This window comes from Gordonia paraffinivorans NBRC 108238 (genome assembly GCF_000344155.1).
Lineage (GTDB): Bacteria > Actinomycetota > Actinomycetes > Mycobacteriales > Mycobacteriaceae > Gordonia > Gordonia paraffinivorans.
The window spans coordinates 115,344-172,060 of record NZ_BAOQ01000001.1 but is presented as its reverse complement, the minus strand read 5'-3'; the positions used below and the strand labels follow the sequence as shown (position 1 = coordinate 172,060).

Annotated in this window: 58 protein-coding genes (2 of these 58 cut by a window edge); 9 read left to right on the top strand and 49 right to left on the bottom strand. The window is 69.4% G+C overall.

Going from position 1 to position 56,717, the window contains the following annotated elements; all coding sequences use genetic code 11:
- The 3 genes in view from GP2_RS00775 to puuE are tightly spaced (at most 46 nt apart) and all read right to left on the bottom strand, a layout consistent with a single transcriptional unit that may run on beyond the window.
- Nucleotides 1-928: the 5' portion of a M50 family metallopeptidase gene (locus tag GP2_RS00775; RefSeq protein WP_006898531.1), read on the bottom strand. Its footprint begins 299 nt before the window's first position; only the first 928 of its 1,227 coding nucleotides appear in the window; the start codon lies at nt 926-928; its stop codon lies beyond the left edge, outside the window.
- A 46-nt stretch (nt 929-974) separates the two neighbouring features.
- Complete coding sequence (gene dxr / locus GP2_RS00770; RefSeq protein WP_006898530.1) at nt 975-2,147, bottom strand: 1-deoxy-D-xylulose-5-phosphate reductoisomerase; 1,173 nt, start codon at nt 2,145-2,147, stop codon at nt 975-977.
- Nucleotides 2,148-2,192: 45 nt separating this feature from the next.
- Complete coding sequence (gene puuE / locus GP2_RS00765) at nt 2,193-3,194, bottom strand: allantoinase PuuE (RefSeq protein WP_006898529.1); 1,002 nt, start codon at nt 3,192-3,194, stop codon at nt 2,193-2,195.
- 123 nt (nt 3,195-3,317) lie between these two features.
- Between puuE and GP2_RS00760 the strand changes: the two genes are divergently transcribed.
- Nucleotides 3,318-3,587 (top strand): DUF2631 domain-containing protein, encoded by a 270-nt coding sequence (locus tag GP2_RS00760; RefSeq protein WP_006898527.1) that lies wholly within the window; start codon nt 3,318-3,320, stop codon nt 3,585-3,587.
- A 69-nt stretch (nt 3,588-3,656) separates the two neighbouring features.
- Here the strand turns inward: GP2_RS00760 and rlmN are convergent, their stop codons facing one another.
- On the bottom strand, nt 3,657-4,763 hold the full coding sequence (rlmN, locus tag GP2_RS00755) for a dual-specificity RNA methyltransferase RlmN (protein WP_006898526.1): 1,107 nt from the start codon (nt 4,761-4,763) through the stop codon (nt 3,657-3,659).
- A gap of 30 nt (nt 4,764-4,793) precedes the next feature.
- Between rlmN and GP2_RS00750 the strand changes: the two genes are divergently transcribed.
- On the top strand, nt 4,794-5,213 hold the full coding sequence (locus tag GP2_RS00750; RefSeq protein WP_006898525.1) for a LapA family protein: 420 nt from the start codon (nt 4,794-4,796) through the stop codon (nt 5,211-5,213).
- 76 nt (nt 5,214-5,289) lie between these two features.
- Here GP2_RS00750 and GP2_RS00745 read toward each other — a convergent pair whose 3' ends face one another.
- The 5 genes from GP2_RS00745 to rpsB form a co-directional block, all read right to left on the bottom strand.
- Nucleotides 5,290-6,138 carry a phosphatidate cytidylyltransferase gene (locus tag GP2_RS00745; protein ID WP_006898524.1) on the bottom strand — a complete coding sequence of 283 codons (849 nt, stop codon included), beginning with the start codon at nt 6,136-6,138 and terminating at the stop codon, nt 5,290-5,292.
- Nucleotides 6,135-6,692 carry a ribosome recycling factor gene (gene frr / locus GP2_RS00740; RefSeq protein WP_006898523.1) on the bottom strand — a complete coding sequence of 186 codons (558 nt, stop codon included), beginning with the start codon at nt 6,690-6,692 and terminating at the stop codon, nt 6,135-6,137. The genes GP2_RS00745 and frr overlap by 4 nt, the downstream gene beginning before the upstream one ends.
- A 75-nt stretch (nt 6,693-6,767) precedes the next feature.
- Complete coding sequence (pyrH, locus tag GP2_RS00735) at nt 6,768-7,523, bottom strand: UMP kinase (RefSeq protein WP_006898522.1); 756 nt, start codon at nt 7,521-7,523, stop codon at nt 6,768-6,770.
- A 174-nt stretch (nt 7,524-7,697) separates the two neighbouring features.
- Nucleotides 7,698-8,522 carry a translation elongation factor Ts gene (gene tsf, locus GP2_RS00730; protein ID WP_006898521.1) on the bottom strand — a complete coding sequence of 275 codons (825 nt, stop codon included), beginning with the start codon at nt 8,520-8,522 and terminating at the stop codon, nt 7,698-7,700.
- Nucleotides 8,523-8,574: 52 nt separating this feature from the next.
- Nucleotides 8,575-9,393 (bottom strand): 30S ribosomal protein S2, encoded by an 819-nt coding sequence (gene rpsB / locus GP2_RS00725; RefSeq protein ID WP_006898519.1) that lies wholly within the window; start codon nt 9,391-9,393, stop codon nt 8,575-8,577.
- Nucleotides 9,394-9,656: 263 nt separating this feature from the next.
- On the opposite strand from rpsB, the gene GP2_RS00720 reads away from it, so the two are divergent.
- Nucleotides 9,657-10,247 carry a M23 family metallopeptidase gene (locus GP2_RS00720; protein WP_083900162.1) on the top strand — a complete coding sequence of 197 codons (591 nt, stop codon included), beginning with the start codon at nt 9,657-9,659 and terminating at the stop codon, nt 10,245-10,247.
- Here GP2_RS00720 and GP2_RS00715 read toward each other — a convergent pair.
- From GP2_RS00715 to GP2_RS00700, 4 genes are all read right to left on the bottom strand, one after another.
- Entirely contained in the window at nt 10,195-11,079 is an 885-nt protein-coding gene (locus GP2_RS00715) for a tyrosine recombinase XerC (RefSeq protein ID WP_040526153.1), read from the bottom strand. The two genes, GP2_RS00720 and GP2_RS00715, sit on opposite strands and share 53 nt — an antisense overlap.
- A gap of 67 nt (nt 11,080-11,146) precedes the next feature.
- A complete protein-coding gene (locus GP2_RS00710) occupies nt 11,147-12,013 on the bottom strand; it encodes a siderophore-interacting protein (protein WP_006898516.1) in 867 nt (288 codons plus the stop codon).
- 161 nt (nt 12,014-12,174) lie between these two features.
- Nucleotides 12,175-13,284: a DNA-processing protein DprA gene (gene dprA / locus GP2_RS00705; protein ID WP_006898515.1), complete on the bottom strand. Its 1,110-nt coding sequence runs from the start codon at nt 13,282-13,284 to the stop codon at nt 12,175-12,177.
- A gap of 23 nt (nt 13,285-13,307) precedes the next feature.
- The gene (locus GP2_RS00700; RefSeq protein ID WP_006898514.1) at nt 13,308-14,816 is read right to left on the bottom strand and encodes a YifB family Mg chelatase-like AAA ATPase; all 1,509 of its coding nucleotides are present in this window, start codon (nt 14,814-14,816) and stop codon (nt 13,308-13,310) included.
- Nucleotides 14,817-15,196: 380 nt separating this feature from the next.
- Here GP2_RS00700 and bluB point away from each other — a divergent pair, with 380 nt between their 5' ends.
- Complete coding sequence (bluB, locus tag GP2_RS00695; RefSeq protein ID WP_040526151.1) at nt 15,197-15,856, top strand: 5,6-dimethylbenzimidazole synthase; 660 nt, start codon at nt 15,197-15,199, stop codon at nt 15,854-15,856.
- A gap of 99 nt (nt 15,857-15,955) precedes the next feature.
- Nucleotides 15,956-17,263: a glycoside hydrolase family 183 protein gene (locus GP2_RS00690; protein WP_006898512.1), complete on the top strand. Its 1,308-nt coding sequence runs from the start codon at nt 15,956-15,958 to the stop codon at nt 17,261-17,263.
- Nucleotides 17,264-17,276: 13 nt separating this feature from the next.
- Here GP2_RS00690 and GP2_RS00685 read toward each other — a convergent pair whose 3' ends face one another.
- The 27 genes from GP2_RS00685 to rsmD form a co-directional block, all read right to left on the bottom strand.
- A complete protein-coding gene (locus GP2_RS00685; protein WP_006898511.1) occupies nt 17,277-17,681 on the bottom strand; it encodes a YraN family protein in 405 nt (134 codons plus the stop codon).
- A 110-nt stretch (nt 17,682-17,791) separates the two neighbouring features.
- The gene (locus GP2_RS00680) at nt 17,792-18,103 is read right to left on the bottom strand and encodes a DUF2469 domain-containing protein (RefSeq protein ID WP_005198978.1); all 312 of its coding nucleotides are present in this window, start codon (nt 18,101-18,103) and stop codon (nt 17,792-17,794) included.
- Complete coding sequence (locus tag GP2_RS00675; protein WP_006898510.1) at nt 18,100-18,786, bottom strand: ribonuclease HII; 687 nt, start codon at nt 18,784-18,786, stop codon at nt 18,100-18,102. Before GP2_RS00675 ends, GP2_RS00680 begins: the two co-directional genes overlap by 4 nt.
- Nucleotides 18,787-18,804: 18 nt before the next feature.
- Nucleotides 18,805-19,662, bottom strand: a complete 858-nt coding sequence (gene lepB / locus GP2_RS00670; RefSeq protein WP_006898509.1) for a signal peptidase I — start codon at nt 19,660-19,662, stop codon at nt 18,805-18,807.
- 18 nt (nt 19,663-19,680) lie between these two features.
- The gene (rplS, locus tag GP2_RS00665; RefSeq protein ID WP_006898508.1) at nt 19,681-20,022 is read right to left on the bottom strand and encodes a 50S ribosomal protein L19; all 342 of its coding nucleotides are present in this window, start codon (nt 20,020-20,022) and stop codon (nt 19,681-19,683) included.
- Between the two features lie 190 nt (nt 20,023-20,212).
- On the bottom strand, nt 20,213-21,229 hold the full coding sequence (locus GP2_RS00660; protein WP_006898507.1) for a hypothetical protein: 1,017 nt from the start codon (nt 21,227-21,229) through the stop codon (nt 20,213-20,215).
- A complete protein-coding gene (locus tag GP2_RS00655) occupies nt 21,226-21,597 on the bottom strand; it encodes a hypothetical protein (RefSeq protein ID WP_040526109.1) in 372 nt (123 codons plus the stop codon). The genes GP2_RS00660 and GP2_RS00655 overlap by 4 nt, the downstream gene beginning before the upstream one ends.
- A complete protein-coding gene (locus GP2_RS00650; RefSeq protein WP_006898505.1) occupies nt 21,594-21,908 on the bottom strand; it encodes a YbaB/EbfC family nucleoid-associated protein in 315 nt (104 codons plus the stop codon). The genes GP2_RS00655 and GP2_RS00650 overlap by 4 nt, the downstream gene beginning before the upstream one ends.
- Before the next feature lie 55 nt (nt 21,909-21,963).
- Nucleotides 21,964-22,704, bottom strand: a complete 741-nt coding sequence (gene trmD / locus GP2_RS00645) for a tRNA (guanosine(37)-N1)-methyltransferase TrmD (RefSeq protein ID WP_006898504.1) — start codon at nt 22,702-22,704, stop codon at nt 21,964-21,966.
- Nucleotides 22,705-22,714: 10 nt separating this feature from the next.
- A complete protein-coding gene (rimM, locus tag GP2_RS00640) occupies nt 22,715-23,248 on the bottom strand; it encodes a ribosome maturation factor RimM (protein WP_006898503.1) in 534 nt (177 codons plus the stop codon).
- 26 nt (nt 23,249-23,274) lie between these two features.
- Entirely contained in the window at nt 23,275-23,517 is a 243-nt protein-coding gene (locus GP2_RS00635; protein ID WP_006898502.1) for an RNA-binding protein, read from the bottom strand.
- A complete protein-coding gene (gene rpsP, locus GP2_RS00630) occupies nt 23,514-23,975 on the bottom strand; it encodes a 30S ribosomal protein S16 (protein ID WP_006898501.1) in 462 nt (153 codons plus the stop codon). The genes GP2_RS00635 and rpsP overlap by 4 nt, the downstream gene beginning before the upstream one ends.
- Before the next feature lie 460 nt (nt 23,976-24,435).
- The gene (locus GP2_RS00625; RefSeq protein ID WP_006898500.1) at nt 24,436-25,515 is read right to left on the bottom strand and encodes an amidohydrolase family protein; all 1,080 of its coding nucleotides are present in this window, start codon (nt 25,513-25,515) and stop codon (nt 24,436-24,438) included.
- A gap of 3 nt (nt 25,516-25,518) precedes the next feature.
- The gene (gene ffh / locus GP2_RS00620) at nt 25,519-27,093 is read right to left on the bottom strand and encodes a signal recognition particle protein (protein ID WP_006898499.1); all 1,575 of its coding nucleotides are present in this window, start codon (nt 27,091-27,093) and stop codon (nt 25,519-25,521) included.
- A 38-nt stretch (nt 27,094-27,131) separates the two neighbouring features.
- On the bottom strand, nt 27,132-29,642 hold the full coding sequence (locus GP2_RS00615; RefSeq protein ID WP_051997130.1) for a [protein-PII] uridylyltransferase: 2,511 nt from the start codon (nt 29,640-29,642) through the stop codon (nt 27,132-27,134).
- Nucleotides 29,643-29,810: 168 nt separating this feature from the next.
- On the bottom strand, nt 29,811-30,149 hold the full coding sequence (locus GP2_RS00610; RefSeq protein WP_004572306.1) for a P-II family nitrogen regulator: 339 nt from the start codon (nt 30,147-30,149) through the stop codon (nt 29,811-29,813).
- 49 nt (nt 30,150-30,198) lie between these two features.
- A complete protein-coding gene (locus GP2_RS00605; RefSeq protein ID WP_006898497.1) occupies nt 30,199-31,533 on the bottom strand; it encodes an ammonium transporter in 1,335 nt (444 codons plus the stop codon).
- Between the two features lie 297 nt (nt 31,534-31,830).
- Nucleotides 31,831-33,411, bottom strand: coding sequence for a signal recognition particle-docking protein FtsY (gene ftsY / locus GP2_RS00600; RefSeq protein WP_006898496.1), 1,581 nt, complete (start codon nt 33,409-33,411; stop codon nt 31,831-31,833).
- Complete coding sequence (smc, locus tag GP2_RS00595; protein ID WP_006898495.1) at nt 33,408-37,019, bottom strand: chromosome segregation protein SMC; 3,612 nt, start codon at nt 37,017-37,019, stop codon at nt 33,408-33,410. Before smc ends, ftsY begins: the two co-directional genes overlap by 4 nt.
- Nucleotides 37,020-37,063: 44 nt before the next feature.
- Complete coding sequence (locus GP2_RS00590; RefSeq protein WP_006898494.1) at nt 37,064-37,372, bottom strand: acylphosphatase; 309 nt, start codon at nt 37,370-37,372, stop codon at nt 37,064-37,066.
- Nucleotides 37,373-37,381: 9 nt separating this feature from the next.
- The gene (locus tag GP2_RS00585; RefSeq protein ID WP_006898493.1) at nt 37,382-37,828 is read right to left on the bottom strand and encodes an OsmC family protein; all 447 of its coding nucleotides are present in this window, start codon (nt 37,826-37,828) and stop codon (nt 37,382-37,384) included.
- 193 nt (nt 37,829-38,021) lie between these two features.
- A complete protein-coding gene (gene mutM / locus GP2_RS00580; protein WP_006898492.1) occupies nt 38,022-38,888 on the bottom strand; it encodes a bifunctional DNA-formamidopyrimidine glycosylase/DNA-(apurinic or apyrimidinic site) lyase in 867 nt (288 codons plus the stop codon).
- A 12-nt stretch (nt 38,889-38,900) separates the two neighbouring features.
- Nucleotides 38,901-39,656 (bottom strand): ribonuclease III, encoded by a 756-nt coding sequence (rnc, locus tag GP2_RS00575; RefSeq protein WP_006898491.1) that lies wholly within the window; start codon nt 39,654-39,656, stop codon nt 38,901-38,903.
- A 4-nt stretch (nt 39,657-39,660) separates the two neighbouring features.
- Complete coding sequence (locus GP2_RS00570; RefSeq protein WP_006898490.1) at nt 39,661-40,275, bottom strand: YceD family protein; 615 nt, start codon at nt 40,273-40,275, stop codon at nt 39,661-39,663.
- 92 nt (nt 40,276-40,367) lie between these two features.
- Nucleotides 40,368-41,198: a DivIVA domain-containing protein gene (locus GP2_RS00565; RefSeq protein WP_006898489.1), complete on the bottom strand. Its 831-nt coding sequence runs from the start codon at nt 41,196-41,198 to the stop codon at nt 40,368-40,370.
- A 156-nt stretch (nt 41,199-41,354) separates the two neighbouring features.
- On the bottom strand, nt 41,355-41,843 hold the full coding sequence (coaD, locus tag GP2_RS00560) for a pantetheine-phosphate adenylyltransferase (protein WP_006898488.1): 489 nt from the start codon (nt 41,841-41,843) through the stop codon (nt 41,355-41,357).
- A 43-nt stretch (nt 41,844-41,886) separates the two neighbouring features.
- Complete coding sequence (rsmD, locus tag GP2_RS00555) at nt 41,887-42,447, bottom strand: 16S rRNA (guanine(966)-N(2))-methyltransferase RsmD (RefSeq protein ID WP_040526089.1); 561 nt, start codon at nt 42,445-42,447, stop codon at nt 41,887-41,889.
- A 165-nt stretch (nt 42,448-42,612) separates the two neighbouring features.
- Between rsmD and ectA the strand changes: the two genes are divergently transcribed.
- The 4 genes from ectA to GP2_RS00535 all read left to right on the top strand — a co-directional run bounded on the left by ectA (nt 42,613) and on the right by GP2_RS00535 (nt 46,099).
- Nucleotides 42,613-43,140: a diaminobutyrate acetyltransferase gene (ectA, locus tag GP2_RS00550; protein ID WP_006898486.1), complete on the top strand. Its 528-nt coding sequence runs from the start codon at nt 42,613-42,615 to the stop codon at nt 43,138-43,140.
- 217 nt (nt 43,141-43,357) lie between these two features.
- A complete protein-coding gene (ectB, locus tag GP2_RS00545; protein ID WP_006898485.1) occupies nt 43,358-44,647 on the top strand; it encodes a diaminobutyrate--2-oxoglutarate transaminase in 1,290 nt (429 codons plus the stop codon).
- Complete coding sequence (locus GP2_RS00540; RefSeq protein WP_006898484.1) at nt 44,644-45,078, top strand: ectoine synthase; 435 nt, start codon at nt 44,644-44,646, stop codon at nt 45,076-45,078. The genes ectB and GP2_RS00540 overlap by 4 nt, the downstream gene beginning before the upstream one ends.
- Before the next feature lie 100 nt (nt 45,079-45,178).
- Nucleotides 45,179-46,099 (top strand): NAD-dependent protein deacetylase, encoded by a 921-nt coding sequence (locus GP2_RS00535; protein WP_040526087.1) that lies wholly within the window; start codon nt 45,179-45,181, stop codon nt 46,097-46,099.
- Here GP2_RS00535 and proB read toward each other — a convergent pair.
- From proB to folC, 9 genes are all read right to left on the bottom strand, one after another.
- The gene (gene proB / locus GP2_RS00530; RefSeq protein WP_006898482.1) at nt 46,066-47,211 is read right to left on the bottom strand and encodes a glutamate 5-kinase; all 1,146 of its coding nucleotides are present in this window, start codon (nt 47,209-47,211) and stop codon (nt 46,066-46,068) included. The two genes, GP2_RS00535 and proB, sit on opposite strands and share 34 nt — an antisense overlap.
- On the bottom strand, nt 47,208-48,674 hold the full coding sequence (obgE, locus tag GP2_RS00525) for a GTPase ObgE (protein WP_006898481.1): 1,467 nt from the start codon (nt 48,672-48,674) through the stop codon (nt 47,208-47,210). Before obgE ends, proB begins: the two co-directional genes overlap by 4 nt.
- A 97-nt stretch (nt 48,675-48,771) precedes the next feature.
- Complete coding sequence (rpmA, locus tag GP2_RS00520) at nt 48,772-49,035, bottom strand: 50S ribosomal protein L27 (protein ID WP_006898480.1); 264 nt, start codon at nt 49,033-49,035, stop codon at nt 48,772-48,774.
- Between the two features lie 38 nt (nt 49,036-49,073).
- Complete coding sequence (rplU, locus tag GP2_RS00515) at nt 49,074-49,385, bottom strand: 50S ribosomal protein L21 (RefSeq protein WP_006898479.1); 312 nt, start codon at nt 49,383-49,385, stop codon at nt 49,074-49,076.
- A 289-nt stretch (nt 49,386-49,674) separates the two neighbouring features.
- Nucleotides 49,675-53,439 carry a translation initiation factor IF-2 N-terminal domain-containing protein gene (locus GP2_RS00510; protein WP_006898478.1) on the bottom strand — a complete coding sequence of 1,255 codons (3,765 nt, stop codon included), beginning with the start codon at nt 53,437-53,439 and terminating at the stop codon, nt 49,675-49,677.
- 423 nt (nt 53,440-53,862) lie between these two features.
- Nucleotides 53,863-54,279, bottom strand: coding sequence for a nucleoside-diphosphate kinase (gene ndk, locus GP2_RS00505; protein ID WP_006898477.1), 417 nt, complete (start codon nt 54,277-54,279; stop codon nt 53,863-53,865).
- A gap of 68 nt (nt 54,280-54,347) precedes the next feature.
- On the bottom strand, nt 54,348-54,806 hold the full coding sequence (locus GP2_RS00500) for a hypothetical protein (protein WP_006898476.1): 459 nt from the start codon (nt 54,804-54,806) through the stop codon (nt 54,348-54,350).
- A 200-nt stretch (nt 54,807-55,006) separates the two neighbouring features.
- A complete protein-coding gene (locus GP2_RS00495; protein ID WP_006898475.1) occupies nt 55,007-55,396 on the bottom strand; it encodes a DUF4233 domain-containing protein in 390 nt (129 codons plus the stop codon).
- Nucleotides 55,393-56,717, bottom strand: partial view of a bifunctional tetrahydrofolate synthase/dihydrofolate synthase gene (gene folC / locus GP2_RS00490; RefSeq protein ID WP_006898474.1) — the 3' portion only. It continues 190 nt past the right edge of the window; 1,325 of the gene's 1,515 nt are visible here — the last part of the coding sequence; its start codon lies beyond the right edge, outside the window — the gene reads right to left on this strand; it ends in the stop codon at nt 55,393-55,395. The genes GP2_RS00495 and folC overlap by 4 nt, the downstream gene beginning before the upstream one ends.

Sequence of the window (56,717 nt, the reverse complement as noted above, 5' to 3'; positions counted from 1 at the left end):
CGAGCACCGACGCGCCGTAGACGCTGACCGGGGTGTCGAGCGCGCGCTCGCCACCGGTCACCGCGGTCCACAGCGCGCCGATCTTGCCGGGCAGCGACAGCAGCGCGTTCCAGGTCTCGACGACGAGGTCGCCGGTGAAGCCCAGCGCGCCGGGGACGATGGTGAGCGCGTTGTAGTGCAGGATCGCCGGCGGCGCGTCGTAGGCGATGCCGACCATGTTGTACGAGACGCTCTCGGTGGAGCCGTCGGAACCGGTCGCGGTCACCGTGACCGGCTCCGGCGTCATCGTCAGGTCGAGGCGCTCGTCGCCGCGCTGCACGGTGAGCACCACCGGGCCGGTGGCCTCGCGGATGACCGGGGTCAGGTCGGCGGCCTTGTCGACCGGCGTGCCGTTGACGGCGACGATCTCGTCACCGGGGCGCAGGCCGGCGGCAGCGGCGGGGCCGGGACCGGTGCACGGCGAGTTGGTCTGCTTGCCGTCGGCGATGGTGATCGTCGACGAGACGCACTGGGTGGCGGCCACCTTCGCCGGGGTGGGCGGCGGGCTGAGGTCGGGCAGCCCGAAGGTGAGGCCGACGATGATGATCAGGACGAAGCCGAGGATGAGGTTCTGCGCGGGTCCGGCGAACAGCACGACGAGCCGCTTCCAGGGCTTCTGCTTGTACATCGCCCGGTCCTGCTCGTCGTCGGCGAGTTCCTCGTGCGGGGTCATGCCGGCGATGTCGCAGAACCCGCCGAGCGGGATCGCCTTGATGCCGTACTCGGTCTCGCCGCGGCGCGTCGACCAGAGAGTCGGTCCGAAACCGACGAAGTACCGCCGCACCTTCATGCCGGTCGCCTGGGCGGCCCACATGTGACCACACTCATGCCAGGCGATCGACAGCAACAGCGCCAACGCGAAGAGCGTGACACCGATCGCGAAACTCACGTACTCACTCCATCCGGACCACTGGGTTCGACGGCCTGCGCGCCGATCACGACGAGGCCGCGACCAGCGCGGAAGCGCGTTCGCGAGCCCACCGATCGGCGGCGAAGACCTCTTCCACAGTACCTGGCTCGGCACGCCACTGATCCGCCTCGCCGAGCACCTCGCCGACGATCTCCACGATGCGCGGGAAGCGGATCGCACCGGCGAAGAACCCCTCCGCGGCGGCCTCGTTCGCGGCGTTGTAGACCGCGGTCAGGCTGCCGCCGGCCCGGCCGGCCGCGCGCGCGAGCTCGATGGCCGGGAAGACCTCGTCGTCGACCGGCTCGAAGGTCCACGCCGACGCGGTCGAGAAGTCGCACGCCCGCGACGAGCCGGGCACCCGGTCGGGCCAGCCCAGGGCCAGGGCGATCGGCAGCTTCATCGAGGGCGGCGATGCCTTCGCCACGGTCGCGCCGTCGACGAAGGTGACCATCGAGTGGACGATGGACTGCGGATGGACGGTCACGTCGATGTGGTCGTAGTCGACGTCGAACAGCAGGTGCGCCTCGATGACCTCGAGCGCCTTGTTGACCAGCGTCGCGGAGTTGAGGGTGATCATCGGGCCCATCGACCAGGTCGGGTGCTTGCCGGCCTGCTCGGGGGTGACGTCCTCGAGCTGCTCGCGGGTCCAGCCGCGGAACGGACCGCCCGAGGCGGTGAGGACCAGCCGGTCGACCTCGGCCACGGTGCCGGCGCGCAGGCACTGCGCGATCGCCGAGTGCTCGGAGTCCACCGGCACGATCTGCCCGGGCGCGGCGGCGTCGAGCACCAGCGAGCCGCCCGCCACGAGCGACTCCTTGTTCGCCAGCGCCAGACGTGCGCCGACGCGAAGCGCCGCGAGACTCGGGGCCAGCCCGATCGACCCGACGACCGCGTTGAGGACCACGTCGACGCCGTCGTCGGCGGCGACCGACTCGATGAGGTCGACCATGGCGTCCGGGCCGCCGATCACCGGCGCGTCGAGTCGCCGCGCGAGTTCGGCCGCGCGGGCGGCATCGGCGACAGCCAGTCGCGATGCGGGCACCCCGAAGTCGGCGGCCTGCTGCGCGAGCCGGTCGATGTTGCCGCCACCGGCACCGAGTCCGGCGACGGTGAAACGGTCGGGGTGTTCGGCGATCACCTCGAGCGCCTGGACGCCGATGGAACCGGTAGAGCCGAGGATCAACACACGTGTGGGCACCCACCCATTCTGTCAGCCGTCCCTGTCAGGGCGCCGGATGCACCGTCAGCTCGCCGGATGCGCCTTCCGCCAGTGCTCGGCGATGTCGATGCGGCGAGTGATCCACACGTCGTCGTGCGACTGCACATGGTCGAGGAAGCGCTCGAGCGAGGCCAGCCGCGCCGGACGCCCGACGAGCCGGCAGTGCAGGCCCACCGAGAGCATCTTCGGCGCACCCTCGACCCCCTCCCGGTAGAGCACGTCGAAGGCGTCGCGCAGATGGGCGAAGAACTGCTCGCCGGACGGGAAGCCGCCCGGCGAGGCGAACCGCATGTCGTTGGTGTCGAGTGTGTACGGCACGACCAGGTGGTCGACGAGGTCGTCGCCGCGCGGCACCTTCACCCAGTAGGGCAGGTCGTCGGCGTAGCTGTCGGCGTCGTAGACGAAGCCGCCCTGTTCGACGACGAGCCGCCGCGTGTTGGGCGAATCGCGTCCGGTGTACCAACCGAGGGGGCGCTGCCCGGTGATCTCGGTGAGAAGGTCGATGCCGGCCTGCATGTGCTCGCGCTCGATCTCGGGATCGACGAGCTGATAGTTGAGCCATCGGTAACCGTGGCAGGCGATCTCGTCGCCGCGTTCGACGAAGGCGGCCGCCGCCTCGGGATTGCGGGCCATGGCCTGCGCGACGGCGAAGATCGTCAGCGGCAGGCCGCGACGCTCGAACGTCCGCAGCACGCGCCACACGCCCGCCCGGGACCCGTACTCGTACATGCTCTCCATCGACATGTGCCGGTTCGGGAACGCCTGCGCGCCGATGATCTCCGACAGGAACGTCTCGCTGCCCGGGTCGTTCTCGAGCGGGTTGTTCTCGCCGCCCTCCTCGTAGTTGAGGACGAACTGCACGGCGATCTTCGCCCCGCCCGGCCACTGCGGATCCGGGGGTGTGGCGCCGTAGCCGATCATGTCGCGGGGATAGTCCTCGGTGCGGTAGTCGGCCAGACAACGACCCGGTCCCGGGGTCGGCCGGAACCCGGACGAGGGCTCGTGCGAGGACGCTGAGGAAGCCATGCGCCGAATTGTGTCACCGAATCGCCGACCGGGCAGGGCCCGCGAAAGGGGTGTGCCGCTATGCTGATCGAGAACTACTACCGTTCGTCAGACATCTGACGACCCGCGCTGTGAGGAGTGGCTGTGGCAAGCACCGATGTGGAGCACACCGAGTTCATCGACACCGGCTGGCGTCGCGAGCCCGCTGATGCACCGTCGGCTCGTTTCGGCTGGCACGGAGTGGCCACCAAGACCTTCTACGGCGCCGCGGTGTTCTTCGCCGCCTTCCTGCTGCTGATGATGATCGGCAACCACACCGGCCGCGTGGAGGACATCTACCTCGTCGTGTTCGCCGTGGGCATCCTGGTCCTCGCGATCCGCGGCTGGTGGATGAGCCGCGGCAAGTGGTCCTGATCCACTTCTGATCTCAAGAAAAACGCCGAGCGCGAGCTGCTCGGCGTTTTTCTGCTGTTCGGGAGGTGTCTAGCGCTCCTCGGCCGCGAGCTGCCCGCAGGCGGCCGCGATCTCCTGGCCGCGGGTGTCCCGGACGGTGCACGACACGCCCTTCGCACGCACGCGCCGGACGAATTCGCGTTCCACCGGCTTGGGGCTGGCGTCCCACTCCGAACCCGGGGTCGGGTTGAGCGGAATGAGATTCACGTGCACGAGCGGACCGAGTGCCTTGCGCAGCTTTTCCCCCAGCATGTCCGCACGCCACGGCTGATCGTTGACGTCGCGGATGAGCGCGTACTCGATCGACACGCGGCGCCCGGTCTTGTCGGCGTAGTAGCGGGCCGCCTCGAGCACCTCGGCGACCGACCACCGGTTGTTCACCGGGACCAACGTGTCGCGCAGCTCGTCGTCGGGAGTGTGCAGCGACACCGCGAGCGTGACCGACAGCCCCTCGTCGGCCAGGCGCCGGATCGACGGGGCCAGGCCGACCGTCGACACCGTCACGTGCCGGGCGGAGATGCCCAGGCCGTCGGGCGCCGGCGAGGTGATCTGACGGACCGCGCCGACCACGCGCTTGTAGTTGGCCAACGGCTCCCCCATGCCCATGAACACGACGTTCGACAGGCGTCCCGGCTCACCGAGTTCGCCGTCGCGCAAGGCCCGCGCCGCCGCCCGCACCTGGTCGACGATCTCCGCGGTCGACAGGTTGCGGTCGAGGCCGCCCTGTCCGGTGGCGCAGAACGGGCAGGCCATGCCACATCCGGCCTGGCTGGAGATGCACAGGGTGTTGCGGTCGGTGTAGCGCATCAGGACGCTCTCGAGCAGGGTGCCGTCGTGCAGGCGCCACAGCGTCTTACGGGTGGACCCGTCGTCGCAGGCGATGTGCCGGACCGGCGTCAGCAGCTGCGGGAAGAGCTTGTCCCGCACGCCCGGACGCGCCGACGCGGGCAGGTCGGTCATCTCCTCGACGTCGCCGTTGAGCCGCGAATAGTATTGCCGGGCGAGCTGGTCGGCCCGGAACCTCGGAAGCCCCAGCTCTGCCAACGCCGCCACGCGACCGGCCCGGTCGAGGTCGGCGAAGTGTGTCGGCGGCCGTCCACGTTTCGGCGCGTCGAACACCAGCGGTAATGAGGTCATCTGGTCATTGTCGCATGTCATGATTGACCCATGACGACACCCGATCACCGTCGAGGCGGGGGCGCGGTCCCGCAGTGGGGCTCGCAGGGCGGACACGACCCGCACGCCGAACCACCGGTCCCGGTCTCCGACACGCCCGATCCGGTCGCGGTCGACCACGACCGCCTGCGGCAGACCGTCGCCGAGATCGAGCACACCAAGACCCGGGCCACCTGGTTCGGCGTCATCATCGGCGCGGTGATCCTGGTCCTGCTGCTCGTGTTCATCGTCCAGAACCTGGAGAACCAGAGGATCGAGCTGATCTTCTGGGAGGTCAACCTCCCCCTCGGCGTCAGCCTGCTCATCGCCGCGATCGCGGGCGCGCTGGTCGTCGCCCTGATCGGCGGTCTGCGGATGTTGCAGTTGCGCCGGGCGCTGAAGAAGGCCTCCAGCCTGCCCGATCATCAGTAGCCGACCCGAACGCAGTCCAGAACAGATCAGGCCCGGACACCGTCCGGGCCTGATCTGTTCTGGAAGAGAACCTGTCTCAGAGCAGCGCCGTCAACACCGCCCAGACGACGAACGCCGAGGGCAGCAGGCTGTCGAGGCGGTCCATGATCCCGCCGTGACCGGGCAGCAGGGTGCCCATGTCCTTGATGCCGAGATCCCGCTTGACCTGTGACTCCACCAGGTCGCCGAGCGTGGCGCAGACGACGAGCACCGGTCCGAGGACCAGTCCGATCCACCAGTGGTTGTCGAGCAGCAGCCAGACGCAACCCACCGCGCCGATGGTGCCCACGACCAGCGACCCCGCCAGCCCCTCCCAGGACTTCTTCGGGCTGATCGCCGGGGCCATGGGATGCTTGCCGAACAGCACGCCGGAGGCATAACCGCCCACGTCGGAGCACACCACCACGACCATCAGCGTCGCGACCCGGGCGGCGCCGTCGGGCTGGGTGACGAGGTGGACGCCGAAGGACGCCAGCAACGGCAACCAGGCCAGCACGAACACCGTGAGGGCGAGGTCCTTGAGGTAATTCTCCGGGGCGTTGGAGATGCCCTGCGCCAGCAGCTTCCAGACCATCGACACCAGGACCGTCGCCACGAACGCGATCAGCACCCCGGACGGCCCGTAGGGCCAGCTGATCCACATGACGACCTGGCCGCCGATCAGCAGCGGCCAGGAGGCGACCTTGTATCCCGCATCGCCGAGCCGCTTGGTGACCTCCCAGGTCGCGACCGCGAGAGCGGCCGTCACCAGGACGTACCAGAGCATCGGCGCGAACAGCAGGATCAGGATGATCGCGGCGCCGAGGCCGCCACCGACGGCGATGGCGGCCGGCAGATCACGACCCGCGCGCGACTTCTTCTCCGGGTCGGACGTCTTCTCGCTCACACCTCGAGCAATTCGTTCTCTTTGTGCTTGACGAGCTCGTCGACCTGGGCGACGTAGTTGGCCGTGGTCTTGTCGAGCTCCTTCTCGGCGCGCGTCACCTCGTCCTCGCCGGCCTCGCCGTCCTTCTGGATGCGCTTGAGCTCGTCGACGGCCTTGCGGCGGACGTTGCGGATGGCGACCTTGGCGTCCTCGCCCTTGGCCCTGGCCTGCTTGGCCAGCTCGCGACGACGCTCCTCGGTCAGCTGCGGGATCGCCACGCGGATGATGTTGCCGTCGTTGGTCGGGTTCACGCCGAGGTCGGAGTTGCGGATCGCGGTCTCGATGTCGCGCAGGGTCGACGCCTCGTAGGGCTTGATGACGACGAGGCGCGGCTCGGGCGTGGTGATGGAGGCGACCTGGGTCACCGGGGTCACGGCACCGTAGTACTCGATGTTGATGCCCTTGAACATGGCCGGGTTCGCACGTCCGGTGCGGATGGAGGTCATGTCCTCCCGGGCGACGGAGACAGCCTTCTCCATCTTCTCCTCGGCGTCGAACAACGCGTCGTCGATCATCTTTTCCTTGTTCCGTTCCGTCAGGCCCCCTCGCGGTGGCCGATTGTGGGTGTGGCGGGTCGAACCGGGGACCCTCTAGGTGCTGACCAGCGTGCCGATCCGCTCCCCTGCGACCGCGCGGGCGATGTTCCCCTCTTGGAGCAAATTGAACACCAAGATCGGCATCTTGTTGTCCATACAGAGACTGAAGGCGGTCGCGTCGGCGACCTTGAGTTCCTTGTCGAGCACCTCGCGATGGGTGATCTCGGTGAAGAGCTTGGCGTCGGGGTTGGTGCGGGGATCGGCGTCGTACACTCCGTCGACGGCCTTGGCCATGAGCACGACCTCGGCCTTGATCTCCAGCGCACGCTGCGCGGCGGTGGTGTCGGTGGAGAAGTACGGCATGCCCATGCCGGCGCCGAAGATGACCACGCGCCCCTTCTCCAGGTGACGCTGGGCGCGCAGCGGCAGGTACGGCTCGGCGACCTGGCCCATGGTGATGGCCGTCTGCACGCGGGTGTTGATGCCGCGCTTCTCGAGGAAGTCCTGGAGAGCAAGGCAGTTCATGACCGTGCCGAGCATGCCCATGTAGTCCGACCGCGCGCGGTCGAGGCCGCGCTGCTGCAGTTCGGCGCCGCGGAAAAAGTTGCCCCCGCCGATCACGACGGCCACCTGCACGCCGGAGTTGACGACGTCGGCGATCTGGTCGGCGACCGTTGCGACGACATCGGGATCCAGACCGACCTCGCCGCCGCCGAACATCTCACCACCCAGCTTCAACAGGACTCGCTTGAATCCCGAACGCTCGGTCTTGGTGTTGTCGGATGGCGTCGGGTCGGACGGTTCGCTCATTCGCTTCCTCACTCGTCGGTTCGGTCATCCATGGTACGTCCTCGCCCTCCGCGACCCACGACACGCTCACCCTTCGGCCGATTCCGGGGGACGCACGGACGACTCTCGCCCCGCCTCCACGACGGGAGACGGGGCGAGAGTCGAGTCTCTTTCCGGCAGAACCGGATCGATGGGTCAGGCCTGGCCGACCTCGAAGCGGGTGAAGCCCTTGACGGTCACTCCGGCCTCGTCGAGCAGGGCCTTGACGGTCTTCTTGGAGTCCTGCACCGACGGCTGGTCGAGCAGCACGACGTCCTTGTAGAAGCCGTTGACGCGACCCTCCACGATCTTGGGCAGCGCCTTCTCCGGCTTGCCCTCGGCCTTGGCGGTCTCCTCGGCGATGCGACGCTCGTTCTCCACTACGTCGGCCGGAACCTCTTCGCGGGTGGCGTACTTGGCCTTCAGCGCGGCGACCTGCATGGCGGCGTTGCGGGCGGCCTCCTCGGCGGCCTCGCCCTCGCCGTCGTAGGACACCAGCACACCGACGGCCGGCGGGAGATCCGAGGCCCGCTTGTGCAGGTACACGGCGACCGGGCCGTCGTAGTAGGCGACGCGACGCAGTTCGAGCTTCTCGCCGATCTTGGCCGAGAGGGCCGCGACGGCGTCGGCGACGGTGCCGTCACCGAGAGCAGCCTTCTTCAGCTCCTCGACGTCGTTGGTCTTGACCTGCGCGGCGACGGTGACGATGTCCTCGGCGAGCTTTTGGAACTCGTCGTTCTTGGCGACGAAGTCGGTCTCCGAGTTGATCTCGATCAGGGCACCGTCCTTGGCGGCGACCAGGCCCTCGGCAGTGGAGCGCTCGGCACGCTTGCCCACGTCCTTGGCACCCTTGATGCGCAGCTCCTCGACGGCCTTGTCGAAATCGCCGTCGTTGTTGGCCAGCGCGTTCTTGCAGTCCAGCATTCCAGAGCCGGTGAGCTCACGGAGACGCTTCACATCGGCTGCGGTGTAGTTCGCCATCGTTGGCGAGCCTCCTTCGGAAAGAGTGTGGTGGAGTTGCCCGGGCCGGGTGTTACTGGGCGGCCTGGTCGGTCGCGGCGTTCTCGCCGGCCGGTGCAGCAGCCTGGGTCAGCAGTTCCTGCTCCCACTCGGCGAGCGGCTCGGCGGCGCCGGCCTCCGGCTTGGCGTCGCCACCGGCGGCACCGGCGCGGGCCTGCAGGCCCTCGGCCACGGCCGAGGCGATGACGCGGGTGAGCAGAGCGGCGCTGCGGATGGCGTCGTCGTTGCCCGGGATCGGGTAGTCGACGAGATCCGGGTCGCAGTTGGTGTCCAGGATCGCGATGACCGGGATGTTCAGCTTGCGGGCCTCACCGACGGCGATGTGCTCCTTGTTGGTGTCGACGACCCAGATGGCCGACGGAACCTTGGCCATGTCCCGGATGCCGCCGAGCGTGCGCTCGAGCTTGTTCTTCTCGCGGGTCAGCATCAGGACTTCCTTCTTGGTGCGACCCTCGAAGCCACCGGTCTGCTCCATGGTCTCGAGCTCCTTCAGGCGCTGCAGGCGCTTGTGGACGGTCGAGAAGTTGGTGAGCATGCCACCGAGCCAACGCTGGTTGACGTACGGCATGCCGACGCGGGTGGCCTCTGCGGCGATCGATTCCTGAGCCTGTTTCTTGGTGCCGACGAACAGGATGGTGCCGCCGTGGGCGACGGTCTCCTTGACGAACTCGTAGGCCTTGTCGATGTAGGTCAGCGTCTGCTGCAGATCGATGATGTAGATGCCGTTGCGGTCGGTGAAGATGAACCGCTTCATCTTCGGGTTCCAACGGCGGGTCTGGTGCCCGAAGTGTGCGCCGCTGTCAAGCAGCTGCTTCATGGTCACGACAGCCATGATTGTTCCTTTGTCTCGCAGTTGTCCGTCGGCACCGGTCGGTGCCGACCCTGGCGCCTGCCGCCGGGTGTCACCCAGACCGGCCGTGGAGACCGTGCCCGGGACCGCCCACTCGGCGTGTGTTCGCAGGCGCGCGAAGTCACCCCGTCAGAAATCGACGAGGTGCGCAGAGGAGTTTACGCCCGCGACCTGCGAGAACCAAAACGCTTGGTCCCCGCGCGGGCCCGATGGATCCGGACGACGACCCGGCGCGTCCAAGAGACATGCCGCCGGTCGTTCGTCATGTGCTCGTCGTGCTCGTCGCCCTGGTCTGCGTCCCCTCGCCCACAGCGGGCGCACAGGCGCTCCGCCATTCTCCCCCGCTGCCTCCGAAACCGGTGGTGGTGACCGGTTTCGACGCCCCGGAGAAGCGATGGCTGCCCGGCCACCGCGGGGTCGACCTGGCGGCCGCGCCGGGCACCCCGGTCACGGCGTCGGGGGCCGGGCGGGTGCGGTTCGCCGGCGACGTCGCCGGGCGCGGTGTCGTGTCGATCGCCCACCCCGACGGGATCATCACGACGTACGAGCCGGTGAGGGCGTCGGTCGCCCGGGGCGGGCACGTGTCCCGCGGCGAGGTGATCGGCACCGTGGTGGCCGGACACCCGGGATGTCCCGCGGTGGCCTGCCTGCACTGGGGCGCGCGGCGCGGCAGCGGTCGCGAGGCGGCATACCTCGACCCGTTGGGACTGCTGGGCGCCGTCCGGGTGCGCTTGCTCCCCGTGGACGGGTCTCGATCCCCGGCCGCCGATCGACGCGGTGACCTCACGCTCGTGGATGGGCCTGCCGATGAACCGCACGAAGGCGTTCGACGCTGACGTGCGTGTAGATCTGCGTGGTCGCGAGCGACGAGTGTCCCAGCAGTTCCTGGACGACGCGTAGGTCGGCGCCACCCTCGAGGAGATGGGTGGCCGCGCTGTGGCGCAGCCCGTGCGGCCCCATCGCCGGGCCACCGGCCGCCTCCACCGCGTGCGACACGACGCTTCGAGCCATGCGCTGATCGAGTCGCCGGCCGCGTGCGCCGAGGAGCAGCGCGGGACCCGATTCCGCGATGGCCAGTCGCGGCCGTCCCCGCCGCAGCCAGTCGTCGAGGGCGCGGGCGGCCGGATCGCCGTAGGGCACCGACCGTTCCTTGTCCCCCTTGCCGATGACCCGCAGGATGCGCCGCCCGGTGTCGACGTCGTCGACGTCGAGTCCACACAGCTCGCCGACGCGGATGCCGCTGGCGTAGAGGAGTTCGACGATCAGGCGGTCGCGCAGGGCGATCGGGTCGTCGGGGTCCCGTTCGGCGGTCGTGGCCGCGATCGCGGCGTCTGCCTGTTCCGGCGCCAGCACCGCGGGCAGTGTCCGGTGTGCCTTGGGCGCCTTGAGTCGCTGGGACGGGTCGGTCGCCATGATCCCCTCGCGAACGGCCCACGCGCAGAACGTCTTCGCCGCGGAGACCTGCCGGGCGATCGTGGTGCGGGCGGCTCCGCGCCGGGTCAGCTCGGCGAGCCAGGACCGCAGCAGCGCAAGGTCGATGTCGGACGCCGCGACGCCGCGTGCGCCGGCGAACGACAGCAACGCCCGGGCGCCGCCGACGTAGGCGCGGACGGTGTGTTCGCTGCGCCCCATCTCCAGGCGCAGGTGGTCGGCGAAGTCGTCGAGCATGCCCGTCAGCACAGCGCGCGCGGGACGGCCGTGCAACCGCACACGCGCATCGTGGCCGGATCGATGCTCAGGCTCCCGCTTTCGCCCCCTCCTCGGCGGCGCGGAGCTCCGCCTTCCACTTCCGGAAGCCCTCCTCGGTCCGGCCGCGGCGCCAGTACCCCGAGATCGACGCGTTGGCGGCGCTCACGCCGCGCTCCTTGCGGATGTAGGGACGCAGGTTCTGCATCACGGCCTGCGCCTCGCCGTGGATGAACACGTGCGGCTCGCCGTCGAGCCACTCGGCCGCGCGGACGGCCGCGATGAGCGGCGCGTTGTCCCCGGCCAGCGAGTCGTCGACCTCCCCCGCCGGTCCGCCGCGGTGCACCCAGGTGATCTCGGCACCGGGCGGGGCGATGAGGTCGAGCTCGTCCTCGGGGCCGGCGACCTCGATGAACACCTTCGCGACCGCATCGTCGGGCAGCGCCTCGAGCGCCGCGGCGACGGCCGGCAGGCCCGCCTCATCGGAGGCGAGCAGGTGCCACGGCGCGTCACCCCGCGGCCGGTAGCCGCTCCCCGGTCCGACGAACCGGACAGTCGTGCCGGGCTCGACGGTTTTCGCCCACGGACCGGCGATGCCCTCGTCGCCGTGGACGACGAAGTCGACGAGGATCTCACGCTTCGCCGCGTCGACGCGGCGCACGGTGTAGGTCCGCAGGATCGGCTGCTGTTCGGGCGGGAGCGTGCTGCGCAGTTCCTGCAGGTCGAACGGCTCGGGATAGCCGACACCCTCCGGCGCGAAGACGAACTTCACGTACATGTCGGTGTCGTGATCGTCGGATGACCCGAGCCCGACCCAGAAATCGTCGAAGCCGTCGCCGCCGAGGTACAGGCGCACGAAGTGGGGGCTGATCTGCTCGCGGCGGAGAACCGTCATCGTGTTGACACGCTTGGCCATGCAAACACCCTACGCCTGACGGTTAGGCGCCCCTAAGTTCGGCACCGTGCCGACCCGGCACCGGCCGCACGGGCCGACCCGCGGTCGGTACCGCGACGCCGACGCGTCGGCCGCCGGAGACATGAAACGAATCCAGGCGGCGTCGGCGACATAGCCCGAGATCACCCGGATGCCAGCCGCCATTGCCCGGCGACGTTCTCGACGAGGCCACCGACTTCCAGCCGCGCCAGCGCCGTGCGCGCCGCGCCGATCTCGAGCCCGGCGGCGAAGGCGATCTCCTCGATGGTCACGCCGCCTCGGGCCGGGATGGCGTCGTGGACTCGGAGCTCGTCCTCGCTGAGTCCGTCGGTGGGTTTGGTCCGGCCGCGACCCACGTCTCCCCCGCCGTCCGGCCGCACGAGCGCCACCACGGACGCCACATCGGAGACGAGCACGGCGAGTCCGTCGGCGATCATCCGGTGGCACCCCACCGAGGTCGCGGACGTCACCGGCCCGGGCACCGCGCCGAGGGGTCGGCCGAGTTTGCGGGCCCACGCCGCGGTGTTGGCGGCGCCGGAACGCCGACCCGCCTCGACGACGACGGTCCCGCCCGACAGGGACGCCACGAGCCGGTTTCGGGTGAGGAACCGGTGTCTGGCCGCGGTCGTCCCGGGCGGGTACTCGCTGATCACCGCCCCCGTGCGGGCGATCTCGCCGAGGAGTGCCGAGTGCGCCGCCGGGTAGTCGCGGTCGATCCCGCACGCCATCACGGCCGCGGTCACACCCCCGCTCCTCACGACCGCCTTGTGCGCGGCGCCGTCGACGCCGAAGGCGCCGCCGGAGATCACCGTGAACCCCTCCCCTGCCAGACCAGCGGCGAGCAGTCCGGTGACGTGTGCGCCGTACGGCGATGCCGCGCGCGAACCGATGAGGGCCACCGAGTCCGTGACGAGTTCGTCGAGCCTCGCCGGACCGCGCACCCACAGCGCCAGTGGCGCGCCTCCGCGGGCGGCGGTGTCGGCCTGACTCAGGGCGAGGAGTGACCAGGCGGGCCACTCCGCGTCCGAGCGGGTGACCAGTCGTGCGCCCACCGCGGCTGCGGCGTCGAGATCAGCTGTCGCGCAGTCGGCATCGTGCCGGGCGGCGGTCGCGGGGAGTACCGCCCCGAATCCGTCGGGAACCGAGCGTCGCCGGATGGCCGAGGCGGCGTCGACCGGCCCGATCGCGTCGACGAGGGCGATCACCGCCGCACACGGCGGTTCGGCGACCCGCGCGAGGTAGGCCCAGGCCATGAGTTCGGCGGGGTATGTCGCGCTCACCAGCTCGCTCCCCGGTCGCGGTACAGGAGCGCTTGTGCCACATCGTCTTCGACGGGCCGCTCGGCGCCGCGCAGGTCGCACAGCGTCCAGGCGAGACGAAGAGCGCGGTCTGCTCCGCGCGCGGTGACGCGGCCGTCGCGCAGGAACAGTTCGATGGGGCGCAGCACCTCCGGCGGCAGTGGGAACTTCTGCCGCAGAGCCGAGCCGGGGACCTCGGCGTTGGTGCGCCAACCGAATTCGGACCAGCGTTCGACCGCCGCCGCGCGTGCCGCGGTGACCCGCGTCCGGACCTCGGCGCTCGATTCCCCCGACCCGCTCATGAGGGCCGTGTTACCGGGCGGATCCATGCGCACGCGGATGTCGACCCGGTCCATGAGCGGGCCCGACAGCTTCCCGAGGTAGCGGCGTCGTACGACGGCGCTGCAGACGCAGTCGACATCGTGCGCGGGCGCGCACGGGCACGGGTTCGCCGCGAGGATCAGCTGGAATCGGGCGGGATACGTGGCGACGCCGTCGCGTCGGGGGACGCGGACCTCCCCGTCCTCGAGGGGTTCCCGAAGTGATTCCAGCACGTGGCTGCCCATCTCGGCGCACTCGTCCAGGAACAGCACGCCTCGATGCGCTTTGGAGACCGCACCCGGCCGGGCGAATCCTGTTCCGCCGCCGAGCAGTGCGGTGGTCGACGAGCTGTGGTGCGGTGCGACGAACGGCGGCTCGGTGATGAGCGGGCGTCCCGGGGACAGCTCTCCCACCAGCGAGTGGATGGCCGTCACCTCGAGTGAGTCCTCGAGCCCGAGCGGTGGCAGGATGCCCGGCAACCGTCGGGCGAGCATGGTCTTGCCGATGCCTGGCGGCCCGGTCATGAGGACGTGATGCGCTCCGGCCGCGGCGATCTCGAGTGCGTAGCGCGCCTCGTGCTGGCCGACGACATCGGCCATGTCGGGCACCGGCGGCGCCTGGGTGACCGGCGCCGCGTGCACCGTGTCGAGTACGTGGTCGCCCTCGAGCCAACGCGTCACCTCGCCGAGGTCCGACGCGCCGCCGACGTCCATTCCCTCGACCAGAGCCGCCTCCGCGATCGTCTCGATGGGGACGACCGCTCGCCGGTACCCCGCCTGGCGCGCCGCGATCACCGCGGGCAGCACCCCACGGATCGGCCGGAGCCTGCCGTCGAGACCGAGCTCACCGAGGAAGACCGTCGACGCGAGCATCTCGGAGGCGACCTGGTCGGTGGCGGCCAGGATCGCCACCGCCATGGCGAGATCGAATCCGGAACCCACCTTCGGCATGTCGGCCGGCGACAGCGCCACCGTCACCTTCAGCTCCGGGAAGCTGAGCCCCGAGTTCCGGATCGCCGCACGCACCCGATCACGTGCCTCGCGCACCGACGCGTCCGGGTTTCCGGTCACCGAGAACCCGGGCAACCCCGAACTGATGCTCGCCTGCACGTCGACGACGCGCGCGGCAAAGGCGTTGAGCCCCACCGCCTGTGTTTGCCCCAACATGGGGACAGCATGGGTGAGGACGACGACTCCGACCCTCACCCACCGGTCGGCGGGACCGGATCTGTGGATGGTTCACGGGTTGTCCACGACATGTCGCCGAGAGGGACCGGACGAGTGTCGGCGTCGATGTCGCAGGCGACATCGATCCGCCGATGCGACCTCGATTGATGTCGCCGACTCCGCATTCGTACGCATGCGACAGAAATCGGGATGGTGCCCTGTGCAGCCCGGGTTTCGCACTCCGGCACCGATGCTCACGTCGCCGTTCACCACCGTCACCGGCACCGCAAGACGCGGGCACGCCCGTGTCTCGAGATCCGGGAAGGCCCTGCCCCCTGAGTATGGTGTGGTGCGAGGGACGGGAGACGACACAGATGAGCATGCAGACGGCGGCCGGGACCGTCGACGACGGAACCTTCGACACAACCTTCGTCGACGATCTCGACCGACTCTTCCGCTGGCGGCGTGACGTCCGCCGGTTCAGTCGCGAGCCTCTCCCCGCCCACCTCCTCCCCGAGATCCTCGAGGCCGCCGAACTGTCGCCGTCGGTCGGCAACAGCCAACCCTGGCGGTGGGTCGAGGTGCAGACGACCACCGCCCGAGAAGTCGTGCGCGACAGCTTCATCCGCTGCAATTCGCAGGCACTCGACGGCTACTCGGGCGAGCGCGCGCAGCTGTACTCGTCGTTGAAACTCGCCGGACTCGACGACGCACCGGTTCATCTGGCCGTCTTCTGCGACCCCGAACCCGCCCAGGGCCACGGGCTCGGCCGCCAGACCGTCCCGGAGACCCTCGAATATTCGGTGGTCGCGGCGATCACGACCATGTGGCTCGCCGCCCGTGCCCGCGGCGTCGGCGTCGGCTGGGTGTCCATCCTCGACCCCGACGAGGTGACCGCGGCACTCGGTGTCCCACCGCGCTGGAAGCTGGTCGCCTACCTGTGCATCGGCTACCCGGAGCGAGAGAGCGACATCCCCGAACTCGAACGAGTCGGCTGGCAATCGCGCACAGACGCCGAGTCGCGCCATCTCATCCGCTGACACCGGATCGTGACCCGCTGAGACACGTACCGTGACACAACTTTAGTAACAATAGTCACGTCAATAACTTCAGTAACACCTGTCACGCGGAGGTCCTGAGTGCCCAGCCGTTCCACCAAAGGTGTCCGACTGGCGCTGGCAACAGCCGTAGCGATCGGCGCCTCCGCTGTCGTCCTGTCCGCCGGAACCGGTGTCGCCGAGGCCTCGCCCTGCGGCAACTCCGGAAGCGGTTCGAGCCAGGGATTCGGTTCGTCCGAACCCAGCGCCCAGCCGCAGGGCCCGCAGGGGCCGCTCCCCGCCTACAGCGGGACCATCTCCAAGGTGTTGAGCTGGGTCACCGGACCGAAGAGCAACAACGACACCTACAACCGCTTCGCCATCAGCGGCACCGACCTCGGCATCGCCTGGGACAACGGCAGCGGGCAGACGCTCATGGCATTCGGCGACACCTTCGGCAACTGCACCGTCGCCGGACAGCAATGGCGCCACAACGTCCTGCTACGCACCGATGACGACGACTTCTCCGACGACACGATCACCATCCCGGATGGCGTTGCGGGAGACGCGAACTCGGGCACCGTGATCGCCCCCGGCGAACCGAACTACGCGCAGGAACTCATCCCCTCGCTCGGTCTGGACTTCGTCGAGGTCACGACGATCCCCACCGCGGCGATCTCCCTTCCCCTCCCCGGCGGAGGACACCGGCAGTACATCAACTACATGTCGGTCCGTAAGTGGGGCTCGACGGGCAACTGGGACACCAACTTCTCTGCGATCGCCTACTCCGACAACAACGGCCAGACCTGGGTCACCGACCAGAGCACCATCCTCGTCAACTCCCCGCTGCCGGTCTCGCTGGCCCTTCCGTTCGACCTGCCGCCCGCCGAGTACAACAACGGCAAGTTCCAGCAGAACGCATACGCACGCGGGAAACCGGGCGACGATCACATCTACCAGTTCGGCACGCCCAACGGACGATTCGGCGCCGCATTCCTCGCCCGGTTCAAGCCCGAGGACATCCTCCATCTCGACAGGTACGAGTACTGGGCGGGCTCGTCTCGCGGCTGGGTCGACAACATCAGCGAGATCCCCGACGACGGCTCGGCACGCGTCGTCACCCAGCCGGTCACCGAACTGTCCGTGTCCTGGAGTCCGTACCTGAACAAATACATCATGCTCGACTGCGACAACGGCATCCGCCTCCGCACCGCGGACAACCCGCAGGGCCCGTGGAGCAACCCCAGGACCATCGTGCCGGCGGGCAACCCGGTGCTCTACGCGCCGATGATGCTCCCGACCTCGCCGGCGTTGAAGGCCACAGATACGGGCAAGTACCTGTACTTCAACGCCTCACGGTGGAGCGACTACAACGTGATGCTCATCCGCTCCGATCTGAGCAAGCTGTAGTTCCCGGACTCTGTCACTCGTGCACGCCCCGGTGGTGTGTGATGCGCACACCACCGGGGTCTTCTGGTTCGTGGGCGTCGAGCCGGACGGCCACGACGTCGAATCTGATCCGCTCCCAGCGACGTTCCTGCTCGGCCAGCCACATCCGCGTCAGCCGGCGCATGCGGGAGAGCTTGGCCGGGGTGACCGCCATGACCGGATCATCGAACGTGCGTCCGGCACGGGTCTTCACCTCCACGACGACCAGCGTCGTGCCGTCGGCCGCGATCAGGTCCAGCTCGCCGTATCGATTCCGCCAGTTCCGCACGAGCACAACCCAACCCAGTGACCGGGCGTGATCGGCGGCGGCGTCCTCACCCAGGCGCCCGATGTGCGCACGTCGGTCGGCGGGTCTGCCACGGCGGGCGGGTCGGCTCATGGCGACAGCATCAGCCACAGACAGTTCGGCCGCGGCGGGATCATCTCCGCCGCGGCCGAATCTGTGGACATCTCACGGTTTGTCTACACCGTGCGTCACCAAAGATCTCTTCATGGCTCGTCGGGAAGCCGCAGTTCCGGCTTCTCGAGCTCCTCGATGTTGACGTCCTTGAACGTGATCACCCGGACCTGTTTGACGAAGCGCGCCGGCCGGTACATGTCCCAGACCCAGGCGTCGCTCATCCGGAGTTCGAAATACACCTCGCCGTCGGTGTTGCGCGGAATCATCTCGACCGCGTTGGCAAGGTAGAAGCGCCGCTCTGTCTCCACCACGTAGGTGAACTGCCCGACGATGTCCTTGTACTCGCGGTACAGAGAGAGTTCCATCTCGGTTTCGTACTTCTCGAGATCCTCAGCACTCATCCTGTAAGCCTATCCCTGTCGTCTTCTGTTCCGGCGACCACTCGTGCCGCCACGTTGCGGTATGACATGCGGTGTTGCGGCGACGGACCGACGGCGTCGATCCGCTCCATGTGGAGTGCCGTGCTGTACCCCTTGTGGATCGCGAAATGGTAGCCCGGCAGCTCGTCGTCCATCGCCACCATGATGCGATCCCTGGTGACCTTCGCGATGATGCTGGCCGCCGCGATACAGGCGGCCGCCCCGTCCCCGCCGATCACCGGCAGCGACGGCGCCGGCAATCCCGGCACCGCGAAACCGTCGGAGAGCACGTACCCGGGTCGCACGTCGAGCGCCGCGATCGCCCGACGCATTCCCTCGATGTTGGCGACGTGGATGCCGATGCGATCGATCTCCTCCGCCTCGATGACCACCGCGCTCCACGCGTGGGCGTACCGGGTGACCGACCTGTACAGCTGCTCCCGGGTCTTCTCGGTGAGCCGCTTCGAGTCGTCGAGGTCGGCGAGCGAGGCGAGTTGGGTCGGTTTGAGCACACAGGCCGCGACCACGAGCGGCCCGGCGCAGGCCCCACGACCCGCCTCGTCCACCCCGGCGACGGGACCGAGACCGTGCCGGTGCAGGGCGAACTCGAAGGTGCGCAGTCCGGCTGCCCGCCGGATGGGTGAACGTGGTGGCCACCGGCTCATGGTTTCCGCATCATCCCATCACTGCTGGGGGTTGTACGAACCGACACCACCGATCCGGGAGAAGGGGTAGATGACGGTCCGGACCTTGCCGCGAATGTCGCCGACGGGGACGGTGCCCTGGTACTCGTCGTCGACGTGGTACCGCGAGTCCTGCGAGTTGAGACGGTTGTCGCCCATCACCCACACGTTGCCCTCGGGCACCTTGATGGGCCCGAAGTCGGGTCCGAGACACGGCGGCAACTCGCCCTCGGGACCGGCGGACCCGAAGAGCGCGTAGGTCTGTCGCTGCAACTCCATGTTGATGTACGGCTCGTGCAGCGGCTTGCCGTCCACCTTCACACCGACGCCTTCGTCGTTGTGGCACTCGACGGTCTGGCCACCGGTCGCGATGACTCGCTTCACGAGGTCGTTCTCGTCCGGCGGCGCGAAACCGAACCAGGACAGCACGTCCTGCACCTTGTGCATCACCGGGTTGGTCGACCGCGGCGAGACCCAGGCGCCGTTCCAGGATTCGGTGGGGCCCTCGAAGACCACCACGTCCCCCGGCTGCGGGTCACCGAAGCGGTAGACCAGTTTGTCGATGACGATCCGGTCGTTGGTGCATCCGTCGCACCCGATCAGTGTCGATTCCATCGACTCGGAGGGGATGACGTACTGCCGGCCGATGAAGGTCTGCAGCACCCAGGTCAGAAGAAGAACGCACCCCACGATGATCACGACTTCGCGCAGGAACGATCCGGATCGAGAGCTCTTCTGGTCACTGTCGTCCGTGTCGGACCTCAGTCGCCAGGGGCGCTTCTCGGCACCGGGGTCGCCGTTGCCGGGATCCGGATCGTCTGCGTCGTGATCTTCGCGGGGTCGTTGAGTGTCGGCCACCTCGTCAGAGTAGACGGGTCAGCGCTTTTCCTTGATCTTCGCGGCCTTGCCACGCAGATCGCGCAGGTAGTACAGCTTGGCGCGACGGACGTCACCGCGGGTGATGACGTCGATCTTGGCGATGTTCGGGCTGTGGACCGGGAAGGTGCGCTCAACGCCGACGCCGAAGGAGACCTTGCGAACGGTGAAGGTCTCGCGGACGCCGCCGCCCTGGCGACGGATCACGACACCCTTGAACACCTGGATGCGTTCCTTGCTGCCCTCGATGACCTTGACGTGGACGTCGAGGGTGTCACCGGGTCCGAACTCCGGGATGTCGTCGCGGAGGGACTTCTTGTCGAGGAAATCGAGCGTGTTCATTGTTCGGGTCCTTGTCTGGCGTGAACGTTGAGCAGAGGAACCTGGCGGGCCGTGCGGCTTCGACCGGTTCGTGCTCCGAGTCGTCGGTGTACCGTGTCGGTCGCGTCCCTGGTGAGGGGCGTCGTCGACAGGCAACCCGACTATTGTGCCAGAGGGACCCCCGCGCGACGAAATCGCGCCCTACCAGGACTCACCATGGGCTGCCGGGGTCCAGCACGACGATGTCGGCGGCCCGCAGCGCCGCCACCGTCGCCGGTTCCATCGGGGTCGCAGACGCGATGGCCACTGGCTTGATCCCCGAGCTCCTCATGTGTTCGACGATGGCGAGTTCCGGTGCCCGCCCGTCGGCGGTCAACGCCTCGTCGTCGGCGAGTTCGAGCCCCGGCCGCTGGTAGGGCTGCGGATCGTTGGTCCCGACCACCACCAGGCGTCGCCCGCGAGCACCGACGCCCACCCCGACCGCGGTGCGGAACCACCCCGCGATCGGCGCGGGCACCGTCGCCTGCAGGGCATCGGCCCGACGGCGCAGCCAGGCCAGGTCGCCGGCACCCGACTCCCCCGCATCTGGCCCGATCACTCCGAGAGCGGCACCGGCGGCCGCCGCACCCGCCGCGCCCAGCGCCCCCGTCATCGGGGCGAACGGCAGCATCCCGGCCGTGGCGGCGGGCGGCGCATGGGAGCCTGCCGATTGCCCGGCTTCCGCCGACCGGTCGACGAGGTCGTCTCCGGCTGCCGTCAACGCCATCCGGCCGGCACTGGCCGCACTCACCTGCCACGAGGCGTCGCCGGCCTCGGCGAGGACCTCGGCGCGCAGGCGGTCGCGATCGGCGACGAGGGCGACGGCCGACATCTGTTGGCGGGCCTCGGTGACCACGTCGGCGTAGTCGTCGAGCGAGGATGCCAGCGCACGCAGCCTCCCGGCCACCTCGGGCAGGGACTCCGGTGCGGTGCGGGTGATACCGGTCAGCGACGCGACGACGCCGTCGCCGAACTCCCCCGCCACCAACGCCGCGAACTTCGACGTCGCCGAGGCCACCACGTCGGCCACCCGTTCCACCGACTCGGCCAGCGCCCGGGCGCGCTGCGCCGACGTGCGCAGGCCGTCCACATCCGCGGTCGGCCAGATCCCGGGTACCAGCGCCTCCGCGATCTCCCGGGGTGATCGGCCCGGAACACCGATGATCGGATCGGCGGGCGCATCACTCATCGCGACGTCCCCGCTTGCGGCCCCGCGGCCTCGTCGCCGAGCATCGCGGCGGCGTCGTGGTCGGCATCGGCGACGGCATCGACGCCCCGGGTGACGACCTCTCGGTACGCACCGAGACGCGTCGTCAGGTCCCTCAGGAGGTCGGTCACCTGAGTGGCGGGTCCGAACCCCTGGCGGAATGCCGAGGCCGCCGCCCCGACCCCGATCGCGGTGTCGGCGTCGGCGAGCAGTTCGAGGAGCTCGGAATGCACTGTCTGGAGCCGGGTCTCGGCCTTGGCGAGCCGGGTCGAGAGATCCGTCGCGGCCATGGGGTCGACTGCCAGGCGCCCGTTGGCGTCTTCCCGGTGCGACGGATCGGAGTCGGTCATCGGACGTCGCGGTAGTCGGGTTCGGAGACTTCTGCCGCCGCGAGCAACTCGGCCCGACGCGCATCCAGGGCACGATCGGCCTCGGCGACGAGGGTGGTCAGCAGCTCCGACAGCTGCTCGGCCCGGTAGCGCCGCAGCGCCGCGGGTTCGATGGAGATGTCGACGGCGAGTCCGCGGGCGTTGACGGTCACCGCGACCAGCCGGTCGTGACTGGTGGCGCGGGACGTCAGATCCGACAGGGCGGCGCGGATGCGCGTGAGTTCGGCGCGTTGGCGGTCGAGTTCCTCGACCATCGCCGAATAGCCCTGCATGCCATCCCCCTGGACGTTCTCCGGCCGGCACCCCGGCCGTGGGTTCCCGGAGATCCTAGCGGGGATCCGGCTCCCCGCAGTCGTCGGGATTCACATCCGCCGCGGGATCGTGAGGGGTGCCGGCGAGCAGATCGGGCCGACGTTCGCGGGTCCGCGCGAGCGCCTGCTCGTGGCGCCACTGCGCGACCTTCGCGTGATCGCCGGAGAGCAGCACCGGCGGGACGTCGAGTCCCCGCCAACTCACCGGGCGGGTGTAGCTCGGCCCTTCGAGCAGACCGTCGGAGAACGAATCCTCCTGGTGCGACCGGGGATTGCCGAGCACGCCGTCGATGAGACGGACGGTGGCCTCGATCATCGCCATCGCCGCGACCTCGCCGCCGATGAGGACGAAGTCACCGAGCGAGACCTCTTCGACGCGCACCCGGCGCGCCGCGTCGTCGAAGACCCGCTGGTCGATGCCCTCGTACCGGCCGCAGGCGAAGACGAGGTGCTTCTCGGTGCTCCACCGTTGAGCGGTGGACTGGGTGAACGGCACGCCCGCCGGCGTGGGCACGACGAGCAGCGCGTCGTCGGGGCACACGTCGTCCAGGCAGGGACCCCACACCTCGGGCTTCATGACCATGCCGGGGCCGCCGCCGTACGGCGAGTCGTCGACGCTGCGATGGACGTCGTGGGTCCAGTCGCGCAGGTCGTGGACGTCGACGCTGATCTTGCCGGCGTCGATCGCCTTCCCCAGCAGGGCGACCCGCAGCGGGGTGAGATATTCCGGGAAGATCGTGACGACGTCGATCCTCATCGTCCGATCCTCATCTGTCCGAGTCGGCCGACTCGGGATCGAGCAGCCCTTCCGGCGGGTCGATGACGATGAGCTCACGCGTCACCGTCGGCACGATCTCCTTCACGAACGGCACGAGCACCTCCCGGTCGTCGGTCGTCCGCACGGAGAGCAGCTCGCTCGCGGGCAGGTGCAGGACCGACTCGACGACCCCGACCCCGGTGCCGTCGGTGAGTTGAACGGGCACCCCTTCGAGTTCGTGGTCGTAGAACTCGTCCGGATCGTCGGAGGGCTCGACCTCCGAGGAGTCGATGAGGAACAGCGTTCCGCGCAACGCGTCGGCCGAGTCGCGATCGGAGACCTCGGCGAGAGACACCAACAGCCGCCCGGAATGTTCCCGGGCGGCTGTCACGGTGAATTCACGTTCCCCGCCCCCGCGCGGCAGACGGCCGCGCAGGACCGAACCGCGCGCGAAGCGCAGTTCGGGCTCATCGGTACGGATGTCGACGACGACTTCGCCACGAATGCCGTGTGACTTGACCACACGCCCGACGACGAGATCCACGATGGAGGCGTCCCGTGCTGTTCGGATCAGCGGTCGGTGTCGACGATGTCGACGCGCATGCCGCGTCCGCCGATGCCGGCGACGAGGGTCCGCAGTGCGGTCGCGGTCCGGCCGTTGCGGCCGATGACCTTGCCCAGGTCTTCGGGGCTCACGTGGACCTCGACGAGCCGGCCGCGACGACCGGTGACGAGGTCGACCCGGACGTCATCCGGGTTGGAGACGATCCCGCGGACCAGGTGCTCGACCGCGTCGGCGACGACAGCGCTCACGCGTCACCCTCTGCGGCGGCCTCGGCCGGAGCCTCGGCAGCGGCTTCCTCGGCCGGGGCCTCGTCCTTCTTGGCGGCCTTCTTCTTCGGGGTGACGGCCTCGGTGACCGGCTCGTTCTCGGCGGCGGCGAGCGCGGCGTTGAACAGGTCCAGCTTGGACGGCTTGGGCTCGGCCTTCTTCAGGGTGCCCTCGGCGCCCGGCAGGCCCTTGAACTTCTGCCAGTCACCGGTGATCTTCAGGATGGCCGCGACGGGCTCGGTCGGCTGCGCACCGACGCCGAGCCAGTACTGCACGCGCTCGGAGTCGACCTCGATCAAGCTCGGCTCTTCCTTGGGGTGGTACTTGCCGATGGTCTCGATCACCCGGCCGTTGCGGCGGGTCCGAGCGTCGGCGACGACGATGCGGTACTGCGGGTTGCGGATCTTGCCGAGCCGCGTGAGCTTGATCTTGACAGCCATGTCACTACTTTCGTGTGGTCACTGCGCAATTCTGCGGTCCACCCGGACTGGTGGACCCGGTTTTGCGATCTGTTTCGGTGTGACCGTCGGGCGGCCGTGACCGGATCCGACGAACCGACAGACCATTCTGCCAGACCGGACGGCCCGGGATGAAATCCGGCATCCGGACCCGGACGGGCCGACGGAAACCGGTGAAAAAGAAACGGCATGTGGTTGTCCACCCCGCGAGAACAACCACATGCCGTACGTCGCTCGTCTCTCACGCCCCCCGAACGAATTCGGCCCCCGGGCGCAGGCGCGACTCCCGACCGTATCCCCCGTCGATCCCCCTCGACGGCCCCCTGGATTCGGCAGGGTCAGCGCGGAACTCTTCGGTCCGTCCCCTCACGGACCGTTGCAACGCGGTTGCTACCTTACGCGCGAGTAGGAAACGCAACCAGCGAACCGCTTGTGGCGTTCCTCACAACAGATGTCGGCCCGATGACACCACGGTCGAGGGGTGACGCAGCACACCGAGGTCGTCAACCGGATTCTCCTCGTACACAACGAAATCCGCGCGATCGCCGTCGTCGAGGAGGCCCGCGCCGAGCCACCGCCGCGGCTCGGTGCTCGCGGCCGCGATGGCGCCCGCGTTGCCGAGTCCGACAGCCGAGAGCTTCTCGATCTCGTCGACGATGCGACCGTGCTCGACGAACCCGCCCGCGTCGGTGCCGGCGAAGATCGCCACGCCGGCCTCGCGCGCGGCGTCGAACACCGCCGGCGCGTCGGCGTACAGCTTGCGCATGTGGGCGGCGTAGGTCGGGAACCGGCCCGCGCCGTCGGCGATCCCCGGGAAGTTGTCCACCTGGATGATCGTGGGCACCAAGGCGATCGAACGCTCCACCATCTCGTCGATGAGATCGCCGGTGAGTCCGGTGCCGTGTTCGATGCAGTCCACGCCCACGTCGATCAGGTCGACGAGGGCGTCGGTGCCGAAGACATGCGCGGTGATCCGGGCGCCGTGCGCGTGCGCGACCTCGACCGCGGCCGCGAGCTGGTCGCGACTCCACAGCGGCGCCAGGTCGCCCACCTCACGGTCGATCCAGTCCCCGACCAGCTTCACCCAGCCGTCGCCGGCCTGCGCTTGGCGCGCCACCTCGGCGGCGAGCTCGTCGGGGTCGTCGAGGTCGACGCCGTAGTCGCGCAGGTACCGCTTGGGGCGCGCGATGTGCTTGCCGGCGCGGATGAACCGCGGGCACAGCGGGTCGTCGTCGAGCGGGTGGGTGTCCAGCGGGGACCCGACCTCGCGGATGAGCAGCGTCCCGGCGCGGGCGTCGGCGTAGGCGTATCCGCGGGCCTGCTCGATGTCGACGCCGAGCCCGGGCGCGATGCCCACGTGGTTGTGGGCGTCGACGAGGCCCGGCAGGATCCAGCCGCCGTCGACCGCGGTCTCGGCTCCCGGAACCGGTGTGGTGGAGATGGTCTCACCGCTCACCCAGAACTCGACCGGTTCACCGGTCAACGGATCGTTGCCCCGATAGTGACGCGCGCCGGTGCCCATGGGTTACTTCTTCTTCCTGGTGGGCTGTTGGAACTGCGAGATGTCGATGCCCTCGAGGCCCGGGGGCAGCTCGTCGAGTCCGGGCGGCATGTTCGACAGGTCCGGGAACCCGCCGGGCATCCCGGGCATGCCGGGCATCCCGGGGAAGCCGCCGCGCATCTTCGGCGGCGTGGGTCCGCGGCCCTTGCCCTTCTTGCCCTTCTTGCCCTTCTTGTTCTTCGACTTGCGGTTCACTCCGCCCATGCCCATGCGGCCCGACATCGCGGCCATCATCTTGCGGGCCTCGAAGAAGCGGTCGACGAGCTGGTTGACCTCGCTGACGGTCACACCCGAGCCGTTGGCGATACGCAGTCGGCGGGAGGCGTTGATGATCTTCGGATTCGCCCGCTCCTCCGGCGTCATGCCGCGGATGATCGCCTGCACCCGGTCGAGCTGCTTGTCGTCGACCTGGGACAGCACGTCCTTCATCTGGCCGGCGCCCGGCAGCATGCCGAGGATGTTGCCGATGGGCCCCATCTTGCGGATCATCAGCATCTGCTCGAGGAAGTCCTCGAGGGTCAGCTCGCCCTGGGTGATCTTGGTCGCGGCGGCCTCGGCCTGCTGGGCGTCCCAATGCTGCTCGGCCTGCTCGATGAGGCTGAGCACGTCGCCCATGCCGAGGATGCGGCTGGCCATGCGGTCGGGGTGGAAGACGTCGAAGTCGTCGAGCTTCTCACCCGACGACGCGAACATGATCGGCCGGCCGGTGACCTCGCGCACCGACAGCGCCGCGCCGCCGCGGGCGTCGCCGTCGAGCTTGGTCAGCACGACGCCGGTGAAGTCCACGCCCTCGGCGAAGGCCTCGGCGGTGGTCACCGCGTCCTGACCGATCATCGCGTCGACGACGAACAGCACCTCGTCGGGCTGCGTGGCGTCGCGGATGTCGGAGGCCTGCTTCATCAGCTCCGCGTCGATGCCCAGGCGGCCCGCGGTGTCGATGATGACGACGTCGTAGAGCTTGGCCTTCGCCTCCTCGACGCCGGCCTTCGCCACCGACACCGGATCGCCGGCGGTGACGCCGAGTTCTCCCTCGCCGCCGACGCCCGTTCCCGGGTGGGGCGCGAACACCGGAACCTCGGCGCGCTCGCCGACGATCTGCAACTGCTGGACGGCGCCCGGGCGCTGCAGGTCACAGGCGACGAGCAGCGGGGTGTGCCCCTGCTTCTTCAGCCAGTGGCCGAGCTTGCCGGCGAGGGTGGTCTTACCGGCGCCCTGCAGACCGGCGAGCATGATGATCGTCGGCGGGTTCTTGGCGAACTGGATCCGCCGGGTCTCCCCGCCGAGGATGCCGATGAGCTCCTCGTTGACGATCTTGACGACGGTCTGGGCGGGGTTGAGCGCCGCCGAGACCTCCTGTCCCTTCGCACGCTCCTTGATCCGGGAGATGAAGGCACGCACGACCGGCAGGGAGACGTCCGCCTCGAGGAGGGCGAGCCGGATCTCCCGGCAGGTGCGGTCGATGTCGGCGTCGGAGAGCCGCCCCTTGCCGCGGAGGTCCTTCAGGGCACCGGTCAACCGGTCGGAGAGGGAATCGAACATGGTTCCCATACTTCCATGTGGTTCCGGTGACCTCACACTCAGGAGATCGGCACCCCGGACCTGGAGGTCGCACCGCCGGGCGACGAGCCGTCACCGTCGGGGTCGCGCTTGGGCTGCGGCGGCGGGCACACGGCGACGATCGCCTCGGCGATGGTCGTGCGCGCCTCGTCGGTGTCCTCGGCCAGGCGGAGGCTGAAGATGTCGACGACCGTCGCGCCGAGCGTGGACACCTTGGCCCATCGGATGTCGGCGCCGTGGCGTTCGAGCACCGCGGCGACCCGGCTCAACAAGCCGACCCGGTCGTCGGAACGCACCTCGAGCAGGGCCTCCCGGTCGCCGGGATCGCCGGAGCCCGGGGCGTCGAGCCACGTCACCCGCGGCGGTGCGACGGCGAACAGCGCCGGCACCGCAGTCTTCGGGTGGCCCGCCCCGTCGACATCGGGATCGGTGCTGCCCGCGCTGGCACCGAGCGCAACCGCCGCACCCGGCTGGGTGGCCACGGTCGCGATGGTCGGGATCGGCGACTCCTTCTCCCGCGTGTCGAGGCGTCCGAGCACGTCGAGCTTGCCGTTGACCGCGGCGATGAGCTGCTGACGGAGCAGGCCTGCGTCGGGCGGACTGCCGAACACCGGCACCACGACGAACGAGTTGATCGCCTTGCCCTCGTGGCTCTGCGCGGTCGCCTTGTGCGAGCGCAGCCCGCCGAGTGCGAGGATGCCCGCCATCTTCGACAGCAGACCCGATTGATCGGGCGCGACCATCGTCACGTCGTAGGTGTGCTGACCGTCGGCGCGGACGAGACGCACCGCGTACTCCGCCTCGGCCGCGACCGCGAGCTGCTCGGGCGTCAGCGGTTCGGGCGCCTCGAGCGGCGCGCCCTCGATGTGGCGCATCGACCGCCGCACGAGCTCGCCGATCAGCGAGGCCTTCCACTCCCCCCACACCCCCGGGCCGGTCGCGAGGGAGTCGGCCTCGGCGAGTGCCGCGAGCAGTTCGAGCAGGACCCGGTTGTGACCGAGTGTGGTGGCCACGTACTCGGCGGTCGCCGGATCGTCGAGATCCCGGCGGGTCGCCACCTGCGGCAGCAGCAGATGGTGGCGGACCATGTCCGACAGGATCTGCACGTCCTGCGGCCACAGCCCGAACCTGTTGCCGACCTGGACCGCGAGTTCCGCGCCGACGACGCTGTGGTCTGCGCCGCGCCCCTTGCCGAGGTCGTGGATGAGCGCACCGAGCACGAGCAGGTCCGGGCGCGACACCCGCGTCGTCATCGAACTCGCGTAGGCGGCGGTCTCCACCAGGTGGCGGTCCACCGTCCAGGTGTGGATCGCGTCGCGCGGCGGCAGGTCGCGGACCGCGCCCCATTCCGGCAGGAGCCGGCCCCACAGACCGGTGCGGTCGAGTGCCTCGATCGGATCGACCATGTGGTGGCCGGAGCTGAGCAGGACCAGCAGGTCGCTGAGCGCCTCGGCGGGCCACGGCTCCCGGAGTTCGGGTGCGTAGTCGGCTAGGCGGCTCAGCGTGGAGGCGCTGATCGGCAGGCCGGTCCGGGCCGACGCGGCCGCGACGCGAAGGATCAGACCGGGATCTTTGCTGGGAATCGCGTTGCGCGCCAACACGATCTCGCCGCTGTGCTCGACGACTCCCTCGTCCAGCGGACGGCGCAACGGCGACCGGCGGAGCTTGGCCAGGCCGCGGCGCGGCAGCGCGTTACCCGCCGTGCGCAGGCCGACGTCGATGGAATAGCTGATGGTGCGGGCGGAGTCGCTGATGACCCGCGCGAGGTCGAAGCGGTCCCCGATCCGCAGCGCGGCGCCGATCTCGTCGGCGTCCTGCGCCCGCACCTGCTCGCGCGGGCGCCCGGCGATGCGGTGCAGCTCGGTCCGGATGTCGAGCAGCCGGGTGTAGGCGGCCTGCGGCCTCGCTCCGGGCGAATCCGGTCGCAGCCCGCCCATCCCGTGGGTGAGCTGGGCGATGGCGAGCGCGTTGAGGAGCTGGACGTCGCGGAGTCCGCCCCGGCCGTTCTTCAGGTCGGGTTCGGCACGATGCGCGATGTCGCCGGCGCGACGCCACCGGTCCTGGGCGTGCGCGACGACGTCGGAGAAGCGGTTGCGGATGTCGTTGCGCCACTGCTGACGGACCCCGCCGATGAGCAGGGAGGACAGATCCTCGTCGCCGGCGATGTGACGGGCCTCGAGGAGCCCGAGCGCGGCGGTGACGTCCTCGGCGGCGACCTGCAGCGCCTGCGGCACGGTCCGCACGCTGTGATCGAGCGGGATATTGGCGTCCCACAACGGGTACCAGAGGCCGTCGGCGACCTCGGAGACCCGCTCGGCGGGCATGTCGTCGTGCAGCAGGATCAGGTCGAGGTCGGAATACGGCAGCAGCTCACCGCGTCCCAGGCCGCCGACGGCGACGATGGCGAATCCACTGTTCGGTTTGATGCCGAGTTCGGCGCCCTTGCTGGTCAGCCAGAACTCGTGCAGGTCGACGAGCACCTGGCGGAGTGCCGGTGCGTCGAGTTTCCCGTTCCGGCTCGACTCGGTCAGCTGCCGGCGGGTCTTGGCGAGATCGGTTGCGGCTACGGGAGTCTCCTGGTCTCGGGCGGTCTTCCGGCGCGTGCGCCGGAGAAACCGGGTGTGAACGGTGCGGCCCCGCGCCGACGGGTCGTCGGACGCGGGGCCGCCTTCGGGTGTTCAGAAAGGGCACGAGCTCACTTACAGAGCGTCGCCACCACGCTCACCGGTGCGGACTCGCACGACCGACTCGACCGGCGAGACCCAGACCTTGCCATCACCGATCTTGCCGGTGCGGGCGGCCTCGACGATGACGTCGACGACCTTGTCCACGGCTGCGTCGTCGACGACGACCTCGACCCGGACCTTGGGCACGAAGTCCACCGAGTACTCGGCGCCGCGGTAGACCTCGGTGTGGCCCTTCTGGCGTCCGTAGCCCTGGACCTCGCTGACGGTCATGCCGAGGATTCCCGCCTGCTCCAGGCCGGCCTTCACGTCCTCGAGCGTGAACGGCTTGACGATTGCAGTGATCAGCTTCATTAGTTATCCCTCTCCACGGGTGTCAGCGTAGTAGCGATTGTCTGGAGCGTCATGCCAGTTCGTAGGCGGTCTCGGCGTGTTCCGCCTCGTCGATGCCGCTCTTCTCGTCCTCGTCGCTGACACGCCAGCCGAGAGGCTTGAGCACCAGGGCGATGATCGCGGTCAGCACGCCGGTGAACACGAGGGCGAACAGCGCGATCACGACCTGGACGACGAGCTGCTTGTAGTCGCCGCCCCAGAAGAGGCCGGTGTCGACGGCGAGCAGGCCGACGCCGACGGTGCCCCACAGGCCGGCGACCAGGTGGACGCCGACGACGTCGAGCGAGTCGTCGTAGCCGAATTTGGTCTTCAGGCCGATGGCCAGGGCCGCGAGCGCACCCGCGACGACACCCAGGATGAGCGAGCCGACCGGGGTCAGGTTGCCACAGGCGGGGGTGATGGCGACCAGACCGGCCACGATGCCCGATGCGGCGCCGACGCTGGTGGCGTGCTTGTCGCGGATGAGTTCGACTGCGAGCCAGCCGATGATCGCGGCGGCGGTGGCGGCGGTGGTGTTCACCCAGACCAGACCGGTCGCGGCGTCGGCGGCCAGCTCCGAGCCGGCGTTGAAGCCGAACCAGCCGAACCACAGGAGGGCGGCGCCCAGCATGACGAACGGGATGTTGTGCGGACGGTAGGCGGTGCGTCCGAAGCCGACGCGCTTGCCGACGATCAGGGCCAGGACCAGAGCGGCCATACCGGCGTTGATGTGGACCACGGTGCCACCGGCGAAGTCGATCGGCGCGACGTTGGCCTCACCGTCGGTGCTGCCGAACATCCACGACGCGAAGCCCTTCTCGGCGCCCGACATGATGCCGCCGCCCCACACCATGTGGGAGAGCGGGAAGTACACGATGGTCGCCCACAGGACGGTGAAGACGGTCCAGGTGGCGAACTTCACGCGCTCGGCCAGCGCACCCGAGATGAGTGCGACGGTGATGACCGCGAAGGTCAGCTGGAAGCCCATGAAGACGAACGACGGGATGGAGTTGCCGCCGGTCACGACCAGCTCGGTCCCGTCCGGGCCGGGAATGGTGTCGGCCAGCTGGCCGGAGCCGAAGAGCGAGAAGGGGTTCGAGAACAACCCGGCGATGTCGTCGTCACCGGTGATGCCGTTCCCGAATGCCATCGAGAAGCCCCAGAGGACATACACCACGCTGACGGTGGCCAGCGAGATGAACGACATCATCATCATGTTGAGGACGGACTTGCCTCGTGCGAGTCCGCCGTAGAAGAACGCGAGTCCGGGTGTCATCAACAGGACCAGCGCCGCGCTGGTGATGATCCACGCGGTGTCGCCGGTGTCGAATGCGCCGAACGCATCTTCTGGCAGCGCCAAAACCACTGTAGAAACCTCCTCAGGATGCGCCGACGGCTCGGCGCCTTCAAAGAGACTGTCGGCACTCGGTTTCAGCAGTGGTGCCTTCACGTTTCGGACGCGTAACCCGATTGGCGATTTATATTTCACGGACGTAAATCACCAGGAGGTCTCTGAGGCGGGTCTCAGCGTTTCACCGACCGAATGTTCCTTCGTGGCCTCGGATCGCACGCGTGCTCGGGAGCGATCGGGCGGGTGCAGACACGCGTGCGCCCGGCTCGCGAACGGAGCCGGGCGCACTGGGCCGAGTTCACACGGCGGGGATCACAGCAGGGCGTCGACGAACGCCTCGGGCTCGAACGGCGCCAGATCGTCGGCGCCCTCGCCCAGGCCCACGAGCTTGACGGGAACGCCGAGTTCTTTCTGCACGTGGAACACGATGCCGCCCTTGGCGGTGCCGTCCAGTTTGGTCAGCACCACGCCGGTGATGTCGACGACCTCGGCGAACACACGGGCCTGCGCGAGGCCGTTCTGGCCGATCGTGGCGTCGAGCACGAGCAGGACCTCGTCGACGGGGGCCTTCTTCTCCACGACGCGCTTGACCTTGCCGAGCTCGTCCATGAGGCCGGTCTTGGTGTGCAGGCGGCCGGCGGTGTCGATCATGACCACGTCGACCCCGGTGGCGATGCCGCGGTCGACGGCGTCGAAGGCCACTGCGGCCGGGTCGGCCTGTTCCTTGCCGCGGACGATCTCGGCGCCCACGCGTTCGCCCCAGGTCTGCAGCTGGTCGGCGGCCGCCGCACGGAAGGTGTCCGCGGCCCCGAGGAGCACCCGACGGCCGTCGGCGACGAGAACACGGGCCAGCTTGCCGGTGGTGGTGGTCTTGCCGGTGCCGTTCACACCGACCACGAGCACGACGGCGGGGCGCCCCGCATGCGGCAGCGCCTTGATCGACCGGTCCAGCGTGGGGTCGAGCTCCTCGACGAGCACCCGCTTGAGAAGCGCGCGGGCCTCCTCGGCGCTACGCACCGGGTTGGCCGCGAGTTCGGTGCGCAACCGCTCGACGACGGTCATGGTGGTTGCCGTGCCGAGGTCGGCCATCAGCAGCGTGTCCTCGATCTCCTCCCAGCTCTCCTCGTCGAGGTCGCCGGCGCCGAGCAGACCCAGGACGCTCTTGCCGATCGCGCCCTGGGAACGGGCCAGGCGACCGCGCAGACGGCCGAGGCGACCGGCGGTGGGCGCGATCTCCTCACGCGGCGGCGCGGCGGTGGCCGCGGAGGCGTCGTCGGGAACGGTGACGGCTTCCTCGGCAGGGGCCTCGGGCTCGACGGCCGAGGTCTCGGGCTCAGCCGGGGCCGCAGGCGCCTCGGGCGCGGTCGCGGTCTCCTCGTCTGTGATCGTCTCCCCCGCGGCCGTCTCCTCGGCGGTCTTCTCGGCGACCTCCGGTTCGGGCTCGGTGACCTCCGGCCGTTCCGCCTCGGGCTCGGCGGCCTTCTCCTCGGTCACGTCGGGCAGCGCGATGTCCTGGATGGGACGGCGCACGGAATCGCGCGGGACCGCGGCGTCGTCGCCGACACCGGGCTGGCCGTCGACGTCGGTGCGCTCCTGCACCGGCTGGACCGGCTTCTGGATCGGGGCCTCGGGCTTCGGGGCCGGTCTCGGCGCGGGCTTCGGGGGTTCGGCCAGCGCGGTATCCGAATCGCTTCGGCTGAACGTGAAGCCCGACCCGGCCTTGTACCCACCGGATCTGTCGACCTGCCGGGTCGTGCCGTCGACGATCTGCGTCTGTTCGGGCTTGTCGGTGAGCGAGATGCGACGCCGACGCGACAGCACCAGTCCGAGCGCGATCAGCGCCGCCACGACGAGTACCGCGACGACTATGCCGATGATGATTCCGGTGTTCACTGGCTGGTGTCCTCCTGTTGGGCCACGGGCATGTTCACACCGCGCATGCGCTGCGAGATGACCGTGGTGATGCCGTCACCGCGCATGCTGACGCCGTAGAGGGCGTCGGCGATCTCCATGGTGGGCTTCTGGTGGGTGATCACGATGAGCTGCGATTTCTCCCGCAGCTGTTCGAACAGTTTGATGAGACGCCGCAGGTTGGTGTCGTCGAGCGCGGCCTCCACCTCGTCCATGACGTAGAACGGCGACGGACGGGCGCGGAAAATGGCGACGAGCATCGCGACCGCGGTCAGCGACTTCTCGCCGCCGGACAGCAGCGAGAGCCTCTTCACCTTCTTACCCGGCGGGCGGGCCTCCACCTCGATGCCGGTGGTGAGCATGTCGTCGGGGTCGGTGAGGACGAGGCGTCCCTCGCCGCCGGGGAACAGCGTCTGGAAGACCTGGGCGAATTCCCGCTCGACGTCGGCGTAGGCCTCGGTGAAGACCTGCAGGATGCGGGCGTCGACGTCGTCGACGACGTCGAGGAGGTCCTTGCGGGCGGCCTTGACGTCCTCGAGCTGCGAGGACAGGAAGTTGTAGCGTTCCTCGAGCGCGGCGAACTCCTCGAGCGCGAGGGGGTTCACCTTGCCCAGGGTGTTGAGGTCCTTCTGCGCCTTCTTGGCGCGGGCCTCCTGGGTGGCGCGGTCGTAGGGCATCGGAGCCGGCGCGACGACCTGCTCACCGCGCGCCTTGGCCTCCTCGTACTCCTGCATCTCGAGCGCCGACGGCGGCATCGGCACATCCGGGCCGTACTCGGCGATCAGCTCGTCGGGCGCCATGCCGAAGGTCTCGACGATCTGTTCCTCGAGCTGTTCGATCCGCAACGCCACCTGGGCGCGGGCCACCTCGTCGCGGTGCACGGCGTCGCGCAGCGAGTTGAGGGTGGTGGAGAGCTCCCCCGCCCGCAGCCGCAGCTCGTCGAGCGTCGCCGACCGCGCCTGCTTTATCTCCTCGAGCTCGTCGCGCCCGGCCTGGGCTGTGGCGACGGCGGCGGCGAGTCGCTCGGCGACCTGCGCGCCTTCGCGCTCGACGGCGGCGGCCACACCCGCGGCCTGGCGCCGGATCTCGTCCTCGCGCCGGGCGCGTTCACGTGCCTCGCGTTCGCGCTGGGCGGCGCTGCGCAGCGAGTCGGCCTTGCCGCGCACCGACGCGAGCCGTTCCTCCGCGGTGCGGAGGGCGAGCCGCGCCTCCATCTCCGCGCCGCGGGCGATGCCGACCGCGGCCGCGGCCTCGGCCCGTGCCGAGTCGTCGGTGTCGACCTCGGGGCCGACCTCGGTCTCGTCCCGGGCGAGGCGCAGGCGTTCCTCGAGCTCGTGGAGCTTCTGCAGGGTCTCCTCGCGGCCCTTCTCCAGGAAGCTGCGCTGCCGGGTGTACTTGTCCGCCTCGGCGCGGGCGGTGCGGATCTCCTGCCCGAGCCGCGCCATCTGCTCGTAGGCGGCGCCGACGCTCGCGTCCGACTCGTGCAGCGCGGCCAGCGCCTCCTCTGCGGCCTCGCGGCGCTCACGCTGTTCGGTCAGGGCGCCGTCGAGCGCTGCCTCGAGTTCTTCGACGCGGCGCCGGGTGGCGGCGAGCTCCTCGGTGGCGGCGTCGATGGCCGACTGGACCTCCAGCGTCGACGGTCGACGCGAGGAACCGCCCTCGATCGACGCCGGACCGATGCGGTCGCCGGCGGGTGTCACGGCCCGGACACCGAGGCGGCGGGCGAGTTCGAGACCCTGCGCCGGGTCGTCGACGATGATCGTGTCGGCCAGGACGGTGTCGATCGCGCCGCGGATCTCCGGCCCGCAGCGGACCACCGACGAGGCCCACCGGGCTCCCTCGGGCAGTGGCACCTCGCGCTCGCGCGCGGCCGCGCCGTCGAGCCCGCCGCAGATCAGCGCGGCCCGTCCCCCGTCGCCGGCCTTGAGCGCCTCGAGGGCGCGGACCGCGGCGATCCCGTCGACGGTCACGATGCCGTCGACCGCCGGGCCGAGCGCCCCGGCGATCGCGGTCTCGAAACCGGGCTCCACGGTGACCAGTTCCGACATGGGACCGAGCAGCCCGTCGGGCGCGTTGTCCAGCAGCCATGCCCCGCCGTCGTTGCGCTCGAGGTTCATCGAGAGCGCCTCGACCCGCGCGGACAGGGATGCGATGGCCTGTTCGGCCTCGCGGTGCTGCGCCTGCAGCGTCGCGACGCGCTCGTTGGAGAGATTCAGCGCGGCGACGCAACGTTCGTGGTGTTCGTCGAGGGCCTGTTCGGAGGCCTCCAGTTGGGCAAGTTCGCCTGCGGCCGAATCCTGTTGTGCGATAGCCGCTTCGGCACGCTCGGTGGCATCGGCGATCGCGTCGGTGAGCCGCTGTTCCTCGGCGTCGGCCGACTCGGCCTTGGTCCTCAGGTTGTCGACCTGCCCCTCGAGCCGGGCGAGTCCCTCCCGCCGGTCGGCGATGGCCCGGACCGCGGCGAGATGGGCGGCCTCGGCCTCCTCGGCGATCGCCTCGCGTTCGCGCAGCTCCTCGCGGGCGGTCTCGAGCTGTTCGGCCGCGATCTCGACGGCCTCGGTCAGCTCGGCCTCGAGCTCGGCCGCCTCGAGCGCCTGCGCCTCGAGCTCCTCCGGGTCGGGGCCGGTCGTCTCGGTGGTCGCCTCGCTGAGGTAGCGGCTGCGTTCGGCGGCGACGCGCCGCGTGGCGTCGACGCGTTCGGCGAGGGCCGACAGGCGGAACCAGGCACGCCCGGCCGCCGCCGCGGCCGGCGTGATCTCCGCCAGCTGCTGCTCGTGTTCGGCGAGTTCGGCGTTGGCCCGGTCGAGCTCGGTGGCGACCTCGTCCTGCCGGCGCCGCACCTCCTCCTCGACCGCGGCGTGCTCGGCCATCTCCGCCCGCCGGGTGACCAGGTCGTCGGCGGCCAGACGCAGCCGGGCATCGCGCAATTCGGCCTGGACATGCTGCGCACGGCGCGCCACCTCGGCCTGGCGGCCCAATGGCTTGAGCTGGCGCCGGAGCTCGGCGGTCAGGTCGGTCAGGCGCGCGAGGTTGGCCTGCATCGCGTCGAGCTTGCGGAGTGCCTTCTCCTTGCGCTTGCGGTGCTTGAGGACGCCCGCGGCCTCCTCGATGAACGCGCGCCGGTCCTCGGGACGGGACTCGAGGATCGCCGACAGGCGCCCCTGTCCCACGATGACATGCATCTCGCGTCCGATGCCGGAGTCGCTCAGGAGTTCCTGCACGTCCATCAGGCGGCACGAGTTGCCGTTGATCTCGTACTCGCCGGCGCCGTCGCGGAACATGCGCCGGGTGATCGAGACCTCGGAGTACTCGATGGGCAGCGCGCCGTCGGAGTTGTCTATGGTCAGCGTGACCTCGGCACGGCCGAGCGGCGGGCGGCCCGAGGTGCCCGCGAAGATGACGTCCTGCATCTTGCCGCCGCGCAGCGCCTTGGCGCCCTGCTCGCCCATGACCCAGGTCAGGGCGTCGACGACGTTGGACTTACCGGAGCCGTTGGGGCCGACGACGCACGTGATACCCGGCTCGAAGCGCAGGGTCGTCGCCGAGGCGAACGACTTGAAGCCCTTCAGGGTCAGGCTTTTGAGGTGCACGACGGTACAGACTACTCACCATCGCGATGCGATCCGGGTGACACTCACCGCTCCACGAAGCCGACGAGGCCTCCCCGCGGCGGATCGATGCTCTCGACGACCAGATCCACCCGTCCGGGGGTCGTGCCGGAGCGCAACGCGTCGAGCAGCGCGAGGACCTTGTCACGCGGGCCCTCGGCCACCACGTGCACCCGTCCGTCGGCCAGATTCGACGCCGAGCCGACCAGCCCGAGTTCCAGCGCGCGCGACCGCGTCCACCATCGGAACCCGACGCCCTGGACGTGGCCGTGGACAAATGCCGACAGCCTGACCTGCTCGGTGTTGCCGGCGCCCGGAGTGTTGTCGGTGCTCATGGCGGCTCGCTATTCCGTGGTGATCTTCAGGTCGACCTCGGCGCCGGCCTTGATGGTGCGCCCGACGGTGCAGACGGCGTCGATGGCGCGCCGCACGACGACGAGGAGCCGATCGGCGGCGTCGGCGTCGAGCTCGGAGAGGTCGAGTTCGAGGATCTCCTCGAGGCGCGGGTACACCTCGTTCTCGCGGTCGGCGTCGCCGCTGACGCGGATGGTGGCGTCGTAGTCGTCGCCGAGGCGGCGCGAGAGCGGGCGGTCCGACGCCATGCCGGTGCAGGCGGCGAGCGCGATCTTCAACAGCTCACCCGGGGTGAAGACGCCGTCGACGTCCTGCGACCCGATGAGCACCTCGGCGCCGCGCGAACTGTGCCCGGTGTAGCGGCGGGTTCCGGTCCGCTCGACCCACAGCTCGGTGTGCGCCGGCTCGGCGGCTGGCGTGTTCTGCTCGGTGGTCATGCTCAGGCGAGTCCTCTCAGAAGGCGGGGCGGCTCGGACGCCGCGGACAATAGTAAGGTCCCCGGCCGGGCAGACATTCCCGAGACACCTGCGCCCGCGTCGTGTGGACGACTTCCCGCGCGGCGTCGGCGCCTGTCAGCGGCCGTCCGCGGGGCGGCGCCGCAGGGTGCAGGCCCGAGACGCCACGCCTTCCCTATCGACCCGAGCGGCGCTGACACTTCGGGCAGAAGTACGAGCTGCGGTTCATGAACGACTCCCGGCGCATGATCGTCCCGCACCTCTTACACGGAAGCCCTTCGCGCCCATAGGCGTTCAGTGAGCGCTCGAAGTAGCCAGATTGTCCGTTGACATTGACGTACAACGAGTCGAAGGACGTCCCGCCGACCTCGACCGCCTCGGACATGACCGCGGTGGCGGCATCGATCAGTTCCCGCAACTTCTTTCGGCTGATCGACTCCGCGACCCGGGTCCCGCGCAATCGCGCCCGCCACAGCGCTTCGTCGGCGTAGATGTTGCCGACACCGGAGATGACCGTCTGATCGAGCAGGACGCGTTTGATCTCGGAGTGCTTGGCGCGCATGCGGTCCACGACCACCACGGCGTCGAAGACCGGGTCGAAGGGATCCGGCGCGATGTGCGCGACCGACACGGGCACATCGACGCCGTGGTCGTCGACCACGTAGTCGTCGAGATGCCATCCCCCGAAGGTGCGCTGGTCGACGAAGCGCAGTTCGTTGCCGTCGTCGAGAGCGGCGCGGATGCGCAGGTGGGTGTGGTCGGGGGCGCCCTCACGGGCGATGAGCATCTGGCCGCTCATGCCGAGGTGCACCACCAGAGCAGCACGGTCCGCGGCGTCGGCGACGTCGATCCACATGTACTTGCCGCGACGACGCACACCGGTCGCGTGCTTGCCGGTCAGCCGCCCGATCAGGTCCGGTTCGCCGCCGATGTGGCGGCGCACGGCCCGCGGGTGGAGGACCTCCACAGAGGCCACTGCGCGCCCGTGGAGATGTTTCTCGAGACCCATTCGGACGGTCTCGACCTCGGGGAGTTCAGGCATCTACCAGTGCGATCAGGACGCCGATTCCGACGACGCCTCGGCCTCGGCATCGGCGCCGCGTTCGGTCAGCGCCTTCCACGCGTGGGCGGCGGCCTGCTGCTCGGCCTCCTTCTTGGTGCGGCCCACGCCCTCGCCGAGGTTCTCCCCCGCGACCACCGCGATCGCGGTGAACTCCTTGTTGTGGTCGGGACCCGTCGAGGAGATCTGGTACTGCGGCGGACCGAAACCGCGCTCGGAGCTGAGCTCCTGCAGCGAGGTCTTCCAGTCCAGCCCGGCACCGAGCCGGCCGGCCTTGTCGATGCGCTCGTCGAAGAGGCGCAGGATGACCCGCCGCGACGTCTCGAGGCCGTGGCTGAGGAACACCGCCCCGAAGATCGACTCGAGTCCGTCGGCGAGGATCGAGTCCTTGTCGCGGCCGCCGGTCATCTCTTCTCCGCGACCGAGGTACAGGTACTTGCCGAGGCCTCCCTCGTCGCCGAGACCGCGGGCCACGTCGGCGAGGGCGTGCATGTTGACCACGCTCGCGCGGATCTTCGCGAGTTCACCCTCCGGACGGTCCGGGTAACGCAGGTAGAGCCGTTCGGTGATCACCACGCCGAGCACGGAGTCACCGAGGAACTCCAGGCGCTCATTGGTCGGCAGGCCGCCGTGTTCATAGGCGTAGGAACGATGCGTCAGTGCCAGCGTGAGGAGCTCTTCGGGGATGTCGGTGTCGAGTGCTTCGAGCAGCGCGGCGAACCGGCCGGCCTCGTCGGGCGTCTCAGTCACGGTGCTACCGGTCGCCCTTCGTCTCGTCCCCCGCGTCCCCCTTGTCCTCGGAGAGTTCGGCGAACTTGCCGGCGAGCCCCGCCCACCGCGGGTCGATCACATCGTGCCCGTGACCGGGCTCGGCGACGGCCAGCCGGATCCCGCACACCTGGCAGAGGCCGGGGCAGTCGGGCTCGCACAGCGGCGACATCGGGAGCTCGAGTGCCACCGCGTCGATGATCGCCTGCTCGAGGTCGATCCGGTCGTCGACGATGCGGTGGACGTCGTCTTCCTCGGTCGTCTGCTCGGTGACGCTGTCGGGGTAGGCGAACAGCTCGGTGAGGAACACCGTCACCGTGCCGTCGACGGGCTCGAGGCAGCGCGAACACTGGCCGACGGTCTCACCGCATGCGGTGCCGGTCACCAGGATTCCCTCGCTCACCGACTCGAGCCGCAGGTCGAGGTCGACGTCGGAGCCCACCGGGACGCCGATCATCTCGACGCCGAGACGGACCGTCGTCTCGATGGTCCGGTGCACCTCGGTCATCGTGCCGGGGCGGCGGTTGATCGACCGGACGTCGAGAACGAAGGGGTCGCGCCGCGGGGCGGATTCGCCGCCGGGGGCGGTTTCTGATGTCACAGCATGATCAGACACAAGCTGCACGATACGCCCGGATCACCGAATCATCGACCGCCCCCGGCGGCGTGTGTCGACACCGGGGTCGGCCCTGGTCACACGGCGAGCGGCGAGCCCTGGTCGCGGTCGTAGGAACCGCGGTGCGTGTCACGCGAATGCGTGGCCTCGCGGGTCTCGTCGACGCTGCGCGGGTACTCGACGTAGTCGTGCATGCCGGCGCCGGTCCGCAGCTGGTGGCGTCCGCGGTTCACCGAGCGCAGGGTGCCGGTGAGGATCTCCTCGAATTGCGCCAGCTTCTCGTCGACGTAGACGTCGCAGTCGCCGCGCAGGCGGTCCGCCTCGGCGTGGGCGGCGTCGATGATGCGCTCGGCCTCCGACTTGGCCGCGGCCACGACCTCGGTCTCGGAGACCAGGCGCTGCTGCTCGGCGATGCCGTCGGCCACCGACTTGTCGTAGGTGTTGTTGGCGGCGTCGATGGTGCGCTGGGCCTCGGCGCGCGCCCGGCCGGTGACGGCCTCGAACTCACGTGCGGCGCTGGTCTGCAGGCGGCGGGCCTCCTCGGTCGCGTCCTCGATCAGCGACTTGGAGTGCGCGCTCGCCTCGTCGACCATGCGATCGGCCTGCGCCTTGGCCTCGGAGAGGATGCGGTCGGCCTCGGCGCGGGCGTGCGCGAGGACGGCCTCCGATTCCGAGTCGGCCTTGGCGATGGTGGTCTCGGCGTGCTCGCGGGCGTCGCCGAGCAGGGTCTCGCGCTGGTCGAGGACGTCCTGGGCGTCGTCGAGTTCACCCGGGATCGAGTCCTTGATGTCGTCGAGGAGTTCCAGCACGTCGCCGCGCGGGACGACGCAGCCGGCGGTCATCGGCACGCTGCGCGCCTCCTCGACAATGGCGACGAGCTCGTCGAGAGCCTCAAATACGCGGTACACAGCCACCCCAATCCGGCGCTTGCCTGTTTGCAACAGTTGGTGAATCTGAGGCCATTGTGCCGAATGTTGTGTCTGTGACTGGTGAAGCGCGTGTGGCGTGTCGCGGGTTCCCGCAGGTGATTTCCGACGGAGAACCCGAGACCGGGGAACCGAGAATCAGACCGAGCGCTCTCCGGTGACCTTCGCGACGAGCGCCTTGTGGATGTGCGGCGACAGGAAGGGGGTGACGTCGCCGCCCAGCTTGGCGACCTCCTTCACCAGCGAGCTGGAGACGTGCGCGAAGCGGGGATCGGTGAGGAGGAAGACGGTCTCCACGTCGGCGAGGTCGCGGTTCATCTGCGCCATCGGCACCTCGTAGTCGAAGTCCACCGCCGAACGCAGGCCCTTGACGATCGTGCGGATCGACTCCTGCTTCAGGTAGTCGACGAGCAGCCCCTCCCAGCGATCGACGCGAACGCCGGGGAGGTCGGCACAGTCCTCTTCGATGAGCGCGATCCGCTCGTCGATGCCGAACATCCCCCGCTTGTTCGGGTTGACCACCACCGTGATCACGACCTCGTCGAAGCACGCCGCCGCGCGTTCCACCACATAACGGTGGCCGAGGGTGAAGGGATCGAAAGAACCGGGACACACTGCCGTCGTCATGGCCTGAACTTACCGCCGACGCGTCGACCCGGTGACGCACACCTCAGGCGCCGGTGTACTCGGCGACCTCCACCCGGGTGTCCCCGTAGTTCTTGTCCACCACGATCTCGAAACCCGCCGGCCAGATGTCGTCGTCGGAGCGCGCAGACCGCTCGACGACGACCAGCGCCCCGTCGGCCAGATGGGACCCGGCGAGCAACCGGAGGTCCTCGGCGAGGGCTCCCGCGTCGAGCGAATAGGGCGGGTCGGAGAAGACGAGATCGTAGGGCGTGCCCGACGCGACCGACAGGAACGACGACACCGGCCGGGACACCACCGTGGCGACGCCGCCGATGCCGCACTCCTTCACGTTGCCGGCGATCACCGAGCCGGCCTTGCGCGAGGACTCGACGAATGTGACGTTCGCCGCACCGCGGGAGACGGCCTCGATCCCGAGCGCCCCGGATCCGGCGTAGAGGTCGAGGACCCGCATGCCGTCGACGTCGTATCGCGCCTGCAGGATGTTGAAGACGGATTCGCGCACACGGTCGGATGTGGGACGTGTTCCCTCGCCCGGGACGCGCAACCTTCTCCCCCGCAGCCGGCCCGCGATGATCCTCGTCATGCGGCCATTCTCCCACCCTCCGAACCCCCACATCCCACCTCCGGGTGACACGGCTGTGACCCAATTCACATTGCATGGCTGAGCAGGGGGAAGGTAGTGCTTCGATGGGGCAATTTCTGCCGCTGGGTGACTTCGGTGTGACCCTTCGTTAGCGTCGAAAGCGTTATGAGCCCTTCACAAACAGGAACGGCCCCAACAACTGTCCTCACGGTCGACTATCGGATGCCGACGGTCGCCGACGGAACCCGAATCTGGGAAATCGCTTCGGACTCAAAGGTTCTCGACGTCAACTCGTCGTATGCCTACGTACTCTGGTGCCATGACTTCGCCGAGACGTCCATCGTCGCCGAAGTCGACGGCAATCCGGTCGGTTTCGTCACCGGATACCGCCGCCAGAACGATCCGTCGACCCTGATGGTCTGGCAGGTCGCCGTCGACGATTCGATGCGCGGGCACGGCGTCGCCGCGTCCATGCTGCAGCACCTCTTCGACCGTGCGAACCGGCAGGGAATGGTGGCCATGCACACCACGATCAGCCCGGACAACATCGCGTCGCAGCGACTGTTCGCCTCGGTTGCCAAGGCCCGAGGCCTTCGATTCGAGCGTCGAGATCTCTTCGACGCCAACACTTTTCCGGACTCACACGAGCCCGAGGACCTCTACATGCTCGAACCGGAGATCCCCGAGCCCTGACGGCCCGCGCGCGATCCCGACGCCTCGGTCACGATAGTCAGATCGATCACAGGCGAAATACTCTGTGCCACAACGTTGTTGGCATCACTTGGATAGAAGTGCCGAAATCCGGCATACATTTCGAGAGTTCTGGGTACCCACGGTCGTCGAACCACCACGCCGGAACTCCTGCGCTCACCTTCTACGAGCGCGGTCACAATGAAGAAGGAAGCAGGACATGCAACTTCTCGACACCACCCCTGTTCTCGACAAGACCTTCGACGACTCGGTGTTCACCGCACACGAGTCCGAGGTCCGCAGCTATTGCCGTAACTGGCCGGCCGTGTTCACCACCGCCAAGGGGTCCTACATCACCGACCAGAACGGTCGGGAATACCTCGACTTCTTCGCCGGCGCGGGCTCGCTGAACTACGGCCACAACAACCCGGAGCTGAAGAAGGCTCTGATCGACTACATCGCCGACGACGGCATCACCCACGGCCTCGACATGGCCACCGTCGCCAAGGGCAACTTCATCGAGAAGTTCACCCAGCACATCCTCGAACCCCGCGGGCTGGACTACAAGATCCAGTTTCCCGGCCCCACCGGCACCAACGCCGTCGAGTCGGCGCTGAAGCTGGCCCGCAAGGTGACCGGCCGCGAGTCGATCATCAGCTTCACCAACGCGTTTCACGGCATGACCCTGGGATCGCTGTCGGTGACCGGGAATTCGATGAAGCGCGCCGGCGCCGGCATCCCGCTGGTGCACGCGACGCCGATGCCGTTCGACAACTACTTCGGCGGAGTCGTCGAGGACTTCGCCTGGTTCGAGCGCGTGCTCGACGATTCCGGCAGCGGACTGAACCGTCCCGCCGCGGTGATCGTGGAGACCGTCCAGGGTGAGGGCGGCGTGAACGTCGCCCGCGCCGAGTGGCTGCGCGCTCTCTCCGACCTCTGCCGGCGCCGCGACATCCTGCTGATCGTCGACGACGTGCAGATGGGATGCGGCCGCACCGGCGAGTTCTTCTCCTTCGAGGACGCCGGCATCAAGCCCGACATCGTCACCCTCTCGAAGTCGATCAGCGGCTACGGCCTGCCGTTCGCGCTGACCCTGTTCAAGCCCGAACTCGACGTCTGGACCCCGGGCGAGCACAACGGCACCTTCCGCGGCAACAACCCCGCCTTCGTCACCGCGGCCAAGGCCATCGAGACCTACTGGACCGATGACACCCTCAGCCGCGAGATCCACGAGAAGGGCGACCGCATCCACGAGGTCTTCTCCGACCTCTGCAACCGCTACGACGGCATCTCCACCCGCGGTCGCGGGATGGTCCGCGGCCTGGCCTTCGAGGACCACACCGCCGCCGGCAAGGTCTGCGCGCAGGCCTTCGGAAACGGGTTGCTCGCCGAGACCTCGGGGCCGTCCGACGAGGTCGTCAAGCTGCTCCCGCCGCTGACGATCTCCCGCGCGGACCTCGATCGCGGCCTGTCCATCCTTTCCGACGCAGTCAAGGAGGTGATCGGATGATCGTCCGAACCACCGAAGAGATCACCGGTACCGAGCGCGACGTCGCCGATCCGAAGGGCAACTGGCGCTCCAAGCGCATCGTCCTCGGCGGCGACGGGGTGGGATTCTCGTTCCACGAGACCACCATCAACGCCGGTAGCGTGAACGAGTTCCACTACGCCAACCACATCGAGGCCGTCTGGCTGGTGGAGGGCACCGGGACGCTGCTCGACCGGGAGACCGGTGAGACCTATCCCCTGGCACCCGGCACGATGTACCTGCTGAACGGGCACGAGCGCCACACCGTCACCGCCGACACCCGGATGCGGATGCTGTGCGTGTTCAACCCGCCGGTCGTCGGCACCGAGGTGCACGACGAGAACGGCGTCTACCCCCTCGTCGCCGTCCCGCAGCCGGCCGGCAAGCACGCCGAGGACGCCCCCGTCTCCTGACAACACTGTCTCTCGCCGACGCCATGACCGACCGCTCTCCCGACGGTGCCTCGGCAACGTGAGACCTCGACGAGTGCGCACCCTGCCTATCCTGGGCAGGGTGCGCACTCGTCTTCAGCTCGGTGACATCCCCGTCGAGCCCACCCCGCTCGACGCCGGCGTCGAGGACCGCATCGCCGAGGCCGCCGACATGCTCGCCGGATGCCGGGTGGCGGTCCTGACCGGCGCCGGCATCTCCACCGAGTCCGGCATCCCGGATTACCGCAGCCCGGGTTCGCCGCCGCGCACCCCGATGACGCTGGAGATGTTCCTGTCGTCGCCGGAGTTCCGGCGACACTACTGGGCGCGCAACCATCTCGGCTGGCGTCACATGGACGCCGCGCGCCCCAATTCCGCGCACCTGGCGCTCACCGATCTGCAGCGGGCCGGGCGGGTGTCGACGGTCATCACGCAGAACGTGGACATGCTCCACACCAAGGCGGGGACGCGGGGCGTCATCGAACTCCATGGCTGCTACGGACGCGTGCGTTGTCTGAGCTGTGACTGGCGGATCTCGCGGCATCGGCTCGCCGCACGGCTCGAGTCGCTCAACCCCGGCTTCGCCGAGCGGGTGGCAGGACGCGGCGCGATCGAGGTGGCCCCGGATGCCGACGCGACACTCACCGACACCTCGGACTTCGTGATGATCGACTGTCCGCAGTGCGGCGGCATCCTCAAGCCCGACATCGTCTACTTCGGCGAAGCGGTACCCAAACCCCTTGTAGAGCAAGCATTCTCCGTCGTCGACGACGCCGACGCCCTACTCGTGGTCGGGTCCTCGCTCACCGTCATGTCGGGGCTGCGGTTCGCCCGGCGAGCGCACCGCGCAGGAAAGCCCATCGTCATCGTCAACCGCGGGCACACGCGCGCCGACGAGCTCGCGACACTCAAGATCGACCACCGGGCCGGGGTCGTGCTGCCGGAACTGTCGCGCGCGGCCGAGCCCGGTCAGCGGGCGACGACCACCAGGTCGTCGGCGTGAACCACCGGGCGCTGCAGATCCGGGGGTAGCTCGTCGGTGTGGCGGCCCAGCATGGACGTCACGTCGTCGAAGTCGTACGAGGCGACGCCGCGGGCGACCACCCGGCCGTTCTGGTCGACGAGCTCGACGACGTCGCCGGAGAAGAACCGGCCGTTCACCCCGGTCACACCGGCCGCGAGGAGCGACCGACGCCTGCGCGACACGGCCGCGACCGCACCGTCGTCCAGGACGATCTGGCCGCTGGCGTCGGCGGCGTGCCGCACCCAGAATCGGCGTGCGGACAAGCGTTCGGGCCGGGCGGCGAACACCGTCCCGACCGAGGCGTCGGCCAGCGCCTGCGCCGCCGAGGACGCCGCCGCCAGCAGCACCGGCACTCCGGCATCCGCGGACAGGCGGGCGGCGGCCAGTTTCGAGGCCATGCCGCCGGTGCCGAGCGCGCCGCCGGAGCCGGCGATCACACCGTCGAGGTCCTCGGGTCCGTTCACCTCGGGGATGAACTGGGCTCGGCGGCCGTCGACGCCGACCTTGCGGGGATCACCGTCGTAGAGGCCGTCCACATCGGAGAGCAGGATGAGCGCGTCGGCACCGGAGAGGTGCGCCACGAGCGCGGCCAGCCGGTCGTTGTCGCCGAAGCGGATCTCGTTGGTGGCGACGGTGTCGTTCTCGTTCACGACGGCGACGGCACCGAGGGAGCGCAGGCGATCGAGCGTGCGCTGGGCGTTGGCGTGATGGCTGCGGTTGTTGATGTCGTCGGCGGTCAGCAGGACCTGCCCGACGGTGCGCCCGTAACGGGCGAACGAGGTGCCCCAGGCGTGCGCGAGCGCCAGCTGGCCGACGCTGGCCGCGGCCTGCTTGGTGGCGAGGTCCTTGGGACGCTTCTTCAGCCCGAGCGGGGCGAGACCGGCGCTCACCGCGCCGGAGGACACCACGATGACATCCGACCCGGCGCGCATCCGCGCCTCCAGGGCGTCGGCGAGGGCGTCGAGCCGGTCGCGGTCGAGCCCCTCGTCGAGGTCGGTCAGCGCCGACGAGCCGATCTTCACCACGACGCTGCGCGCGTGTGCGATCTGCTCCCGCACGGTGGGGAACCCGATGCTCGTCTCCGCGGTCACGACAGGTCCTGCTCTCCGTCCTCGAGCGCCAGCCCGCGCCGCAGGCGGCGGGCCTGCTTGCGTTCGGCGGCGCCCACGCGTTCGTTGCGCTCCAGGCGGATGTCGGTGCCACGCCCGGTCAGCGGCACCTCGTCGCCCACCGGGGTGGTCGGCTCCCAGTCGAAGGTGACGTCGCCGATGGTGACCGGCGCACCCGGCTGGGCGCCCAGCTTGACCAGTTCGTCCTCGACGCCGAGGCGGTTGAGCCGGTCGGCCAGATAGCCGACGGCCTCGTCGTTGTCGAACTGCGTCTGCCGGATCCAGCGCTCGGGGCGCGCGCCCCGCACGATGAACCCACCCTCGATCTCGGGATCGGGAAGGATGGTGAAACCGGCGTCGTCGATCGCCTTGGGCCGGATGATCGCCCGGCGCGGCTGCTTGGCGGGCTGGGATTCCCGGTACTCGCGGACCATCTTCGCCAGCGCGAAGGTCAGCTCGCGCAGGCCCTCGTGCGACACCGCTGAGATGCGGAAGACCGGCCAGCCGCGTTCGGCCAGTTCGGGTTCCACGAGATCGGCGAGTTCCGCGGCGTCGGGCACGTCGATCTTGTTCAGGATCACCACACGCGGGCGCGAGGCGAGGTCGTCGAGGCCGTGGTCGGCGTCGAGCGCGGGCTTGTACGCCGCGAGTTCGGCCTCGAGGGCGTCGATGTCGGAGATCGGGTCGCGTCCGGGTTCGAGGGTCGCGCAGTCGACGACGTGTGCGAGCACCGCGCACCGCTCGAGGTGGCGCAGGAACTCCAGACCGAGGCCGCGCCCGGTCGAGGCGCCGGGGATGAGGCCGGGGACGTCGGCGATGGTGAACACGTCGCCCGCGGTCTGCACGACGCCGAGGTTCGGCACCAGGGTGGTGAACGGATAGTCGGCGATCTTCGGCTTCGCCGCCGACAACACCGACACCAGCGAGGACTTGCCCGCCGACGGGAAGCCCACCAGGCCGACGTCGGCGACGGACTTCAACTCGAGGACCAGCGAGCGCTGCTCGCCCTCCTCTCCCAGCAACGCGAAGCCAGGGGCCTTGCGCGCCTTCGACGCCAGGGCCGCGTTGCCGAGACCGCCGCGACCGCCCTGGGCGGCCTCGAACTCGGTTCCCTCCCCCACCAGGTCGGCGAGAATGGTGCCGTTCTCGTCGAGGACGACGGTGCCGTCGGGCACCTTCAGGATGAGGTCCTCGCCCTTGGCGCCGTCGCGGTTGTCGCCCGCGCCGGGTTTGCCGTTGCTCGCCTTGGCGTGCGGACGGAAGTGGAAGTCGAGCAGGGTGTGGACCTGCGGGTCGACGACGAGCTTCACCGAGCCGCCGTTGCCGCCGTTGCCGCCGTCCGGGCCGCCGAGAGGCTTGAACTTCTCCCGGTGGACCGAGGCGCAACCGTGGCCACCATTGCCCGCCGCGACGTGAATGGTCACGCGGTCGACGAACCGTGACATCGAACTTCCTTACTTCCGTGGAAAAAAGACAGGGCGGGCCGGGTACGCGATGACCCTGCCCGCCCTGTGTAAAGGCTTGTGTGCCGGAGTGCTCGGGTCAGACCTGAGCGGTTTCCGGGACGATGTTGACCGTCTTGCGGCCACGCTTGGTGCCGAACTCCACCGCGCCCGAAGCGAGGGCGAACAGGGTGTCGTCGCCGCCGCGGCCGACGTTCACGCCCGGGTGGAACTTGGTGCCGCGCTGACGGACCAGGATCTCGCCGGCGTTCACCTGCTGGCCGCCGAAACGCTTGACGCCGAGTCGCTTGGCGTTGGAATCGCGACCGTTGCGCGAGCTGGATGCGCCCTTCTTATGTGCCATCTGTCAGTCCTCCTGAGGTCTTCGCGAAGCTGATCGAACTACTTGATGCCGGTGACCTTCAGGACCGTCAGCTTCTGACGGTGGCCCTGGCGCTTGTGGTAGCCGGTCTTGTTCTTGAACTTGTGAATGCGGATCTTGGGGCCCTTGACGTGCTCCACGACCTCGCCGGTGACCGAGATCTTGGCCAGCTCGTCGGCGTCGGTGGTCAGGTTCGAGCCGTCGACGACCAACGCGACCGGCAGCTTCACCTCGGTGCCGGGTTCCCCGTCGATCTTCTCGACCTTGACAATGTCGCCCTCAGCGACCTTGTACTGCTTACCGCCGGTCTTGACGATCGCGTACGTTGCCATCGAAGTTCTTCCTCTTACTCGTCTGGTCGGGCCCTTCGCCAGCGCCGGGCGCTTTCGAAGGCGTTCGTGTAGTGCATGCCGGCGCGGGCCGCAATCCACCCAGTCATGGCGACCGGGAGTGGCTGCAGATCACACCAGAGGGCCTGCCACGGGATTCGCACCGTGGCTGTTGCCGAGTCACAGCTCAGCACAGAACAGCGCAGACCCTCCGCGGGAGGCGACCTTTCAAGGTTACGGGAACGGCGGTGGCCGGGTCAAACTCGGCCCGCCGCCCCTTCACCTCGAACGATCAGTCGTCGGCCGGGGGCGGCCCCGCAGGCCGTCCGGCCGTCCGACGCCGCGGACGACGCCGGACCGCGACAACCGGTTCGGCAGGGTCCGGCGAGATCGGCCCGAAGGTTGTCGTCGGCTCCGGGGCCGGTGCTGCATCGGATGCGGTCATGATGACGTTCTCCGGCGCGGTGGTCGTCTGCACCGGACGGCGCACGGCGCGGCGACGACGGCGGGTGGTCGCGGCGGGCTTGTCGCCGGTCTCGGGCGCCTCGCCGGCCGGTTCGCGTGCGGCCTGCGACTCCGGTTCCTGCTCGACCACCGGCGTGCTGTCGGCGGCCTCGTCGGCTTCCGCAGCGGTGCCCTCCGACTGCTCGCCCTCCGACCGCTCGCCCTCGGCCTTCTCGCCCTCGGCCGTCTCGGCCTCGGTCTCGTCGCCCTCGGCTGTCGCGGCGCCGGCCTCGTCGACCTTGGCCCCACCGACCTTGGCCCCATCGGCCTTGGCCTCGTCGACCTTGGTTTCAGCGGCCGTGGTCTCAGCGGCCTTGGTCTCAGCGGCCTTGGTCTCGTCGCCCTTCGGACCGGCCGCGCGCTTCTCGGCGCGGGTCTCCCCCGCCTCGGCGACCGCCTTGCCCTCGGCTGCCGAGCTCTCCTCGACCCGGACCTCGTCGGCCCGGGCCTGCACCTCCTCGACGTGCTCACCCTCGTGATCCTCGTCGTGGTGGTGCGCGGCCATGGCGCGGAACAGCGGGTGCTCGGCGGCCGGCTTGTGCGGCGGCAGCGCCGCCGGCTTCGCCTCCGGCGCGGCCGGCTCGGACTTCTTCTTGCCTCGGCGCGACCGCTTGGAACCGCCCTCGGCGCGCGCCGAGTCGTCGGGTCGGACCTCGACCGGGTTCTGGTGGACGATGAGCCCACGCCCGCCACACGCGGTGCACGTGGTCGAGAAGGCCTCGAGCAGGCCGGTGCCCAGGCGCTTGCGCGTCATCTGGACCAGGCCGAGCGAGGTCACCTCCGACACCTGGTGGCGGGTCCGGTCACGGGCGAGCGCCTCGGTGAGACGCCGCAGCACCAGATCGCGGTTCGACTCGAGCACCATGTCGATGAAGTCGACGATGATCATGCCGCCGATGTCGCGCAGGCGCATCTGCCGCACGATCTCCTCGGCCGCCTCGAGGTTGTTGCGGGTGACCGTCTCCTCGAGGTTGCCGCCCGAACCGGTGAACTTGCCGGTGTTGACGTCGATGACCGTCATCGCCTCGGTGTGCTCGATGATCAGCGTGCCGCCCGACGGCAGCCACACCTTGCGGTCGAGCGCCTTGGCCAGCTGCTCGTCGATGCGGTGAACGGCGAACGAGTCCGGTGCGTCGGCGTGCGGCTTGCTGAACTTCTCCACGCGCTCCATGAGGTCGGGAGCCACCGAGCTGATGTAGCCCTCGACCAGGTTCCATGCGTTGTCGCCCTCGACGACGAGCTTCTTGAAGTCCTCGTTGAAGAGGTCGCGCACCACCCGCACGAGAAGGTCGGGCTCCTCGTAGAGCGCCTTGGGCGCCGTCGAGCCGCTCTTCTTGGCCGTCTCGACCGCTTCCTCGATGGACTTCCACTGCGCCTCGAGACGGGCGATGTCCGCACCGAGCTCCTCGGCGCTCACGCCTTCGGAGGCGGTGCGGATGATGACGCCGGCGTCGTCGGGGACGAGCTTGGCCAGGATCTGCTTGAGCCGCTTGCGCTCGACGTCGGGCAGCTTGCGGCTGATGCCGGTCGACGAGCCGCCGGGCACGTACACGAGGTAACGACCGGCCAGTGAGATCTGGGTGGTCAGGCGGGCGCCCTTGTGACCGACCGGGTCCTTGCTGACCTGCACCAGGACGTTGTCGCCGGGCTTGAGCGCCTGCTCGATCTTGCGGGACCCGCCGTCGAGTCCGGCGGCGTCCCAGTTGACCTCGCCGGCGTAGAGCACGCCGTTGCGGCCGCGGCCGATGTCGACGAACGCCGCCTCCATGCCGGGCAGGACGTTCTGCACGCGTCCGAGGTAGATGTTGCCGACCATCGACGCGGAGTTCGCGGTGGTGACGAAGTGTTCGACGAGGACGCCGTCCTCGAGCACGGCGACCTGGGTGTAGTCCTCGACGGGCTGGTGGTCGTCGGCGTCGACGATGCGGCTGTTGGCGCTGCGCTCGCGCACCACCATCACCCGGTCGACGGCCTCGCGGCGCGCGAGGAACTCCGACTCGGTCAGGATCGGCGGGCGGCGACGGCCGGCGTCGCGGCCGTCCCGGCGGCGCTGGCGCTTGGCCTCGAGCCGGGTGGAACCCGAGATCCCCTGGACCTCGTCACGGGCCCGCTTGCTGCGGGGCTCCCGCTCGTGCACGACGGTGTTCGGCGGATCGTCGGGCGAGCCCTCGTCGGGCTCGGAGACACCCTTGCGACGGCGACGACGACGACGGCGACGCGTCGACGACACCTCGCCCGAGTCCGAGCCCTCGGAGTCGGAGCCCGACTCGTCGTCGGACTCTGCGCCCTCGGAGTCGTCCTCGGCCCCGCCGTCCTTGTCCTGCGCGTTCTTGTCCCCGGTTTTGTCCTGGTTGCCCTTCTTGGCGTCCTTGCTCGCGGTCTCGGAGTCGCCGGACTCCTTGTCCTGCGATTCCGAGGACTCGTCCGTGTCGGACTCGCCGCCCTGAGACGCAGACGACGAGCGACGGCTGCGCCGGCGACGTCGACCGGTCGGGGCGCCCTCGCCGGAGTCGGAGTCCTCCGACCCCGTGGCGGACTCCCCTGCCGATTCGTCGGCGGACTCCCCCGCCGCGTCGTCGGAGTCATCGGAGTCCGACGAGTCGCCGTTGGTCGAGTCGTCGTTGTTCTCGGCGTCGGCGCCCTGGTCGCCGCGACCGCGGCCACGACCGCGGCGTCCCCGGCGACGACGGCGGCTACGGCCCGAACCCGATCCCGAATCGTCGGAGTCGTTGTCGGACTCGGAGTCCTTGTCCTCGCCGGTTCCGGTGCCGGTCGTCGCGGTGTCGGTCGTCGCGGTGTCGGTCGTCCCGGTGCCGGTGTCGGTCGTCTCGGCGTCCGGGGTGTCCGTGCTCGAGTCCTCGGCGGTCACGCGACCGGCCGCGGCCTCGCCTCCGACCTCGTCGGCGGTGTCCTCGTCCACCTCGTCACCCGGAGCCGGGGGCTGCGGCGGGAGGAACAGGGGTGCGACGTCGAACGGCGTGTTCGTGGGGACCGGCGCCGTGACGATCGGCTCGTGGTACTGCGTCGAGGCCGCCGAGAACAGGCTCAGCGGCTCGTCGGCGGGAGTGGGCTCGCCGGCCGGGCCCTGTTCCGGCTCGGCCTCGTCGGAAGCCTCCTTGCCGGCCGAGGCCGCGTCGGCCGCTTCTGACGCCGACTCCTCGGCAGCGGTGTCGGCCGCCCCTTCGGCGGGGGCCTGCTCAGCCGCGGGCTCCTCGGCAACCGGTTCCGCGGAGGGGGCCTCCGGTTCCGGAGCCGTCGCGGCCTCGGCTGCCTGCTCCTCGGCCCGGGCGGTCTCGGCCGCAGGCTCGGCGGCGGCAACCTCCTCGGCGGGGATGTTCGCCCGGACCCGTTCGGCCACGGCCTGCGCCAACTCACGGTCGACGCTTGATTGGGGGCTGCGTGTCTGCACGCCGAGCGTGGCCAGGTGGGCCAGCACCTGTCGGCTCGTCAGCCCCAGGAAGCGGGCCAGTGCGTGCACACGAAGTTTGCTGGGAAATTCCTCCACCGGTTCCGACGCTGCGTTCGCGTCAGCCGGTGACCCGTTGTCGGTCACTCAGTCTCCTCGAACCCCCGGGCGCGTCGGGCTGACGCGGCCACGCGAGGGTCTGCTCTGTGTCCCGGCCACGCGGGCCGGTGTTGTGTGGTCTGCGCGTAGTCGTGCTGGACCTGACTTTCCGGTCAGCAGAGAACGCTCTTGCTGTGTCGATGACCGCATCCCGGGCGCCTTCCACGCCACCGGGCACAGGGCAATACCTGAGTCTCGGCTGCTGGCAGCAGCCAAACCTCGGCGGGGTCAGCTGTGGTTTGAGCATCGCGGTGCAGCTGGCCGCACCGCGAGGCGCCGAACCTAGGCGCGTCATCCGGCCACCGTCGACAAAGTGTGTCGGCGATAACTGTGCAAGTATCCCACACGGCGGCCGGATGGCCGCAAAGTATGCGCTTTACGCAAGCGCGCGTCGGAGAAGAGACGAGAGAATCAGCCGGCGAGTCCGGGGAACCAGAGGGCGATCTCACGCTCGGCCGATTCCGGCGAATCGGATCCGTGGACGATGTTGTACTGGGTCTCGAGGGCGTAGTCACCGCGGATGGTGCCGGGCACGGCCTTCTCCACCGGGTCGGTGCCGCCGGCGATCTGACGGAAGGCCGCGACCGCACGGTGCCCCTCGAGGACCATGGCGACCAGCGGGCCGGAGGTGATGAACTCCAGCAGCGACGGATAGAAGGGCTTGCCCTCGTGTTCGGCGTAGTGGCCGCGGGCCACCTCGTCGCTCGCGGTCTTCAGTTCGAGGGCGACGATGGACAGGCCCTTGCGCTCGATCCGGCTGATGATGTCGCCGACGAGGTTGCGCTTGACGCCGTCGGGCTTGATGAGTACGAGAGTGCGTTCAGTCACGACAGACACCTTAACGACCGGCCCGATGCCGCCTCCCGGCAGGCGAGGCCCGATCGGGAGAGCCGCGATCAGGAGCAGTACTCACCTGCCACCGGGAAGAAGCCGTAGTTGAACAGGTTGCCCGACGTCGATCGGGGATCGATGACGACCTGCAGGCAGCCGCCGGGCGAGGCCAGCGCACCGGTGAGGGCCAGATCGAACTGCTGGGCCAGGCCGAGGTTGGCCGGCTTGTACTGCGCCGGAACCGGCAGCGTCGCGATCGCCTCGGGTGCGTTCATCCCGGCCAGCTGCTTGGTGATCGCGTGGGTCGCGACCCAGCCGAATTCGCCGCCGGACACGGGGACCGGTGCGTCGGCCGTGGGCACCGTGAACGCCGCGATCGCCTCGGGGGTCTGCTCGGGGGCGGGATCGGCGGCCGCGACAGCGGGAGCGCCGAGGGCGACGGCTGCCGCGCCGAGGAGTGCCGCGCAGGCGAGCGAGCGGGTGCGATCGGAGCGGGCGGGGGTGCGGGAGAGCAGGAACTGCACGTACGTCCTCACGTCGGGTGTGTCGTCACGATCGGGTCGCGACAGGAAGCGGCCGGGCGGAACTCCTCGGCTCCCCCACGGCATGCGCCATTGTCGCAGCAACACCGCCTGTGCGGCACGCTTCGGCGATAACGGTCCGGACACAGGTCTTGCGGCTGGCGAAGCGCCGCCTGACCAACGTTGACCGTCCGCCGGGACGTTCAGTCGATCGGTTCCTGACCCGGGAGCTGCCCCTGCTCGATCCGCTTCTCGACGTCGAGCTTCACATAGCGGATGTAGAGCCACACCGACCCGAACACGAGACCGACCGCCGCGATGGACCAGTGGAAGAGGCCTCCGACGATCACCGCGACCTGCAACGCGAGGTCGAGGTTGAGCGCCCACGGCCGCCCCTGCATGCCCGAGGCCAGGATCATCAGCACGAGGAGGACCGTGAGGTACCCGCCCGACAACCAGGTCAGGCCGCCGCCGAGCCGCCACACGATCGGGAACGCCAGGATCACGACGATGACCTCGAGGATCATCGTCCCGGCCATCACGCCGCGCAGGCCCTTCCACGGATCGGTGGTCGGCGGGGTGTAGCGGGTCATGTGGGTTCCTTGTTGAACAGTGTGCGTGCGGCACCGGCGGTGACGACCGAACCGGTGATGACGACCCCGGCGCCGGAGATGCGTTCGCCGTCGGCCTCCTCGGCCAGTGCGATCGCCTCCTCGACGGCGTCGGGCAGGAAGGGCTTGACGACGACGCGGTCCTCGCCGAACACCTCGTGTGCGTACTCGGCGAGCGTCTCCGGGTCGAGCGCCCGCGGCGAACCGTTGTCGGTGACGACGATCATGTCGAAGACGGGCTCGAGTGCCTCGAGCAGCCCGCGCGCGTCCTTGTCCCCCAGCACGCCGACGACGCCGACGAGCCGGCGGAAGTCGAACTCCTCGGCCAGCGCCTGCGCGAGGGCGGCGGCGCCGTGCGGGTTGTGCGCCGCGTCGGCGAACACCGTCGGGGCGCTGCGCAGGCGTTCGAGCCGTCCGGGACTCGAGACCGACGCGAAGCCGCTGCGGATCGCGTCGACGTCGAGCTGCCGATCGGGCCCCGCGCCGAAGAACGCCTCGACCGCTGCGAGCGCGACCGCCGCGTTGGCCGCCTGGTGCGCGCCGTGCAGCGGCAGGAAGACCTCGTCGTAGACCCCGCCGAGACCCTGGATGGTGAGCATCTGGCCACCCACGGCGAGCACCGAGTCGAGCACGGCGAACTCCGAACCCTGGCGCGCCACGACGGTTCCCGCCTCCACGGCGGCCCGCAGCAACACGTCCATGACCTCGGGCGCCTGCTCGGCGATGATGGTCACCGGGTCGACGGCCCCGATCGCGTCGGGGTCCCCGGGCTTGATGATGCCCGCCTTCTCCCCGGCGATCGCGGTGAGCGAGTCACCCAGGTAGTCGGCATGGTCCATGGCGATCGGCGTGATCACCGAGACCGTCCCGTCGATGACGTTGGTGGCGTCCCAGCGTCCGCCCATCCCGGTCTCCACCACCGCGACGTCGACCGGAGCCTCCGCGAAGACGGCGTACGCCATCGCGGTGAGCACCTCGAACTTGCTCATCCGCGGACCGCCCGACGCGGTCGAGCTGTCGTCGACCATCGTGATGTAGGGCTCGAGCTCGCGATAGGTGTCGATGTAGGTCCGCGCCGGGATCGGCTTGCCGTCCACCGAGATCCGCTCCGTGACCCGCTGCAGGTGCGGGCTGGTGATGCGGCCCGTGCGCCGGTGCAGCGCGAGCATCAGCGCGTCGATCATGCGCGTCACCGACGTCTTGCCGTTGGTGCCGGCGATGTGGATCGCCGGGTACGCGCGCTGCGGCGACCCGAGCAGGTCCATGAGCGCCGAGATCCGGGTCAGCGACGGCTCGATCTTCG

Bases quoted from the DNA above. Each gene is read 5' to 3' on its own strand.
- puuE (WP_006898529.1), bottom strand. From the start codon at position 3,194: ATGGCTTCCTCAGCGTCCTCGCACGAGCCCTCGTCCGGGTTCCGGCCG.
- rlmN (WP_006898526.1), bottom strand. From the start codon at position 4,763: ATGACCTCATTACCGCTGGTGTTCGACGCGCCGAAACGTGGACGGCCG.
- GP2_RS00750 (WP_006898525.1), top strand. From the start codon at position 4,794: ATGACGACACCCGATCACCGTCGAGGCGGGGGCGCGGTCCCGCAGTGG.
- frr (WP_006898523.1), bottom strand. From the start codon at position 6,692: ATGATCGACGACGCGTTGTTCGACGCCGAGGAGAAGATGGAGAAGGCT.
- pyrH (WP_006898522.1), bottom strand. From the start codon at position 7,523: ATGAGCGAACCGTCCGACCCGACGCCATCCGACAACACCAAGACCGAG.
- tsf (WP_006898521.1), bottom strand. From the start codon at position 8,522: ATGGCGAACTACACCGCAGCCGATGTGAAGCGTCTCCGTGAGCTCACC.
- rpsB (WP_006898519.1), bottom strand. From the start codon at position 9,393: ATGGCTGTCGTGACCATGAAGCAGCTGCTTGACAGCGGCGCACACTTC.
- GP2_RS00720 (WP_083900162.1), top strand. From the start codon at position 9,657: ATGCCGCCGGTCGTTCGTCATGTGCTCGTCGTGCTCGTCGCCCTGGTC.
- GP2_RS00715 (WP_040526153.1), bottom strand. From the start codon at position 11,079: ATGCTCGACGACTTCGCCGACCACCTGCGCCTGGAGATGGGGCGCAGC.
- GP2_RS00710 (WP_006898516.1), bottom strand. From the start codon at position 12,013: ATGGCCAAGCGTGTCAACACGATGACGGTTCTCCGCCGCGAGCAGATC.
- dprA (WP_006898515.1), bottom strand. From the start codon at position 13,284: ATGGCCTGGGCCTACCTCGCGCGGGTCGCCGAACCGCCGTGTGCGGCG.
- GP2_RS00700 (WP_006898514.1), bottom strand. From the start codon at position 14,816: ATGTTGGGGCAAACACAGGCGGTGGGGCTCAACGCCTTTGCCGCGCGC.
- bluB (WP_040526151.1), top strand. From the start codon at position 15,197: ATGCAGACGGCGGCCGGGACCGTCGACGACGGAACCTTCGACACAACC.
- GP2_RS00685 (WP_006898511.1), bottom strand. From the start codon at position 17,681: ATGAGCCGACCCGCCCGCCGTGGCAGACCCGCCGACCGACGTGCGCAC.
- GP2_RS00680 (WP_005198978.1), bottom strand. From the start codon at position 18,103: ATGAGTGCTGAGGATCTCGAGAAGTACGAAACCGAGATGGAACTCTCT.
- GP2_RS00675 (WP_006898510.1), bottom strand. From the start codon at position 18,786: ATGAGCCGGTGGCCACCACGTTCACCCATCCGGCGGGCAGCCGGACTG.
- rplS (WP_006898508.1), bottom strand. From the start codon at position 20,022: ATGAACACGCTCGATTTCCTCGACAAGAAGTCCCTCCGCGACGACATC.
- GP2_RS00660 (WP_006898507.1), bottom strand. From the start codon at position 21,229: ATGAGTGATGCGCCCGCCGATCCGATCATCGGTGTTCCGGGCCGATCA.
- GP2_RS00655 (WP_040526109.1), bottom strand. From the start codon at position 21,597: ATGACCGACTCCGATCCGTCGCACCGGGAAGACGCCAACGGGCGCCTG.
- GP2_RS00650 (WP_006898505.1), bottom strand. From the start codon at position 21,908: ATGCAGGGCTATTCGGCGATGGTCGAGGAACTCGACCGCCAACGCGCC.
- trmD (WP_006898504.1), bottom strand. From the start codon at position 22,704: ATGAGGATCGACGTCGTCACGATCTTCCCGGAATATCTCACCCCGCTG.
- rpsP (WP_006898501.1), bottom strand. From the start codon at position 23,975: ATGGCTGTCAAGATCAAGCTCACGCGGCTCGGCAAGATCCGCAACCCG.
- GP2_RS00625 (WP_006898500.1), bottom strand. From the start codon at position 25,515: ATGGGCACCGGCGCGCGTCACTATCGGGGCAACGATCCGTTGACCGGT.
- ffh (WP_006898499.1), bottom strand. From the start codon at position 27,093: ATGTTCGATTCCCTCTCCGACCGGTTGACCGGTGCCCTGAAGGACCTC.
- GP2_RS00610 (WP_004572306.1), bottom strand. From the start codon at position 30,149: ATGAAGCTGATCACTGCAATCGTCAAGCCGTTCACGCTCGAGGACGTG.
- GP2_RS00590 (WP_006898494.1), bottom strand. From the start codon at position 37,372: ATGAGCACCGACAACACTCCGGGCGCCGGCAACACCGAGCAGGTCAGG.
- GP2_RS00585 (WP_006898493.1), bottom strand. From the start codon at position 37,828: ATGACCACCGAGCAGAACACGCCAGCCGCCGAGCCGGCGCACACCGAG.
- mutM (WP_006898492.1), bottom strand. From the start codon at position 38,888: ATGCCTGAACTCCCCGAGGTCGAGACCGTCCGAATGGGTCTCGAGAAA.
- coaD (WP_006898488.1), bottom strand. From the start codon at position 41,843: ATGACGACGGCAGTGTGTCCCGGTTCTTTCGATCCCTTCACCCTCGGC.
- rsmD (WP_040526089.1), bottom strand. From the start codon at position 42,447: ATGACGAGGATCATCGCGGGCCGGCTGCGGGGGAGAAGGTTGCGCGTC.
- ectA (WP_006898486.1), top strand. From the start codon at position 42,613: ATGAGCCCTTCACAAACAGGAACGGCCCCAACAACTGTCCTCACGGTC.
- ectB (WP_006898485.1), top strand. From the start codon at position 43,358: ATGCAACTTCTCGACACCACCCCTGTTCTCGACAAGACCTTCGACGAC.
- GP2_RS00540 (WP_006898484.1), top strand. From the start codon at position 44,644: ATGATCGTCCGAACCACCGAAGAGATCACCGGTACCGAGCGCGACGTC.
- obgE (WP_006898481.1), bottom strand. From the start codon at position 48,674: ATGTCACGGTTCGTCGACCGCGTGACCATTCACGTCGCGGCGGGCAAT.
- rpmA (WP_006898480.1), bottom strand. From the start codon at position 49,035: ATGGCACATAAGAAGGGCGCATCCAGCTCGCGCAACGGTCGCGATTCC.
- rplU (WP_006898479.1), bottom strand. From the start codon at position 49,385: ATGGCAACGTACGCGATCGTCAAGACCGGCGGTAAGCAGTACAAGGTC.
- GP2_RS00495 (WP_006898475.1), bottom strand. From the start codon at position 55,396: ATGACCCGCTACACCCCGCCGACCACCGATCCGTGGAAGGGCCTGCGC.